This window comes from Pigmentiphaga humi, assembly GCF_900606115.1.
GTDB lineage: Bacteria > Pseudomonadota > Gammaproteobacteria > Burkholderiales > Burkholderiaceae_B > Pigmentiphaga > Pigmentiphaga humi.
Window position 1 is genome coordinate 55,662 of sequence record NZ_UWPJ01000014.1, and the last position, 57,382, is coordinate 113,043.

Genomic DNA, 57,382 nt, shown 5'->3' on the forward strand with positions numbered 1-57,382 from the left:
GGACAACCGCGTCGCGCAGCGCAAGGTGCAGACCGGCCGGCGCGACGGCGGCCGGGTGGAAATCCTCGACGGCCTGACGGCGGATGCGCGCATCGTCGGCCGCGGCGCCGGCTTCCTGACCGATGGCGACACGGTGCGCGTGGCGGATGCGCCTGCCGCCCCCGCCGCCCGCTGACCGCCGGAGCCCCGTCCCGATGAACGTCTCGACCTGGTCCATCCGCAACCCCATTCCCGCGGTCATGCTGTTCGTGCTGCTGAGCTTCGCCGGCCTGCTGTCGTTCAAGGCCATGAAGGTGCAGAACTTCCCCGACATCGACCTGCCCATGGTGACCGTCACCGCCGCGCTGCCCGGGGCCTCCCCCGGCCAGCTCGAGAACGACGTCGCCCGCAAGCTGGAGAACTCCGTCGCCACCGTGCAGGGGCTCAAGCACATCTACACCAAGATCCAGGACGGCAGCGTCATCCTCACCACCGAGTTCCAGCTCGAGAAACCCGTGCAGGAAGCCGTGGACGACGTGCGCTCGGCCGTCTCGCGCGTGCGCGCCGACATGCCCGCCGACCTGCGCGACCCGATCATCACCAAGGTCGACCTGGCCGGCCAGCCGGTGCTGGCCTTCACCGTCAGCTCCACCGGCATGGACGACGAAGCGCTGTCGTGGCTGGTCGACGACACCATCGCCCGCAAGCTGCTCGCCGTTCCCGGCGTGGGCGCGGTCAATCGCGTCGGCGGCGTCACGCGCGAAGTGCGCGTCGCGCTCGATCCGCTGCGGCTGCAGGCGCTGGGCGCCTCGGCCGCCGACATCTCGCGCCAGCTGCGCCAGATCCAGCGCGAAAGCTCGGGCGGCCGCACCGACATCGGCGCCGGCGAACAGCCCGTGCGCACCCTCGCCACCGTGCGCACCGCGCGCGAACTGGGCGAGCTGCGCATGGTGCTGGGCGATGGCCGCTCCATCCGCCTGGACGACGTGGCCACCGTCAGCGACACCATCGCCGAACGCCGCTCGGCCGCGCTGCTGGACGGCAAGCCCGTGGTCGGCTTCGAGGTCGCGCGCAGCCGCGGCGCCAGCGAGCTCGACGTCGCCGCCGGCGTGCACCGCGTGCTCGGCGAGATCGAGCGCCAGCACGCCGACCTGCAGATCGGAGAATCCTTCAACTTCGTCACCCCCGTGCAAGAGGAATACGACGGCTCCATGCGCCTGCTCTACGAAGGCGCGCTGCTGGCGGTGCTGGTGGTCTGGCTGTTCCTGCGCAACTGGCGGGCCACTCTGATCTCCGCCGTGGCGCTGCCGCTGTCGGTCATCCCCGCCTTTGCCGGCATGTACTTCCTGGGCTTCTCGATCAACGTCATCACCTTGCTGGCGCTGTCGCTGGTCATCGGCATCCTGGTGGACGACGCCATCGTCGAGGTCGAGAACATCGTGCGCCACCTGCGCATGGGCAAGACGCCCTACCAGGCCGCCATGGAAGCCGCCGACGAGATCGGCCTGGCCGTGGTCGCCACCACCTTCACCCTCATCGCCGTCTTCCTGCCGACCGCCTTCATGAGCGGCATCGCCGGGCGCTTCTTCAAGCAGTTCGGCTGGACCGCGGCGCTGGCGGTCTTCGCCTCGCTGGTCGTGGCGCGCGTGCTCACCCCCATGATGGCTGCCTACCTGCTCAAGCCCGCGGCCGATGCCGGCGAGGATCCGCGCTGGCTGCGCATCTACATGCGCTGGGTCGCCGCGTGCATGCGCCACCGCTGGCTCACCGTCATCGCCGCCGCGCTGTTCTTCCTGGCCTCGGCCGCCATGATCCCGCTCCTGCCCGCCGGCTTCATGCCCGCCGACGACAACTCGCAGACCCAGGTCGTGCTCGAACTGCAGCCCGGCTCCACGCTGGCCGACACGCTGGAAGCCGCCGAACAGACGCGCCGGCGCCTGCAGCGCATCGCCCACGTGCGCAGCGTCTACACCACCATCGGCGGCGGCACTGCGGGCGGCGACCCGTTCGCCGCTGGCGCGCCCGAAGTCCGCAAGGCCACCCTCACCATCCAGCTCGACCCGCGCGACGAGCGGCCGCGCAAGGAACGGATCGAAGACGAAATGCGCACCGCGCTGCAGGAAATACCCGGCGTGCGCAGCCGCGTCGGGCTGGGCGGCGCCAACAACAAATACGTGCTGGTGCTGACCGGCGAAGACCCCGCCACGCTCGACGCCGCCGCGCTGGCCGTCGCCAAAGACTTGCGCACCATCCCCGGCCTGGGCAACGTCACCTCCACTGCCAGCCTGATCCGCCCCGAGATCGCCGTGCGCCCCGACTTCGCGCGGGCTGCCGACCTCGGCGTCACCAGCACCGCCATCGCCGACACGCTGCGCATCGCCACCGTCGGCGACTACGACATCTCGCTGCCCAAGCTCAACCTGTCGCAGCGCCAGGTCCCCATCATGATCCGCCTGGACGACGCCGCGCGCCAGGACCTCGCCCTGCTCGAACGCCTGGCCGTGCCCGGCGCCCGCGGCCCGGTCATGCTCGGCCAGGTCGCCAGCCTGGACTTCTCCGCCGGCCCCTCCGTCATCGACCGCTACGACCGCACCCGCAACGTCAACTTCGAAATCGAACTGGCCGGCGCCGACCTGGGCGAAGTCGCCAAGCGCGTCGCCGAACTTCCGTCCATCGCCCACCTGCCCTCCGGCGTGCGCCAGGCCACCGTCGGCGACGCGGAAGTCATGGGCGAACTGTTCGAAAGCTTCGGCATGGCCATGCTGACCGGCGTGCTGTGCATCTACATCGTGCTCGTCCTGCTGTTCAAGCACTTCCTGCACCCCGTCACCATCCTCGCGGCGCTGCCCTTGTCGCTGGGAGGAGCCTTCGTCGGCCTGCTCATCGCGCACAAGAGCTTCTCCATGCCCTCCCTGATCGGGCTGGTGATGCTCATGGGCATCGCCACCAAGAACTCCATCCTGCTCGTCGAATACGCCATCCTCGCCCGCCGCGGCCACCCAGCCACCGACGTACGGCCCGCCGTGCCCGGCATGAGCCGCTGGGATGCGCTGGTGGACGCCTGCCACAAGCGCGCCCGCCCCATCATCATGACCACCATGGCCATGGGCGCCGGCATGCTGCCCATCGCCATCGGCATCGGCGCCGCCGACCCCAGCTTCCGTTCGCCGATGGCGATCGCGGTATTGGGCGGGTTGATTACGTCGACTTTCCTGAGCTTGCTGGTGATTCCGGTGGTGTTCTTGTTCGTGGATGATTTTTCGCAGTGGGTGGGGCGGGTGGCAAGGCGTGTGGGGTCGAGATCCTGACGGCGTTTTCATTTAATGAAAATCATTCCCATTGCTAGAATGGCGGGGAGCCGTCTCTCGCGGGGGAGCCGTCGCTCGATACTCATATAAAAGGAAACTCCATGATCCGCCATCTGTATGCCACGGCAGTGGCCGGTTTGCTTGGCATGGCTGCGCTGCCGGCGCTGGCAGCGAACGAAGTCACCCTCTACACCACGCGCGAGCCGGGCCTGATCCAGCCATTGCTATCGGTCTTCACCACGCAGACTCAGATCAAGGTGAATACCGTATTCGTCAAAGATGGGCTGTTGGAACGCGTCAAGGCCGAGGGCGGGCGCTCGCCCGCCGACGTGCTGATGACGGTGGACATCGGCAACCTGCTCGACCTGGTGAAAGGCGGCGTGACCCAGCCGGTGAAGTCGGGCGTGCTGGACTCGGCCATCCCGGCCAACCTGCGAGGCGCGGACGGCCAGTGGTTCGCCTTGTCGATGCGCGCTCGGGTGCTCTACGCCGACAAAGGATCGAAGCTGACCAGCTTCCGCTACGAGGATCTGGCCAACCCCAGATACAAGGGCAAGGTCTGCATCCGCGCCGGCCAGCATCCTTACAACACGGCGCTGATCGCCGCCATGATCGCCCACGACGGAGAGGCCAAGACCAGGCAATGGCTGCAAGGCGTGAAGGCCAATCTCGCCCGTAAAGCGACCGGCGGCGACCGCGACGTGGCGCGCGACATCCTCGGCGGCATCTGCGACATCGGTCTGGCCAACTCCTATTACGTCGGCCACATGAAGTCCGCCAAAGAAGGCACCGACGCGCGCAAGTGGGGCGATGCCATCAAAGTGATCCGCCCCACCTTCGCCAAGACGAACGGCACGCACGTCAATATCAGCGGCGCCGCCGTGGCGCGCAACGCGCCCAATCGGGACAATGCCGTGAAGCTGCTGGAGTTCCTGGTGTCCGAGCCGGCGCAGAACCTGTACGCCCAAGGCAACTACGAGCATCCGGTGCGCAGGGGCGTGATGCTGGATCCGGTCGTAGCGCAGAACATCGGCGAGGTCAAAGTCGACCCGCTGCCGCTCACAGAAATCGCCAAGCACCGCAAACAGGCCAGCGTGCTGGTCGACGAGGTGGGATTTGACCGGTAAGCGCAGGCTGCCGGGCCGCTGCCCGTCTCGATGAAGCCGCGCGGATTGCGAGCGGTCGGACCGCTATGGCAGGCCGCGGCGGTACTGATCGCGCTGGGCGTGCTGGTGCCGGTGCTTTCGCTCGCATGGCTGGCGCTCGGCGAAGACCTCTCGCATTGGTCCCACCTGGTCCGCCACGTGCTTCCCGACGCCGCCCGCAACACGGCCGTGCTGCTGGTCGGCGTGGGAGTACTGGTGCTGGTGGTGGGCACGGGCTGCGCCTGGCTGGTGACCGCCTACGAATTCCCGGGCCGCCGCGTGCTGCACTGGGCCTTGCTGCTGCCGCTGGCCATGCCGGCCTACATCGTGGCCTTCGCCTACCTCGACCTCCTGCACCCCATCGGTCCGGTGCAGGGAGCGCTGCGCGCACTGCTGGGCTACGACAGCCCGCGCCAATGGCGGCTGCCCGACCTGCGCTCCATGGGCGGCGCCATTTTCGTGCTGGGCTTCGTGCTCTACCCCTACGTCTACATCACCGCGCGCGCGATGTTCATGACCCAGCCCGCGTATCTCCTCGAAGCCGCGCGCAGCCTGGGCGAAGGCCGCTGGGGAGCCTTCCGGCGCGTGGCCCTGCCGCTGGCGCGGCCCGCGCTGGCGATAGGCGTGAGCCTCGCCCTGCTCGAGACGCTCAACGACATCGGGGCCTCCGAATTCCTGGGCGTGAACACGCTCACCGTCGCCGTCTACACCACCTGGATCACACGCTCGAACCTGCCCGGCGCGGCCCAGATCGCCTGTGCGATGCTGCTCCTGGTCGTGGCCCTGGTGCTGGTGGAGCGGCACGGCCGGCGCCGCCAGCGCTTCGGCAGCGTGCAGCGCATGCGCCCGATCGGCCCATTGCGGCTGCGTGGACCGCTGGCCTGGGCCACCACGGCGGTCGTAGCCTCGCCTGTGCTCATCGGCTTCATCGCACCCGCCGCCTACCTGGTATGGGAAACCGCCAAGCGGCTGCGGCTGGGCCAGGGCGTCTCGGATGCGCTGCTGGCCAGCCTCGGCAATACGCTGATGCTGGCGCTCGGCGTCACCGCGCTGGCCGTCGCGGCGGGACTCATCGTGGCCTGGTCGGCGCGCCAGGGCGCCGCCGGCGGCGGCATGCGCTGGCCGGCGCGCCTGTCCATGCTGGGCTACGCGGTGCCAGGAACCGTGCTGGCCATAGGCCTGCTCACGCCCGGCCTGGCCGCCGACGCCGGCATCGCGCAGGTATTGGGCTTGCCCGGCCTGCCGCTCATGGACCTGGGCGCCGTGCTGGTCGTCGCCTGCATCATCCGCTTCCTGGCCATGCCGGTAGGCGGGATCGAAGCCGGCCTGGCGCGCATCCCGCCGGCGCTGGAACAGGCATCGCGCCTGCTCGGCGAAAACCCGGGCGGAACGCTGCGCCGCGTCCACCTGCCGCTGCTGCGCCCCGCCATCGCCGCCGGCGCGCTACTCGTCTTCGTCGACACGATGAAAGAACTCCCCGCCACGCTGCTGCTGCGGCCGGCCAACTTCGACACCCTGGCCACCTGGCTCTACGCCGAGGCCGCCAGAGGCACGTATGAAGAAGGCGCCATCGCCGCGCTCGGCATCGTCCTGGCCGGACTGCTGCCCGTCATCCTGCTGGCGCGAACCCAGCTCGCGCAGGAACGGCCCGCGCCGTCCGCTCCCGACGCCACGCATCCCGCATAGATCAACCATGAGCGAAGCCCTGCGCCTTCACGACCTCAGCCTGGCCTACGACACACCCGACGGCTTGTACCCGGTGGTTCAAGACCTGAACCTGGACTTGCCGGCCGGCCATATCGCCTGCCTGCTCGGCCCCTCCGGCTGCGGCAAGACCACCGTCTTGCGGGCCATCGCGGGTTTCGAACCCGTGCGCGAGGGCGAGATCCGGCTGGGCGAACGGCTGCTGTCCTCGACGCGCGTCCACCTGCCGCCCGAGCAACGGCAAGTCGGCATGATGTTCCAGGAATACGCGCTGTTCCCCCACCTGACCGCCGCGCAGAACGTGGCCTTCGGCCTGCGCCGCCAGCCCCGCGCCGCCCAGCGGGCGCGCACGGCCGACTTGCTCGCCCTCGTGGGCCTGGCCGATGCCGGCGGAAGATATCCGCACGAACTGTCGGGCGGCCAGCAGCAACGCATCGCGCTCGCGCGCGCCCTCGCCCCGGCGCCGGGGCTGCTGTTGCTCGACGAGCCGTTTTCCAATCTCGATGCGGCTACGCGGACGCGTTTGACTGCGGAGGTGCGGGGGATTTTGAAGGGAACCGGGCAGACCGCGGTGCTGGTGAGCCACGATGAGGGCGAGGCGCGTCAATTCGCGGATTATGTGGGGGTGATGCGGGAGGGGCGGATGGTGGGGTGGGAAGGATTACCTCAGCATTCGTAGACCAGTCACCTTAGCGTCCCCTTACAACCTAGCATCAGCGTCCTTTCACGGGCAAGCGCTCGAGCCGTTGCCAGAGCCGCTTGATGCAAATGAGCGTGGCCCATGTGGTTATTTCAGCAAGGTCTCGACGCCTGTTGCAAGCCCTGTCTGCTTATTGGCTGAATGCGGGAAGGGGAAACTACCCAGATAAATTTTCTAGGGCTGGGTTTGGATTTTAATATTTCTTCCAATTGATCGTGATCTAAATGGCAAAGTTCGGCACCCTTGCCCACAAAGGTCATGCTCTTCACCTCATGCTGAGGCTCTACCACAGCGAACATCTCTTTAGGCTCCAAGGAGCCTATGAAGTCGGCGGCACCGAAATATGCGACCTTTATTGCAATGGAGTCCGAAAAGCCGTTTTCTACGATTATTGGGTAGTGAATGTCGCAACCTCCAAGAAGCAGCGAGATTGCCACCGAACAAGCAAATATCTTGACCGAATAAAAATACTTCACCATGACCACCAACTCCCTCCTGCAGCATAGTTATTCGCTGCCTGTTCAAACCGGTTGCTAGATGCGGGACCTTAGTCAGCCGGAGCTCAGGCCACTCTCCTGCCTAGGCTATTTTCTTTCGAGCATCCCGAAAAGCGATGACCTTCTCTTCGAGCAGTTGTTCACTGGCACGAATCAGATCGACGTAGACGGTATTGTTGAACCCCCACAGCGTAGACACTTCCTCGTCCTTGTGGCCTACGAGAAAGGGCATCGTGGTGACGATCCGTACGCCGGGCATGCGCTCCACATATCTATCGTAGGTGTTGCGCTCCGCGTCCCGGATTGCAGGATCCCAGGACTCCAGTCTATCGAACATCCGGGCCGAATACACATTCATGACCGTGCTGACCATCTTATCCAAGTGGACATAGGTCGCACCCTCGGATTCGCTCAAATCGCTGACAGCGGTTTGAACGTGCAGATTCGCAATCAATCCGGAGAAAATATCCCAGTCGCCCGACTCTGCCAGATAGCGTTGCGCTGCGCGATATCTGTCCTGCCAGCCGGGCAGGAAATCGACGTCGTCCTCGCATATGGCCACTTCCGCCAAGCCCTGTTCACGCGCCTTGCGAAACAGGAACTTGTAGCTCAGGCCGCACCCCACCCACCCCAACTGGTGCCTCAGCCCGGGAAAGGCCTGAATGCCGTATTGGTTGTCCAGCCTGAAACTCGCCTGACGCGCGATCGACTCCGGCAGACCCAGGCAAACCATTTCACTGTCGATGGAAAAACCCGCGCCGGCCAATTCGTAGAATCTGTCGAAATCGATGACATCGTTCGCCAGCAGGAAGCGGAAAAAGTAATAGTCGAACGACAAACCGGGTTTGAGCAACGCGTTGCGGTTAGCCACGATCCGCTGCCGTCTCGCCTCGTCGTGGTCGAGCCAATATCCAATACGCTCGATCATGGCCTGGACGTCGCCGACAGGGACGAAATCCACGATGGACTTCAAAGCATCATGCTCAGCGATGTCCGAAGACGATTCGGAAACGACCAGCTTGTTCTGGCTGAGGCATTCGTAGACACGCGTCGTCTCGAGCAGCGCTCCCTCGTAGTAATGGATGTTGACCACCACTTTTGCCTTGGCCATTTCTTCGTACAAGGGCGCGCCGAACAGCTCGCGCACCACCTTGACCTTGAAATGCCGGCCCAACTGCTCAAGGTACTGCCTGCGCCGATCATTGTTGACGTCGCCATAGAACAGGACGTCGTACTCGTATGACGGCTGGCCTTCCAGCGGAGCCATGTCCGCGTCGAACCCTATGGGCAGGTAGTAGATCTGTCTGTAGCTCATCCCCTTCGACTGAAGGAATGCAATGTTCGTCAATGAGTAGTCGAAGATCGCATAAGCATGGTCCAGGATGTCGAGATAGTCCTGCTTGAACCATCGGGAGCTGACGGATTGCTCCATCTGAAAAGCGACATAGGTGCCCGGCAGCTTGGGAAATATCTGCGGGCAGATGACGAAGTGCAATACGTCCTCGAAGCCCCCCGACGGCATGGCGTGGATGATCTGAGCCTGAAGCCCGGCGCGCTCCAGGGCGGACTGGATTAGGCGGGCGACGAAATGACAATGAGGGGTGGTGAGGATGACACAGCGGCTGCCCGCCGTGAACGCAAAGCCCGCATCACGAGGCGACATCTGCGTTCTGTGCCCGACGTTCCTGGCATGCCTCAAGGCCTCCCGCAAGCCGCGCTGCCGCACGTAGCCAACGAACTTCCCCAAGAGCTCGGGCCTCTCGGCCACCAGGCTCAAAGCCCTGGCTGCGGGATGGCGGCGCACGGAGCGCAGCGCATCGCCCAGCGCCCGGAGGGGCGCTGTGATGCGCCATGAGGTGCTATTGCGCAGTTCGTCCGAATCGGCGCGCGCCGACATCAGCTGCTGCTGCAGCGAGAAAGCATCCAGCTTGGCTCGCTCCAGTTGCTCCTTGAGCGCCCCCGCCTCTTCCCTTGATTGGGCAAGCTGGGTTCGCAACTGATCCGCAAGCTGGGCGAACCAATGAGACTCGAGCAAGAAGGAATAATCGTCCCGCTCGTGGTACCGGCCCGATTTGATGCCGTAGAAATATAGATCCTTGGTCTCGTGGCCAATCGAGAACTCGAACTCGGAGAACTCGGCCTCTACGTCGAAGACCGCGCGTATGTCTGCCTCCTCCAGGTTCCTGTAGTAGTCCGCCCAATCGCCAAGGCCTTGGATCAAAGGCGCGTCCCCCGGGTTGGTTCGCCGCGTTCCGTGCTCCGGCCGGCCAGTCGTGGCGCAGCTGAAAAAGAACAATCCGCCCGGTTTAAGCATCCGGTAGATGTTGCGCAGGGTCTCAGGATAGTACTGGTCATGCTCGAAGCACTCCGTCGACACGATGACATCGAATGTTCCGTCCGGCAAAAGCAATTGGTGTCCCGCACACACGATATCGACATTGCGTCCCGTGGCGACATCCACTCCCAAGTATGCACAGCCGTCGAACAGGTACTGATTGTTCCCGTTTATATCCAGGGACCCGATATCCAGGACCAGTTTATTTTTGAAAAAACGTGGAAAACGTTTCCGGACCGCCGTACAGAATTGCTGCTGCTGCAAATGCGCCATGTATCGACCTACTTAAAGCTGAATTCTATGTTTCGCATCGGGATGCCCACCAAACCCGTGCTTGCGGAAGTGGCATGCGAACGGAAAAAAAGCGCATCGTTGATCCATTGATGCTGCACGTGGTCTTCCTGGGTGCCGCTGGCCACTGCAACTGCAATAGAGTAGTCGCCCGGCATCAGGATCGGCATCCTGAAGTCGAATACGGCCTCGAGCATCCCGGAGCGAGGGCATTCGAGCATATTTCGATGGCTCAGATAAGTGTTGTCGCCGAATAGCGGCTGGCCCAGCCGGTCCTTTACGGTAAAGCCGACGATGGGCGCCTCGATAGACTCCAGCACCTCGGCCTCGATGCGCAGCCGAACCGGCTCTCCCCCCACGCACCAGCTCAAAGGCTCGCTGTTCTGCCCCAACAGCAGTACACGCCGGACCGCGACTTTCCCCGTGCCGAAACCGGTAGCCTGAACCGGGTCGAATCGAAACACCTCGAGGTCGTTGCGCAGATTCGATGCGTTCAAGTAGCGCAATCGCGCATCCTCGAAGTCCGCCAACTCGGGCAATGCGAACGGCTCCCCCGCACCGCAGTCGCTCGTGGTTCCAGACGACTGGTACAGGTATGCCATGTATTGCTCGGAGACATCTTTAGCCGAACCGAAAGCCGCCACCTGGCCGCCAGACAACCATAGCGCACGTTCGCAGAGACTCTTGACCGCGGTGGTGTCGTGACTAACGAAGAACAGCACTCCCTTCTTCTTGAATTCGCGAAGAAACCGCATGCACTTCTGCGTAAACAGCGCATCGCCCACGGCCAATGCTTCGTCGATAATGAGTATCTCGGCATCCACGTGGGCGATCACGGCGAAGGCCAGCCTTACATACATCCCGCTCGAGTACGTCTTGACGGGCTGTTCCATGAAATCGCCGATGTCTGCGAACTCGGCGATCGCGGAGAACTTCTCCCGGATTTCGCCTTCGGACATGCCATACAGAGTCGCGCAGAGATAGACGTTGTCCCGCCCTGAGAACTCGGGATTGAACCCAGCACCGAGCTCCAGCAAGGCCGCCACGCGGCCGCGTACCGTTACGGAACCGGACGTAGGGGCCAACGTGCCGCATAGGATCTGCAGCAGCGTGGACTTGCCGGCGCCATTGCGACCGATGATCCCGACGGACTCTCCTGCAGCCACGGCAAAATCGATATCACGCAATGCCCAGAACTCGCGGTAGAAGCACCTGCGTCCTCTCCAGGCGAATTGCCACAGTCGATGCGCCGGCTTGTCGTAGATCTCATAGCGCTTCGATAGAGCCGTGACGGAAATCATGGGCTCACAGGACATCGGCAAACCCCTTCTTGATCCGCTGGAACCAGACGAATCCGGCCACATGGACCAGCAGCGCAAACAACACGAACCATGCGAACCCTCTCCAGTCGGGCGCGGTTCCGTCGATCATCACCGAACGCAGCGATTCGACGACGAACGTAATGGGGTTCAAATACATATAGCGCTGGTAGGCGGGTGGAATTGCGGCGATGGGATAGAAAATCGGCGTCATGAACAGCAAAGCCGTTACGGCCACGCTCACGACCTGCCCTAGATCCCGGACGAAAACCCCGATGGATGAAACGAACCACGCGATGCCGATTACGAACAACAGGTAGGGAACAAGCAGTACGGGCAACCAGAGGATCTGCGGATGAGGCATGCCGACCAGCACGAAGTACCCCGCCAGCCAGACACAGAACCCGATCGCAAAATTAAAAACGGCGCTCATTGCCATTACCCACGGCAGGACCTGCACGGGAAACACCACCTTGGTGACGTAGTTCGCGTGGGATACGATCAGGGACGGCGCCCGCGTCACTACTTCGGCAAAGATGTTGAATGCCAGGAGCCCTGCGAACAGGACCAGCGCGAACTGGTACCGATTCTCCACCCCGCCCCACTTTGCGTTGAAAATGACGCTGAAGACGAAGGTGTAAACGACCAGCATCAGCAAGGGCGTAACGACGGCCCAGAGCAGCCCGAGCAGAGATCCCTGGTAGCGGCTGAGCACATCCCGGCGCGACAAAACGGCAATGAGTTTGCGATGGGCCACGATCGAAGCGAGCGGCCCCTCTTCTCCATAGGACACCGTCCTCATTAGGCGAACACCTCGGCCTGAGCCAAGGCGCTCCCCAGCCGGTCTTTCGGCGACAGCGAAATACCGTCCACGGCAGGCCAGGCTATTCCTATTGCCGGATCGTCCCAGGCGATGGTGCGCTCCAGCTCGCGGTGCCAGTAATCGGTAGTTTTATAGAGGAACTCGGCCGATTCGCTCAGGACGAGAAAAGCGTGGGCGTAACCCTCGGGGATCCATAGTTGGCGCTTGTTCTCGCCAGTGAGCATTGCGCCGGTCCATTGGCCGAAAGTGGGCGAGGACGCGCGGATGTCCACCGCGACATCGAAAACTTCGCCAGCCACGCAGCGCACCAGTTTTCCTTGAGGATGCGGACGAAGCTGGTAGTGTAATCCGCGCAGCACGCCCTTCGACGAACGCGAATGGTTGTCTTGCACGAAATGGATGGAACAGCCGATCGCCGCCTCGAAGGCTGCCTGATTGAAACTCTCGTAAAAAAAGCCGCGGGCATCGGTAAAGACCTGAGGCTCGACGATCTTTACGCCGGCAAGATTGGTATCGATGATCTTCATGCAATTCGGTCGATGTCGGGGTTGTTGGAGTCTTGAAGCAGGCGCAGCAGATATGCTCCATAGCCGTTCTTCGCCATGGGCTCGGCCAGGCTTTGCAATTGCGCGCTTCCGATCCAGCCATTGCGCCAGGCGATCTCCTCGGGACAGGAAATCTTCAAGCCTTGGCGGTGCTCCAATGTATGAATGAACTGTCCGGCTTCCAGCAGACTCTCGTGGGTGCCGGTGTCCAGCCAGGCATGGCCGCGTCCCATGACCTGGACCCTCAGATTGCCTTGCTCGAGATACGCCTGGTTCACAGAAGTGATCTCTAACTCGCCACGGGCGCTGGGCTTCACGGACTTGGCGATTTCGACCACGTTGCCGTCATAGAAATACAGCCCGGTCACCGCGTAGTTGCTGCGGGGAGATATAGGTTTTTCCTCGATATTGACGGCCCTGCCTCCGGCATCGAACTGCACGACACCGTATCGCTCCGGATCCTGGACATGGTAGGCGAACACCGTAGCGCCCGTGGCCTGGGCATTCGCGGCGCGCAGCAGCGCAGGCAGGTTGTGTCCATAGAAAATATTGTCGCCCAGCACCAGGGAACAATCGCTGCCAGCCAGGAACGCTTCGCCGATGAGGAATGCCTGCGCCAGGCCATCCGGATTCGGCTGCACGGCAAAGCTCAACCGAAGCCCCCATTGGCTTCCGTCCCCCAGGAGCTGCTGAAATCGGGGTGTGTCCTGCGGTGTACTGATGACGAGAATCTCTCGAATCCCCGCCAGCATGAGCGTGCTTAAAGGGTAGTAGATCATCGGCTTGTCGTAGACCGGCAGCAGCTGCTTGCTGACGGACAACGTCGCCGGATACAGACGTGTGCCCGAACCGCCAGCAAGAATGATTCCTTTCCGCTTGGTCATTGCAGCACCTCCGCCAGCATACGGCCTACCCCGTCTTGCCAATGGGGCAGGCACAAGCCGAACCGGCTCCGCAATTTGTGCGTGTCGAGGCGAGAATTCAATGGCCGCCGTGCGGGCGTGGAAAACTCGCTACTGGGCACGGGAATCAAGACCGGCCTATGTCCGCCTTGATGCCTCTGGCTGGCGGCAGCGGCCAGGACCCAATTTGCATAGTCATGCCAGGTCGTACAGCCGCTCGCGGCCAGATGGTAAATGCCCGCCAGGCTCTCGTCGGATATGGCCTGGCGTATGCAATGCGCAGTCACATCGGCGATAAGCTCCGCGGATGTCGGAGCACCGAACTGGTCGTTGATGACGCGCACTTCATCGCGTTCCGCGGCGAGCCTCAGCATGGTCTTCGGGAAATTCCCGCCTCGGGCGGCATAAACCCAGCTGGTCCGGAACAGCAAGTATCGGCAACCGCTCTCGACAATGGCCGACTCCCCCTCCAGCTTGGTACGGCCATACACGTTCAACGGCGCAGGCACGTCGGTCTCCAGCCATGGCCGCTGACCGCTTCCATCGAATACGTAGTCGGTAGAGTAGTGTACGAACCAGGCGCCTACCTCAGTGCATGACCGGGCAATGGCGGCAACGGCTGCGGCATTGACGGTCCGAGCCAGCTCTTGCTCGGTCTCGGCCCGATCGACCGAGGTATAGGCGGCAGCGTTCACCACGACATCCGGCATGAAGGCCCGGATCGACTCGGCCACCTCGATCGGACGCGTCAGATCCCCCCCGTCCGTCCGATCCAGCATCTTCAACTCGCCCAAAGGCGCCAGGGCCCGCTGTAGTTCCCACCCCACCTGCCCTCGCTTTCCTAGCAGAAGAATCCTCATTTCAGACATCGTCCGCGGAGCCGGCACACGCCGTGTAGTGCTTATCGATCCACTGCCGATAACTGCCACTGGTCACGGCCTCGAGCCAGTCCGGATTCGCCAGGTACCACTCGATGGTCTTGCGAATGCCGCTCTCGAAAGTCTCGGCCGGCTGCCATCCGATATCGCGCTGCAGTTTGCTCGAATCGATCGCATAGCGCCTGTCATGGCCGGGACGATCCTTTACGAAGGCAATCTGGGCTGCGTAGGGCGAAGCGTCCGCCTTCGGGACCAACGTGTCCAATAATCTGCAGATCGTCTGCACGATGTCCAGATTGGTTCTTTCGTTGCCGCCGCCGATGTTGTAGACCTCGCCGACTCTTCCGGATTCAAGTACGGACCGGATGGCGGAGCAATGATCTTTCACGTACAGCCAATCGCGCACCTGCAGGCCGTCGCCGTAGATAGGCAGCGGCTTTCCTGCCAGTGCATTGACGATCATCAGCGGAATCAGCTTCTCCGGAAACTGGAACGGGCCGTAATTGTTGGAACAGTTCGTCGTAAGCGTGGGCAGCCCATAGGTGTGGTGATGCGCACGCACCAAATGATCACTTGCAGCCTTGCTGGCGGCATACGGGCTGTTCGGCTCATAGCGATTGGTCTCGCGGAACGGTTTAGCGTCAGGCTCCAGCGTGCCGTAGACCTCGTCAGTGGAAACATGCAGGAATCGGAAGCACTCACGGGTCTCTGGTGGCGCATCCACCCAATACGCCCGCGCTGCTTCCAATAGTCGAAACGTTCCGATCACATTTGTCTGCATGAATGCTTCCGGATTGCTGATGCTCCGGTCGACATGCGATTCCGCAGCGAAATTCACGATGGCGCGCGGCCGATGCTCGCGCAGCAACCGTGCCATCAACGCTGAGTCGCTTATGTCGCCCTGCACGAAAATATGCCGCGAATCGCCGAATACAACCTCGAGGCTCCGGGTGTTCCCCGCATAGGTCAGTGCATCGACGTTCAGCAGGGGCTCTTCGAACCGTTGCAGCCAATCGAGAACGAAATTGCTGCCTATGAAGCCCGCGCCACCAGTCACTAGTATGGTCATACGATCAAACCTTGTTGCAAATGGCGGCCATCATAAGACCAAGGTTGCCGCCCATGGTCTGAAAATGGATGCCTGCACGCTTCAATCCTAGAAGCCGAGGAAGAAAAGACTTTTTTCTCGACGCCGCGTAAAGACGCAGCGTATGCCGAACCTCTTCAGCCAGGAAATCGTCCAACCGCTCGAGGGCCCGAATATTGAGATCGTTCCAATCGCGGAAGCGGCCTTCCCAAAGCATGCGTACGCGTTCGGCCCTGCCTCGCCAGGAGCGGTTGCTTCCCATCGCATTGCCACCATGCTGCCGGTAGCGAACCGTGGGATGCGGATCATAGACGACGACGCCCCCGCAGCCGCTCACTACCATATATGTCCACCAGTCGTGAAACGGCACGCAAACGTCCGCGCCGGCTTTTTCCAGCAGGCGTTTGGCCGCATGATTGAACACGCTGGTGTTCCCGCTCGCCACGTTCTGGACCAAGGCATTGGAAAAAGAAGCAGGGCCGCCGAACAGCCGCGACAAGCCGAGTTCTTCGCCCCCGTTTCCTATCAAGCGCAGGCGGGAACAATACAGCGCAGGCACATCCGGCGGAATCTGTTGGAGCGCATGGACAGCTTGCTGCAACTTGTCGGGCTCCCAGATATCGTCTTGGTCGGAATAAGCGTAGTAGTCGGCCCGGATGTCTGGCGCACTCGCCAAGCTGAGAAAATTCGCTGCGAATCCCTGCCGGGGGCCATCGACGACCATAAGGCGGCTGCCCCATCGCTCGGCACAGGCGTCCAGAATATGGCGCGTAGCGTCCATCGATCCGTCATCGGAAGCAAAAACAGACCAGCGCGTATGGGTCTGGGCGCAATACGATGCGAGTTGCTCGGGCAGGTGATTCTGCCCGTTGTAGGTACAAAGAAGAATCGCTACGCACGAGGGCTCCGGCGTCGTTACGCGCTCGCGATCAAACGTGGCCGGAAACCTGGGCAACCGGGCTCCGGCGGGCGCGACGGGCTCGGCCACAGCCGGCGCGCTTGGGAGAGGCATGAAAGCCATAACGAGAAAGATGTCTTCGGAGGCATAATGTTATCCTTTTTGTTACACGAAGAAACGGCCTACGCATGAGCGCTGGCGCGTTGTCCATTCCCACCTATGAGCAACTCCCATCCCAGGCCGGCCATCCCCCTACTCGTGACCGGAGGCGCCGGCTACATCGGATCCCACACCTTGGTCGAATTGCTCGGCGCGGGGTACGACCCCGTCATCCTGGACAATTTTTCCAACAGTTCGCGCGCCTCCCTGCAAAGGGTGGAAGCATTGACAGGAGCGCCGCTGACGGTCATCGAAGGGGACATCCGAGACAGCGGGCTGCTTCGCGATGTCTTTGCCGAGCAGCGCGGAAAGCAACGCCCGATTGCCGGCGTCATTCACTTCGCTGGTTTGAAAGCCGTTGGAGAATCGGTCGAGCAGCCGCTGCGCTACTATGAAAACAACGTAACCGGAACAATCGAGCTCCTGGCTGCGATGGACGCAGCCGGCATACATCACATCGTTTTCAGTTCGTCGGCCACCGTCTACCGGACGTCCCCGGTTCTTCCCTATGCGGAGGACCATGCTTTGGGTCCCGCCAACCCATATGGCCACACCAAGGCAATGGTGGAACAGATCCTTCATGACTGGAGCAAGTGCGGGCCGAATCGCCGCGTGGCTTGCCTGCGTTACTTCAACCCCATCGGCGCCCACCCCAGCGGCAATCTGGGCGAATCCCCGTCTGGCAGGCCCAACAACCTGTTCCCCTTCATCACCCAGGTAGCGCTGGGCGTCAGGCCCGGACTGCAGGTGTTCGGCAATGACTATCCCACTCCAGATGGCACGGGCATACGCGACTATGTGCATGTCGTCGACCTGGCCGCCGCTCATGTCCGGGCGGTCGACTATCTGGCGCGAACCACCGACCGTTTCACACCCATCAATCTCGGGACAGGACGCGGAACGAGCGTACTCGAGCTGGTGCGCATTTTTGAGCAGGCCACCGGTATACGCGTTCCGTACACGGTTGAGGCGCGCCGCCCTGGCGACAGCGCCCAAGCCTACGCCGATCCCGCTCGCGCCGCGGAACTGTTGGGCTGGAAGGCTCAGCGCACGATTCAGGACATGTGCGCCGACGGCTGGCGCTGGCAATCGCAGAACCCTGACGGCTACGGGCCCTGAATCCCTTAATGCAGGCCCTCATCGGCAGCCGCTGCAAGCAGCTCCCGATAGCACCCGGCATAGGCCGCAACCATTGCGTCCTGGGTGAGCTGCTCGCGGTATCTCCGATAAGCCCGCCTCCCCCATTCTCTGGCTTGCTCGGGCTCGTTCCACATCCGGTCCATCGCTGCCCGCAACGCCGCGGAATCGCACGGAGGCACTGCCAGTCCGGTTTGCTCGTGCAGGTTTACGAAAGTCGTACCCGTGCCGATCTCGCACGAGATCATCGGCAAACCCTGCTGCGCCGCTTCGGCCAGCGCAAGGCCGAAGGCTTCTGTCCGCACATGCGATGGAAACACGAACGCCGTCGCGGCGGCCAGCACATCGGCCTTGGCCTCGTCATCGAGCGCGCCCAGAAAGTGCACATTCCGCAAGCCCAACTCCTTGGCCCGCGCCTCCAGCGCATCGCGCTCCTCCCCATCGCCCACCAAGGCTAGTGGGTAATCCCGCCCCGCCAGCGCATCCAGCAGGAAGTCGAGTCCCTTGTAGTAGCGCGGTACGCCGACGAAGGCGAAGAAGCGCTCTCCGAGATGCTGCCTGACGCGCGCAATTGCAGCAGGATCGCGTGCAGGTACCTCCGGGATGCCGCAAGGAATGACCACGGTCTTGCCACGCCACCGCTGCAAGGCTTCGCTGCTTGCCAGATAGTTGGGCGAGGTGGCGACGATGCGACGCATCCGGGCCAGGTGGCGATCGCGCAGCGGCCTGTACAAGGCCAGCAGCCTCTCCTGCTTGATGATGTCGGAATGGTAGGTCATCAGCGCGGGCACGCGCGATCCCGAAAGCAGGTATGCCAAGTCGCCGAATGGCCAGGGAAAATGGAAGTGCAGCAGGTCGGCCCACTCGGACTCGCGCCGGAAATGCCGCAGGAAAGATAGGGACATGCCGGTGGACGCGATGTTCAGATCGCGGCGATAGCGGTGGACTTCATAGCCGGATGCATCGGTTTCCATACGTTCACCCTGGCTCGACAACGTGACGATGCGGCTTTCTATGCCATGCTTGCCGCCACCCTGCGCAATCTGGTGAGCGATGTACTCGATGCCGCCATGGGTATCAGGGGGAAATGTCTTGAAGACGTGGAGAATGCGCATGGGCGGGCTCTGAAGGTGCGAAGGAGTGACAGCCCGTCAAACAGGGCGGGCCGTCACCTCCCGGTAGATGGGTAACAGCGCGGCAGCCGTCCGGCGCCAGCTGAACTGCGCCACGCGCTGCCGCCCTTGCACGCGCAATTGTTCCGCCAGGGCAGGATCGTCCACGATCCTGAGCATGGCGCCGGCGATCTCGTCGACGGAGAAGGGATCGACCAGCAAGGCGGCCTCGCCGGCCACTTCTGGCAGCGAGCTTGCATTGGACGTAATTACCGGCGTCTCGGATGCAAAAGCCTCCAGCACCGGCAGGCCGAAGCCTTCGTACAGCGAAGGAAACGTCAGTGCCGCTGCGCCCCGATAAAGGTGCCGCAGCGTGGCGAAGTCCTCGACGTCGTCCAGCCAGATGAGCGGCTCACCGGTGGCCTGCGCCCGCGACAACGTCGCGGCGGTGTCTTCGCAGCGCCAGCCCATGCGTCCCACCACCACCAGCGGAAACTCGCGCCTCAGGTGCTCCGGCAGGCTGCGGTGCGCCTGCACCAGGCGATCGACGTTCTTTCGCGGCTGCAGGCCGCCGACAAAAAGAAAATAGCCCCGCGGGCGCAAGCCGCGGCTGCTCAGGACATTCTCTCCGCCAAGCAGCGGCTGCAGCCACTCGTCTGCGATGCCGCAGTGCACGGTCCGAACCCGGTCCGGCGGCAGGCCGAAGAATTCCTCGAGCTCCGCACGCGCAAAATGCGACACCGACACGAACAGGTCGGCGCGCCGGATCATCCGTTTCATCACGACGTTCTTGAGAAGGCGCAAACGCGCGGATGCCCAGTGCGGAAACTGGAGGGGAATCGCGTCGTGCACCGTGGCCACGCTCGGGCAACGGGTACGGACCACGCGGTGATCGGTGAAATGGAACACGTCGGCATCGACGGCGGCGGCCGGTTGGCATCCCAAGTACTCGCTCGCGGCATGAACCAGGTAGCTGTGTGGCAGGTAAGCGCTGCGCGCAAGCCCGGGCCGCCGCCGCGTCGGCGGCAGGGCATACGGCCGAACCGCGACGCCCTCCCGGGGCAAGTGTGCGGCAAGCGCTGCCGTATACGTCGCGATCCCGGTGGGATTGCCGGCCAGCGCCGGCTCGATTGGCGTCGTGGACAAACCGATCCGCATGGTTGTCATGGCCGGCAAACGAAACGATCGCTCAAGGCAGCCTCCCTGTCGCCAGTTGGTCAGAGCTCGGCCAACAGCCGATCGACGTCATCGGCGAATACGGTCTTGTCGAAGCGGCGCGCGTTCTCATGGCCCGCGGCCGACAACTGGCGACACTGCTCGCCGTCCTCCAGCACCTTGCGAATGGCCTGCGCCACTTCTTCGATGTTGTAGGGATCCTTGACCAGCATTGCCGAATCGCCGACCACTTCGGGCAAGGATGCCGTTTCGGTAGTGATGACCGGGCATCCCAGGGTCTGCGCCTCGAGTACCGGGATGCCGAAACCCTCGCTCAAGGTGGGAAAGACGAAGGCGCGCGCATTGCGCAGCAGGCACAGCTTCTCCACTTCGGATATGTACCCCAGATACATTGCGCCGCCGTACCTGCCATCGGCGGACTTCGCGCCATCCCCCTTCTTCGAGAATAGCGATGCCATGCCGGCGTCCTGGACGTATTGGCGGTCCACGCCCCCTGCCAGCACGAATGGTATGTCCAGGCCACGGTTGGCCAGGCCATAGGCCGCGACCGCGCGGTGTACGTTCTTTCGCGCTTCGATCTGCCCGACGTAAAAGCAATACTGCCCAGGCTTGAGGTTGAACTTGGCCAGCACCGCCGACTGGACCTGAGGATAGCTACTCAAGGCCAGCATATGCTCGTCGGCAGGAATAGGCTGGTACACCACCCGGATACGGGATTCGCAATGCGGGAAAAACTGCAGGAACTCCTGCTTGGTATGGTGCGATACGGCCAGGATGAGATCGGACTCGGCCACCGCTTTCAGCCGGCCATAGAAAACCTCCGGCCGTTCCTGATGCAGCGTGACGTTGATCGGGATCAGATCGTGCAGCGTCTGCACGAGCTTGAGCCCGCCCCCCTTTCGTTCGTGCCGGACATTGAAAGGCGAAGTCGTGAACACCGTGTCGTATCCCGCCCTCCCGGCCTCGGTCAGCGCCAGCGTCCCGCCCCGCAGGCGGGCGGTGAGATTGGCCATCTCGTAGAAGCGCGGGATATTGAGAAAGCTGTCGACATCGCGCAGGAACCACAGATTCTCTTCCGTGATCATGTTCGCGCGGTTCTCGACTCGCGTGCCGCGCCGTGCGCCCAGCGCATATTTCAGGCCGTTCAGGGCCAACCCTTTGCGGCCGGGTCGAAACCGCGTGGGATTATTGATGTACTGGTAGATGCCTGAGAGAAGCGGTGCCGGATCAGCGAAGCCGGGCGCTTCCGACAGGATGCCCGTGCCGTGGCCCTTGGCCTTGACCGCGTTGATCAGGGATTTTGTGTATAGATAGATGCCGCGCTGCAGCTTCTGCTGGAACTCGAATCCGGTGAACAGAACGTCTCTTTTGTTCATTTATTCAGGTCGGGATCTAATCGGGGCTCCGCAGCTAGCAGAGCTCCACCAGTCGGCCGTGCTCCAGGCGAACCCGGCGGTTGCATAAATCGTTGATGACGCTCTCCTGGTGGGATGCGATCACCAGAATGGACGATTTCTCCACCATTGCCGACAAACGCTGCGACGCCTTGGCGTTGAACTGCGCATCGCCGACCGACAGCCATTCGTCCATCAGCACGATGTCGGCATCGATGCTGGTCGAAACGGCAAAAGCCAGGCGTAGCTGCATCCCGCTGGAGTATGTCCTGACGGGCATGTTCAGGTAATCGCCGAGCTCACTAAACTCGGCGATGTCGTCGAGCTTGGCGCTGATCTCGCGCGGGGTCATGCCCATCACGATGCCGCGCAGGTAAATGTTTTCGAAGCCCGTCGCCTCACCGTCGATGCCCACGGCAATGTCGGTCAGGCAAGCAAGCCGCCCTTTCACCGTCAATGTTCCAGCCGAGGGAGGATAGACGCCGGCCAGCGCGCGCAACAGGGTGGTCTTCCCCGCACCGTTGTGCCCAACTAAGCCCAGCCGGTCTCCCGGCTTGAGCTCGAAGTTGACGCCGTCCAGGGCCCGCACATTCAAGCGCCGCTTGACGTCGGCGGCAATACGCCCGCCCGTGGTCGCACTGATGAGCTGTTTCTTCAGAGACCGATGGGATGCGTTGTAGACCGGAAACTCCACGACCAGGTCCCGCGCGGAAATGAACGCCGACATTGCTATATCCAGTAAGCGACGCGCTGGTGCGTCCTGGCGAACAAGCCCCAGGAAATTGCCGCCGAAATCGCGAGCGCAGCCAGGCTCACCAGCCAATTGAGCACAGAAGGAAGATGTCCCAGCAATGGCGCACGCACCACGTCGATCACGTGGGAGAGCGGGTTCCAAGCCGCTACCCAACGATGCTGTTCAGGCAGGCGCTGGGCATCCCACATAATGGGTGTCAGGAAATAGCCCACCGTAACCAGGTTCTGCACCACCGGTACCATGTCGCGGTAGCGCGTACAGACGAGTGCGCAAGCCAGCGACACAAAAAATACGATTGCCGAAAGCAGCAGCATTCCAGGGATCGCCACCAGCGAGACCAGGCTCCAGCCGTCGCCCACGAAACTCACGACGATGATCACAATGAGAAAGTTGTGCAGGAAGATGATGAGATTCCTGCACAGCAGCCTCAGGATGTACGAGGGATACGGCAGCCGGCTCTGCTTGATCAGGTGTTCGAACTGCGTGAAGCCTGTCGTGGCCTCGTTCAGTTGCATGGACACGAAGCTCCAGACCACGTTGCCTGCCGCGAAGTACGGCAAGTACTCATGCAAATCGGTCTTGAACAAGGTCGACCACAGCAGCCCCAGGGTGGCAATCAGCACTCCTGTGCTGATGGTCAGCCAGAATGGTCCTAGCACCGAACGCCGATAGCGCTGCTTGATGTCGTACCAAGCCAACAGCCCCCAAAGATGAGGGCGCGCGAACGCGACAAAGAACTCCTTGGCCGCGCTTTCAAAAAACATGCTGGCATCCTGGAGTCGAATGGGAAAACAAGAAAAAGACAAGCGGCCGCAAGCCAGCCCAACCGGCCAGTGCGGCCGCGGAAATTGAAGACATGGGCTTGACTATAGTCGGTAGCTGGGCCGTATCACGTAATGGGTGTGACAGCACGCAACCGTCCATGCTCTCGACGGCTAACGGCACCATACAGGGACCCGCATCGCCCTACCTGCCTAGTTTCGATGCACGCTCGCAACGCTGCGCTCGGAACTGCCCTTCACTTAAAACAGGCTTTCTTTTGATTGGACACTCTCGTTGCAGGCGGCCAAAGGCGCAGCCCCACGATCGAAACTCACACTTTGAGCGAACTGGTTGCGGCAGGTTACCTGGCGGTAGCGTGTTCTACCGGACAGGCGCCTCAGGGGGTGCGCCTCAGCGCGCGGGACTGGAGCCGAGCAACGCCCCCACTCCCGGCACCACCGCCTCCACCCCCAGCCGCTCCAGCATCCCCCTCACCGTGCACACCGCCGTCGACACCACCGGCACGCCCAGCATGTCCTGCGCGGGCTGGATCGCGGGCAGCGACGGCATTTGCACGCAGGCGGACAGCACGACGGCATCGACGCCGCGCGTGTCCAGGGTCTTCACGTCTTCGAGCAGGCGCATGGGGTCGCGCCGGCCGACTTCGAGGTTGTCGGGGATCTCGAAGCATTTGGCGTCTTTGACTTCGATGCCTTCGCTCTCGATGTAGCCGACCACCATGTCGGTCAGCGGCCGCATGTAGGGCGCCATGAGCGAGATGCGCTTGGCGCCCAGGCGGTGCAGGCCTTCGATGAGCGCGCCGGCCGAGGTCATGATGGGCGCGTCGCAGTGGTTGGCGCGCGCCACCTCGGTCAGTTCGCGTTCGGTCTGGCGGTGGTAGCCCGGGCCCATGGCCATGATGGCCACCAGGCAGGCGGTGCTCATGACGTCCACGCGCGCGTCGGCCAGTTCGGCGGCGCAGCGCAGGCCTTCGCGGTTCATGGCCTCGAGCTCTTCCTTGACCACTTTGTGCATGCGCATGCGGCTGGAGTGGAAGGTGAAGCGCTCGGGGCGCACGGCCTCGCGGGCCCGCAGCATGGCGGGGATTTCCGTCTCCATGGTGGTGTTGGAGCTGGGGACGATCTGGCCGATACGGTAGATGCGGGATGTCATGGCGGTTCCTGCCTGGTGGGCGTGGTCAGTCTAGGGAGATGTTGGCTTGGCGGACGACGCCTTCGAAGCGCTGGGTGTCGGCTTTCATGGCCTGGGCCAGGTCGGCGGGAGCGGCCGGCCAGGCTTCGAAGCCGAAGGTGTTGAACTGCTTCTGGATGTCCGGCTCGACGACGGCCTTGGCCACGCCGGCGTTGAGGCGGTCGATGACGGTCTTGGGCGTGCCTTTGGGCGCGAACAGGGCCACCCAGGTCTTGAGTTCGAAATTGGCCGGTCCGCCGGCTTCGGCCACGGTGGGTACGTCGGCGTACATGGACAGGCGCTTGGGGGCGGCCAGGGCCAGCAGCTTGACCTTCTTGGCCTGGTAGAGCTGGGCCGTGGTGGCGGCGGTGCCGAAGGCCCAGTCCACTTCGCCGGTGGCCACGGCGGTGTAGAGCTGCGGCAATTCCTTGAAGGGCACGTGGGTCATGTTGGTGCCGGTCTGGGTCTGGAACATCGAGGCGCCGATGTGCGCGACGCTGCCCATGCCCCAGGTGCCGTAGGTCATGTTGCCGCCCTTGGCCTTGGCGGCCTTGATCAGGTCAGTGACGTTGTTCCAGGGCGAGTTGGCCGGCACGACGATGAAGAAGTTGGTGGTGTAGACCGGCGCGACGGGCTCGAAGTCGGCCACGGGGTCGAACGGCAGTTTCTTGTACAAGTGGGGCTGCAGGGTCATGTGGGTGTTGTCCACCACGACCAGCGAGTAGCCGTCGGCCGCCGAGCGCTTGACGTCGCCGATGGCCAGCCAGCCGTTGGCGCCGGGCTTGTTCTCGACGATCAGGGGCTGGCCCAGGTTCTTGGCGAGCTTCTCGCCGACCAGGCGGGTGACGGCGTCGGGGCCGCTGCCGACGGAGTAAGGCACGACCGCGCGCAAGGGCTTGGCGGGCCAGGCGGGCGCTTGGGCCCAGGCATGGCCGGCCACGAGCAGGGAGGCGGCGATGGCGCCGCGCAGGATGTTCTTCATCGATGTCTCCTGGGATTTTCCGTGTAGTGCGACGCAAGTCGATTGGCCCGCGGGCAGGCGTCTTCCACCCGCGGGATGGTCATATCTTCCTGAAACGGCTCAAGCCACCGCCTCTTGGCGCCGTTCGTGCAAAGACAGCGCCTCGCACGCCGCGGCGAAGTTCGCGTCGCGGCGCTTGAGGTCGTCATGGCTGACCTGTCCGGTGCGCCGCATGTAGTCGTAGGCGAAGCTGACCGGGTCCAGGTGCATTTTGTCCGCGACGTTCTCGTACCAGTCCAGGCTGCGGTCCGCCGCGGCCTGGAAGGTGGACGAGGCGGGCCGCCGCTGCGCCTCGAAGGCGGCGAAGGCGGCCGGCACGTCACCGGGGTGACGCACCAGTCCCTGGTGCAGCGCGATGGCGTCCTGCATGGCCATGCGCGTGCCGGAACCCAGCGAGAAATGCACGGTGCGCAGCGCGTCGCCCAGCAGCACGATGTTGCGGTGGGTCCATTGCTCGTTGCGCACGATATTGGCCTCAAACCACAGCGAACGGTTGGTCAGCAATTCGTTGCTGCCCAGCTCCTGCCGGAAGACGTCGGCGCAATAGCGCCGGCTTTCGTCTTCGCTGGCCCGGTCCAGGCCGGCGCGCTGCCAGGTGTCGGGATCGACTTCGACCAGGAAGGTGCTCAGCTCGGGGCTGTACTGGTAGCTGTGCGCGATGAAGACGCCGTGCGGCGTCTCGCGGAAGATCAGCGAAACGGGATGGAAGCGCTGGCGCGTGCCGTACCAGGCGAACTTGTTGCGGCGCTTTTCGAAGCTGGGGCGGAAGTGCTGCGCGTACTGGGTGCGCACGGTGCTGTTGCCGCCGTCGGCCGCGATCAGCAGGTCGACCTCGCCCGCCAGCGCTTCGACGTCTTCGATGCGCCGGTCGTACTCGATCCGTATGCCCTCGCGGCGGCAGGCGTCTTCCAGCACGCGCAGCATGTCGATGCGCGCGGTGCGCGAGAAGTGGTTGCCGTGCACCTGCACGTGCGTGCCGCGATGGACGATCTCCATGTAGTCGCAGCGCTCGTGGTGGGCGACGAAGGCCTTGAAGAACTCGGGGTCGGCTTCGCGCAGAAAGCCCAGGCCGACGTCCGAGAACACCACGCCCCAGCCGTAGGTGGCGCCTTCGGGATTCTGTTCGTAGACGCGGATCTCGTGGGAGGGATCGTGCTTCTTGGCCAGCAGCGAGAAATACAGGCCGGCCGGACCGGCTCCGATGACGGCGATTTTCATGATGCGGAACTCCTTGCGGCGGCATACTGCGCGCATGCGTCGCGATACGAGGACAACGCGTCGCGCAGCGTGTCCGGGATGGGGATGGCGCGCCGTTCGCCGCGCGCGATGCAGATGGGAGTCAGCTTGGCGATGAAGGCGAGCTCGCCCGAAGCGGTAACGGCTTCGATGCCCAGGGTGTAGGTGCGCTGACGGATCTCGTCGACCGTGACGCGCATGTCGAACTCATCGTCGGGCCACAGCGAGCTGCGAAAGTCGAAGGAGAGCGCGCGGCTGGGCGTGCCGAAACCGTGGCGGTCCTTGACCTTCTGGGGCGTGCCGTCGAACAGCATGCCGTAGAACAGCTCGGCGGCCGAGATGACGTATTCGCCGAACACCACGGTGTAGACCACGCCCGCCGGATCGCAGTCGCCCCACTTGACGCGGCGGCGCACGACGAAAGGCGTGGTGGAGAGGACGTGCTCGGTGCTGGTCATCATGCGGCCCCCCGCTGCGCGCCCTGCCCGGCTTCCTGCGCTTCGCGCGCGAGCTTGTCCGCGATCATTTTCTTGAGCGCGGGCTTGTCGAGCTTGCCCACTTTGGTGACCGGGAAGGCGTCGATGACTTCCACGCGTTCCGGGCACTTGTACTTGGCCAGGCCCTGGGCCACCAGGAAGTCGGCCAGCTCGCGCACCTGCGGCGCGGCGCAGCCGGGCTTGGGAATGATGTAGATGCAGCCCTTCTCGCCATAGACCGGATCGGGCATGGCCACCAGCCGCGCTTCGACCACCGCGGGGTGCGCGGTGACCAGGCCCTCGACCTCTTCGCAGCCTATCTTCTCGCCGCCGCGGTTGACGTTGTCGCGCAGCCGGCCTTCGAAGGTGTAGTGCACGGCGCCATCGACGACGTGCGCGGTCATCATGTCGCCGGTCCGATAGAAGCCGTCGGAAGTGTAGGCCTTGGCATTGGCTTCGGGCGCATCGAAGAAGCCCGGCAGCGTGGACGGGCCGCGAAAGCACAGCTCGCCCATGGCCCCTTCGGGCACGGGGGTTTCGCTCTCCGGGTCCAGCAACCGGATCTCGTCGTCGGCGCACCCCGACTTGCCCTGGGTATGGTGGCGCACGTGGGCCGGCGCGCTGGGCGGCGCGCCGAGCAACAGGCCTTCGGTGATGCCGAACAGGTTGGAGCACGGCACGCCCAGCGTCTCCTCCAGGCGGTCGGCGCGGCTCATGGTGGTGAACAGGCGCAGCGAGGACAGGTCGTGCTTGTCCAGGTCGGGATAGGCCATGAGCTGCGGCGCGATCGGGCCGATGGACACGGCGCGCGTGACGCGATGCTGCTCGATCAGCTCCAGCATGCGGCGCACCTCGACCCGCGACATCAGCACCGCCGAGACGCCCATCGCCAGCACCGGCATCAGCACGTAGAGCTGGGCGGCGTTGTGCAGCAGCGGCAGCGCCCAGATGAAGCGCTCGTCCGGCCCGAGCTCGTAGAGGCGCGCGCAAGCCAGCGCATGGCCCAGGTACTCGGCGTGAAAACGGGGAATGATCTTGGGCACGCCGGTCGTGCCGCCCGAGAGCTGGAAGCTGAGCACGTCGCGCGCGCCCGGCGCCACGTCGGCCAGCCGGGCGCGGGCCTGGTCGAGCGGCATGGCGTCGATCAGCGCGCGCATCGCCAGATGGCTGCCCGCCGAGCCGCGCGCCACCACCAGGTGCGCCAGCGTATCGCTGCCGGCCGCCATCTTCTCGGCGAACGCCACCAGGTCGAATTTGTGGAAATCGGCCTGCACGAAATAGCCCCGCGCGCCGGACTGGCGGACCAATTGGCCGATTTCCAGTTCGCGATGCTGCGGCAGCGAGCACACGGGCACGATGCCCGCCTTGTAGCAGGCGACCAGGGCCAGCACGGTTTCCAGGGTGGTGCCCATCTGGAAGATGGCGCGGTCCGCCGGGGCCAGCCCGGCGTCCAGCAGCGCGGCGGCCAGCCGGTCGGTCTGCTCGTCGAGTTCGCGGAAGCTCAGGCTGCCTTCGTCGGTGATGAAGGCCGGCGCCTCGGGCTGGCGGCGCGCCGTCGCGCGCAGGGCATCGCCCACGCTGGTGCGCGCCCAGGCGCCGCTGTCCTGGTAGCGGCGGGCCTGCGCCTCGTCGTGGTAGATGACACCTTCTATCGGGTATCGCAGTTCGTTCATGGCGGTCTCCTCCTGCGGGGCTCAGCGCGGCGCCGGCACGATGCGGACGCGGTCGCGGTCCAGCACGTCGATGCGGCCCTGCACTCCGCCGGTGAACAGGCCATACCAGATCGCCGGCTTCAGGCCGAGCGCCTTGCGGCCGAATTCGATCGGACCGTCGGACTCGATGCAGTCGTATTCGCCCTGGTCGAGCACGCGGCAGTCGGGCCGCGCCCGCGCGTCATTGACGATGGAGGAGAATTCGCGCACCTTGGGTATGAAGATGCGCACCTTGCCGTCCGCATCGTTCTGTCCGCTGCGCGCCGCGACCAGCTCGGCCTTGCGCCGCCAGATCTCGCCGATGTCGCCCACGCGCCGGCCTTCGCGTTCGGCCGCCTGTTCGGCCTCCACGGCCGCCTGCAGCGTCAGCTTCGCATCCAGCGCATCGACGTCGTCCAGCGGACGCAGCTTGCGCGTGAACTCGATGAAATAGCCGTTGGGATCGCGCACGTAGATCGATTCGATCACTTCGTGCGTCGTCTCTACCGAGACGGTCAAACCAGCGGCTTCGAGCTTTTTCTTCCAGGCCTTCAGTTCGTCCTGGCTGTCCACCAGCCACGCGGTGTGCGTGGCGTCGAACACGTGATCGTCCGGCAACGGCGGCATCTCGGGCCGGTCGCGCATGCCTTCGGGAGGCCGAGAGCCGAGGTAATAGAAGAAGGCGATGGTGCTGCCGTTCCCGCTGTCGAAGAAGAAGTGCAGGAAATCCGGATGCGTGGCCGGCCCCCAACCGCGCGCGGAGATCACGTGCACCAGGGGCAGGCCAAGGATGTCGCGGTAGAAGGCGATGGTCTCGCGCAGTTTCCAGGTGGGGCGGGCGGTGTGGTCGACGCCGTGCAGCGCGAGCGGCGGAGCGGTAACGGATGCGGTCATGGAAGTGTCCTTCGACGGGTTCGAACAGGCCGGAGCGCGGCGGCGGCTCCGGCGCGGCGGTCATGCGGGAAAGCGTTCGCGCAGCCAGGACGCCAAGTGCCGGCCGGCGGCGGTGCGGCCGAGCTCTTCGCCTTCGGCCAGCGCACGGCCGTGGTGGTCGCCGCGAATGCGCAAATGCTGTTTGTCGGCGGCCGCCAGACTGTCGTAGATGGCGCGCACGTCCGCCGGGAAGCACGCCTGGTCGCCGGTGTACTCGATCACCAGCGTGGGCTGGACCAGGGCGCCCGCGGCCTTGGCCAGGCTGGCGTTGGCCGACAGCCCCGACCAGGTGGACAGCCAGCTCTCGGGGGTGCAGAAGCGCGCGAATCCCACCGCGCCATAGTTCGACGCGTAGGGATCGCGGCCCCACAGCGAACCGGGATGGCGGTCGGACGGATCCAGGCTCAGGTCCATGCAGCGCAAGTCCGCATCGGTGCGCCAGACGGTCATGACCGGCGTATGAGCGGCCAGCCGGCGCTCGGCCTGCGTCGCGTCCTCGCGGCCTTTGATGGCCTTGCGGGCGGCGAGGCGCTGCGAGATCAGCTCCCGGGCGATGTCGTCCAGCCTTGCTACGCGCGTGCACTGGGCCTGCTTGTAGCGCTCGACGAACTCCGGCGCGTAGCGCGCCGTGCCGCGCGGCCGGTAGCCGTTGGCGGGATTGAGCGGATCGAGGTCGGGATCGACCGATAGCGCATCGCCCTCGACCGTGACCGACGGATCGATGCAATTCATCAGCAAGGCGCCCTGGCCGGGATGCGGCCCGACGAACACCAGTCCGTCTGCCTGAGGCATGGCCAGTTCGGCCAGCCCGCTGGGCTTGCCGCCCGGCGTGCGCGTCACGCGGTCGGCCGGCGCCAGCGCGGCCTGCTGGGCGTAGAAGGCGTACAGGCCCGCACCGCCGGAGTTGCCCAGCAGCACGACGCGCTCGAAGCCCTCGTTGCGCAGAAAGGCCAGGCCGGCGGCCACGTCGTGCAGCGCGGTTTCATGTTCCAGGCGCAGGTCGTTGCCGACCGAACGAGCGCCTTGCGACCAGGCTGCGCAACCCGCTTCGACGATGTCCGGGATCAGGTAATGGCAGGCCATGAACTCACGCGGATGCATGATGCACACCACGGTGCGCGGGCGCGGACCCGCCGGCAGATACAGCGACCCGGTCGTGGCCGCGCTGTCGTCGGTGCGCAGGACCACGTTGCGGGTAGAGGCGCCGGCAGGCAGGTCGCGGGGGTTCCAGTCGGTGTTCAAGAACCCCGCGGTGACTTGCCGCGCGGCGGATGCGTCGATGTTCACGTGTCGTCTCCAGATCGAGGCCGCAGCCCCGGAGGACTGCCGTTTCGTCACATTCGACTATTTTTTGACTTTATTGTCAATACACGTGAAAACCCTGACAATACTGTCAAAAAAGAGCGCGGCGGCCGGCATGAATCCAAGATAAATAGCGGAAACGCGTGACATAATCCAGGCTCGGCCCGCCATCCAGGCGGGCACTTCGATCAGGGAAACTCCCAGCAGTGAACGAGGCTTCCACCAAGGCGACGCTCAAGGGCGAGGTACTGCGCAGCGCCATTCTCGACGCCGCCGCCAAGCTGTTCATCGAGCGCGGGACCGGCGGCACCAGCATGCAGGATATCGCCGAGTCGCTGGGCCTGAGCCGCACCGCGGTCTATTACTACTTCAAGAACAAGGACGCGATCCTGCGCGCGCTGACCGAGGAAGTGGTCACCGCCGCCGACAATCTGGCGCGCGGCACCGTGGCGCGAGCCGATCTCGACCCCACCGAGGCGTTGCGGGCGCTGGTGGCGCAGCATGCGGACCTGGTGCTGTCGCGTTCCGCCGAGTTCCGCGTGGCCGACCGCAACGAATCAGACCTCGCCCCCAAGTACCGCGCCTCCATTCAGGCCGTGCGGCGCGACGTGCTGAACAATTTCCGCGCCACCATCGAACGCGGCATCCAGCTGGGCCACTTCCGCATGGTTGATTCCCACGTGGCGGCGTTCAGCCTGATCGGCATGTGCAACTGGTCGGCGTGGTGGTACAAGCCGGGCGGCCGGCTCAGCCGTGAGAAGGTGGCCGAAACCATCGCCGATATGGCCATCCACGCCTTGCGCCGCGACGAATCGCGGCGCGCGCGCGAGCCCGACGTGGCCGAATCGCTGCGGCTGCTGCGCGAAGACCTGGCCTATCTGGAAAAACTGGTGCTGCCGGAAGCGCCGGCGGGCCAGCGCGAATAAGAGCGGGCCAGTTCGCGGAAGGCGTCGATCCGCGGATCGGCGCCGGTCTCCCGCGCCAGTATTCCTCCCACCGCTTCCGCCAGGCCATGCGCCAGCGCCGCGTCCAGGAACAACAGGCGCGAGCGGCGCGCCAGCACATCCTCTACCGTGCGCGCGTATTCGTGGCGCGCGGCGAAGCGCACCATGGCTTCGGTCAATCCCCCGCCCAGCGGCCTGTCCGCGCCCGGCAGCTCCTGCACGAAGGCCTGCTCGCTGCCGTAGCAGCGCAGGCCGGGCGCGTCGCCCAGGCTGTGCCGTCCCGCGATCGCGCCCACCAGCGCATGCTCGGCCGTCACGCATCGGCCGGCCCCGCGCAGCAGGCCGGCGTCCAGGCAGGCGTCCAGCACGTCTTCGGCCATGGCGCGGTACGTCGTCCATTTGCCGCCTGCCACGGTGACCAGCCCGTCGCCGGCTATGCGCACCACATGTTCGCGGCTGACGTCCTTGGTGCTGGCCTGCCCCGGCGGGCGCACCAGCGGACGCAGGCCCGCCCATGCGCTGCTGACGTCCTCGGCGCGCGGGGCGCGGGCCAGGTAGCGCGCGGCCTCGCCCAGCAGGAACGCCGCTTCCTCGGCCAATGGACGAGGCTCCAGTTCGACGCGTGGCCGCGGCGTATCTGTGGTGCCGATCAGGGTGCGCCCCATCCACGGCAGCGCGAACAACACCCGGCCGTCGCGGGTGCGCGGCACCAGCAGCGCCCGATCGCCCGGCAGGAATTCGCGCGGCACGACCAGGTGCGCGCCCTGGCTGAACAGCATGGCATCGTCGGCGGGTTCGTCCCGGCCCGGCAGGCGCCGCACGGCATCGACCCAGATGCCGGCCGCGTTCACCACGCACCGCGCTTTGATGGCATAGGAGCGCCCGGTTTCGCGGTCTTCGCAGCGCAGGCCGGCCACCTTGCCGCCTTCGCGGACCAGGCCGACGGCCGCGCAGTAGTTGACCAGCAGCGCGCCCGCACGGGCGGCGGTGCGCGCCAGCGCGATCGCCATGCGGGCGTCGTCGAACTGGCCGTCCCAGTATTCGATGCCGCCCCGCAACCCCTGCGTGCGCAGCCCAGGCTGCCGCGCGGCAAGCGCGCGGGTATCGAGCCAGCGCGTGCGCCCCAGGGCGGACTTGCCCGCCAGCAGGTCGTACAGGACCAGCCCGGTGCCGTAGTAAGGCTTCTCCCAGAAGCGATAGGCCGGCACGACGAAAGGCAGCGGCTGCGCCAGATGGGGCGCGTTGCGCAGCAGGATGCGCCGCTCGCGCAGGGCCTCGCGCACCAGCGGGAAATTGCGCTGCTCCAGGTAGCGCACGCCGCCGTGCACGAGCTTGGTCGCGCGCGACGACGTGCCCTTGGCGAAGTCGTGCGCCTCCACCAGCACCACGCGCAGCCCGCGCGTGGCCGCGTCCAGCGCCACGCCCAGGCCGGTGGCGCCGCCGCCGATCACGGCCAGGTCGTACTCGCGGGGTTCGGCCAGCCGTGCCAGCAGCGCGGCCCGGTCGGTACGCTGCGGCGCAGCCGCGGGCACGTTCAAGGGCGCGCCCAGGCGCGTGAGCGCGCGACGGCCTCGCGCCAGCGCGCCACCTTGGCGCGGCGCGCGGACTCGGTCATCGAAGGCTCGAAGCGCCGCTCCAATTGCCAATGCCCGGCGATCTCCTCCCCGTCCGCCCAGAAGCCCGTGGCCAGCCCCGCCAGGTAGGCCGCGCCCAGCGCCGTGGTCTCGGTGATCTGGGGCCGCGCCACCGGCACCCCCAGGAAATCCGCCTGCATCTGCATCAGCAGATCGTTGCCGCAGGCGCCGCCGTCCACCCGCAGTTCGCGTATCGCCAGGCTGGAATCGTCCATCATCGCCGCCAGCGAATCGGTCACCTGCAGCGCGATCGACTCCAGCGCGGCGCGGGCAATATGGGCGCGCGTGGTGCCGCGCGTCAGGCCGATCAGCACGCCGCGCGCGTAAGGATCCCAGTCGGGCGCGCCGAGCCCGGCGAAGGCCGGCACCAGATAGACGTCGCCCGGATCGGCCACGCTGGCCGCCAGCGCCTCCACCTCGGGCGCGCTGGAGATGATCTTCAGTCCGTCGCGCAGCCACTGGATCGTCGCCCCCGCCATGAACACCGAAGCCTCCAGGCAATAGGCGGCGCGCCGCGCCGGATCGCCGCCCGGCGGTCCCTGCCAGCCCACCGTCGCCACCAGCTGATTGGCGCTCTCCACCGGCGCCGTGCCGGTATTCATCAGCATGAAGCAGCCGGTGCCATAGGTGTTCTTGACCATGCCCGGCGCAAAGCAGGCCTGGCCGAAGGTCGCCGCCTGCTGGTCGCCGGCGATGCCGGCGATCGGGATGGCGCTGCCGAACAGGCCGGGATCGGTCTCGCCCAGCACGCCGCACGACGGCACCACCGCGGGCAGCACGCTGCGCGGAATGTCGAACAAAGCCAGCAGCTCGTCGTCCCAATCCAGCTTGCGGATGTCGAACAGCAGCGTGCGCGAGGCGTTGCTGGCATCGGTGGCGTGCACGCGGCCGCCGGTCAGGTTCCAGATCAGCCAGGCGTCGACGGTGCCGAACGCCAGTTCGCCGTTGCGCGCCCGCAGGCGCGCGCCCGGCACGTTGTCGAGCAGCCATTGCAGCTTGGTCGCGGAGAAATACGCATCGATCAGCAAGCCGGTCCGGGCCCGGACCAGGTCTTCCTTGCCGGCGGCGCGCAGGCGGTCGCACTGTGCGGCGGTACGGCGATCCTGCCAGACGATGGCGCTGCCGACCGGTTCGCCGGTCAGGCGGTCCCACAGCACGGTGGTTTCGCGCTGGTTGGTAATGCCGATGGCAACCGACGCCGCGCGCCCGGGCCCCTGCCCCGCGAGCGCCGCCGGCACCCGCTCCAGGCAGGCGCGCGCAACGGCGAGCTGCGACTGCCAGATCTCCATGGGATCGTGCTCGACCCAGCCCGGGCGCGGGAATCGCTGCGTGAACTCCTTTTGCGCCACGGCGACGATCTGGCCGGCATGATCGACCAGCAAGGCCCGCGAACTGGTGGTGCCCTGGTCGAGGGCAAGGATGTAGCGCATGCGTGTGCTCCTCCGTTCGTGCGGAATCAGGCAGCGGCAGGCGGAATGGGCGCGCCGGCCCCCGCACCTTAGCGCAAAACCGGCTCAGGCTGAACGGTCTCGCGTTGTGCGATGCGCAGGAGCTGCCGGAACCGTGGGCATTGCATATGGCTGGGAGCGGGGCATTCCGCCACGTGGCGCAGCGTATCCCGGAGCGCAGCCAGGCGGCGGATCTGGCGCTCGAGCGCATCGGCCCGCTCGTGCAATGCGGGGCGCGGCAGCTCCGGCAAACCGTCCTGGCCGAACATTCCCTTGATCTGCGCCAGCGAAAAGCCTGCCGCCTTTCCCAGGGCGATGAGCGCGAGCTGGGTCTGCGTATCCTCGCCGTACTGGCGCCGCAGGCCGTGCCTGGCGCGCGGCCTGATCAGCCCGAGTTCTTCGTAGTAGCGCAGCGTCGAAGCCGGCACGCCGCTGCGCCGGGAAAGCACGCCGATATCGAGAAGACCCATGCTTGACCTCAAGTTGGCTTGAAGTTGCATAGTAGTTTCCATTCGATACGCTGGAAAGAAACCTCATGCCCCTCAAGAAAAACGCAGCCGCCACGATGACCGCGCTCGCGGGCGCCACGCTGCTGGCGTCGCTCGGCATCAGCATCGTCACGGTAACGCTGCCGGCATTGGCGCGGGCGTTCTCCGCGCCGGTCCCGGCCGTGCAATGGGTCGTGCTCGCCTACCTCCTGTCCGTCACGGTCACGATCACGCTGGCGGGAAAGCTCGGCGATCTCGTCGGCCACCGCCGCGTGCTGATGGCAGGCCTGATACTGTTCGCGGCCGCCTCGCTGCTGTGTGCCGCCGCGCCGACCCTCGGCGTGCTGATCGCTGGCCGCGCGGTCCAGGGCATGGGCGGTGCGATCCTGCTGTCCTTGCCTCTCTCCATCGCGCGGGAGATGGTCGCCAGGCAGCGGATCGGATCGGCGATGGGGCTGTTCGGAACCATGTCGGCCATCGGAACCGCGCTGGGCCCCTCCTTGGGCGGCGTGCTGATCGGCGGCTTTGGCTGGCGCGCGGCGTTCGTCCTGCTCGCGGGCATGGGCGCCTGCACGGGTATGCTCGCCGCGCGGGCCATCCCGGCCGACGTCCCGCGGCCCGATGCCTCGGCCGGATCGCCGGACCGGGCCGGCGCGGCCTTGCTGGCCGCGACGCTGGCTCTCTACGCGCTCGCCACCGTGGGCGGCAAAACCGGCACGGCGATCGACTCGGGCCTGCTGCTGGCAGCGGCGCTCGCGGCGCTCGGGCTTTTCATCCTCGTCGAATCGCATGCCCCGTCGCCGCTGGTGCCGATGACGCAGCTGCGCAACCGGATCACGGGCCTGTCGCTGGCCATGAATCTGCTGGTCTCCACGGTCATGATGTCCACGCTGGTGGTCGGGCCGTTCTTCCTGGTCTTCGGCCTGGGCTTGAGCGAAACCTCGACCGGCCTGGTCATGGCGGTCGGACCGCTCGCCGCCGCCCTCTCGGGCGTCCCGGCAGGACGCATGACGGACCGCTTCGGCACGCGCGCCACCCTGATGTTCGGCCTGGCGCAGACCACCGTCGGCCTGGTCTGCCTGGCCTATGCTCCCAGGCTGCTTGGCGTTGCGGGCTATGTGCTGGCCCTGCTGCTGCTTACGCCGGGTTTCCAGCTTTTCCTGGCGGCGAACAACACCGCCGTCATGCTCGGCGCGGCGGAGGCGCAGCGCGGCATGCTGTCGGGCTTGCTCGGGCTGTCCCGCAACCTGGGCTTCATGACGGGGACCTCGGTCATGTCCGGTCTGTTCGCCGCAGCCATCGGCCCGCAAGGCATTGCCGGCGCGGCGGTGGACAGCATCGCCCAAGCGTTCACCGCCACATTCCTGATCGCAGCCGCGCTCGGCATGATCGCCCTGCTCCTGTCCATCTACGGACACTTCAACCACCCACGGCGCGGCACACCACCCTCACCTCATCCATGAAAGTGCGTGCCCAGACCCAGGGCACAGCGGATCCGGCTCCGCCGGTCCGCCAGTGCTGCCCCTTGAGGGGCGCGGCGGTAGCCGCGTGGGGTGGTCTTCCCTTCCGGTCCGCCAGTGCTGCCCCTTGGGGGGCGCGCGTAAGCGCGTAGGGGGTCTACCTGATCACCATGTTGTCCCGGTGCATCAGCTCGGCCTCTTCCATGCTGCCGAGCAGGGCTTCGATCTGGCTGGTCGGCTGGCGCATGATGCGCCGCGTCGCGCCGGAGGAATAATTGATCAGGCCGCGCGCCAGCTCCTTGCCGGAGGCATCGACGCACGCGACCACGTCGCCGCGCTCGAATTCGCCTTCGACCGCCGTCACGCCTATGGGCAGCAGGCTCTTGTTGTCGCGCGTCAGCGCCCGCGCCGCGCCGTCGTCCACCGTTACGCGGCCGCGCAGCTGCAGATGGTCGGCGATCCACTGTTTGCGCGCCGACAGCAGCGGCAGCGACGCTTGCAGTTCGGTGCCTATGCACTCGCCGCCGGCCAGGCGCACCAGCACCTCGGCCTCGCGCCCGGAGGCAATGACGGTGTGCGCCCCGCTGCCCGCGGCGCGCTTGGCGGCCAGGATCTTGGTCAGCATGCCGCCCTTGCCCAGGCTGCTGCCGGCGCCGCCGGCCATGGTTTCGAGCGCGGCCTCGCCGGCGCGCGCATGCGAGATGAAGCGGGCGTCCGGATCCTTGCGCGGGTCGGCGGAATACAGGCCGCGCTGGTCGGTCAGGATGACCAGCGCGTCGGCCTCGATCAGGTTGGTGACCAGGGCGCCCAGGGTATCGTTGTCGCCGACCTTGATCTCGTCGGTGACCACCGTATCGTTCTCGTTGATGATGGGCACCACGCCCAGGCGCAGCAGCGTGAACAGCGTCGAGCGGGCGTTCAGGTAGCGCCGGCGGTCGGAAAGGTCGTCGTGCGTGAGCAGGATCTGCGCGGTATGCAGCGCATGCTGCGCGAACACGCTCTCATAGGCTTGCGCCAGGCCCATCTGGCCGACCGCGGCCGCGGCCTGCAGCTCGGGAACCAGGACGGGCCGCTTTTCCCAGCCCAGGCGCAGCATGCCCTCGGCGATCGCGCCGCTGGACACCAGCACGACTTCCTTGCCGAGCGCCCGCAGCCGGGCGATCTGAGCCGCCCACAGCGACAGGGCCTGGCGGTCCAGGCCACGGCCCTCGTCCGTCACCAGGGAAGAGCCGACTTTGATCACGAGCCGCCGGGCGGAGGCGATCACGGAGGTGGTATTCATCGAACGCCGTACTGCGAAAAAAGAGGATGGTAGCCGGTAATCAGTCGTCGCCGCCCGAATCACCGCCTGCGCCGGAAGCATCGCTGCCGTCGTCCTGGGAACCGTCGCCGTGCTGACCGTCCTCGGCCTGCACCGCCGGGCCGCCATCGCCCGCGGCCGCGCGGCGCGGCGAACGGGGGCGGGCAGGGACGGGAGCCGCGGCTTTCACGGCGGCGCCCTCTTCCACGAAGCGGAGATCGTCGGCGAAGGCCTGCTCGGCCTCGCGCTGCTCGTCCAGCCAGTTCTGGATCGCCCAGGCCAGCTCCTGCGTGCCCTCGCCGGCCAGCGCGGAAATGCAGAATACCGGGCCTTCCCAGCCCAGCTCCAGGCAGAACGCTTCCTTGAGCCCTTGCGGATCGTCCACCATGTCGATCTTGTTCAGCACCAGCCAGCGCGGCTTCTCGTACAGCGTCTGGTCGTAGCGGCGCAGTTCCTCGACGATGGCGCGGGCCTCGCGGATGGGATCGACGCCCGGGTCCATGGGCGCCACGTCGACCAGGTGCAGCAGCAGGCGCGTGCGCGACAGGTGGCGCAGGAACTGGTGCCCCAGCCCGGCGCCCTCCGAGGCCCCCTCGATCAGGCCGGGGATGTCGGCGATCACGAAGCTGCGCTCGTTGTCGATGCGCACCACGCCCAGGTTGGGATGCAGCGTGGTGAACGGATAATCCGCCACTTTGGGGCGGGCATTGGAAAGCTTGCGGATCAGCGTGGACTTGCCGGCATTGGGCATGCCCAGCAGGCCGACGTCGGCCAGCACTTTCAGTTCCAGCCGCAGCTTGCGCTGCTCGCCGGGACGGCCCTGCGTGAACTGGCGCGGCGCGCGGTTGGTGCTGGACTTGAAGTGCAGGTTGCCCAGTCCGCCGTTGCCGCCGGCGGCCAGCACGACCTTCTGGCCATGCGTGGCCAGGTCGAACAGCAGTTCGTTGGTCTCGGCGTCGTACACCATGGTGCCGACCGGCATGCGCAGCGTGATGTCGCTGCCGCCCGCGCCGTAGCGATCCGAGCCGCTGCCCTGCTCGCCATTCTGCGCGCGGTGCAGGCGGGCATAGCGGTAGTCGATCAGCGTATTGATGTTGCGGTCGGCCACGGCATAGATGCTGCCGCCCCGCCCGCCATCCCCGCCATCGGGACCGCCCATGGGAATGAACTTCTCGCGGCGAAAGCTCGCCACGCCATTGCCGCCCTTGCCGGCGACGACCTCGATGGTGGCTTCGTCAACAAATTTCATAATCCCCCCTACGCGCTGCGCGCGCCCCCGTGGGGGCGGTGCTGGCGGGCCGGCAAAGCCGGATTCCGCGGCACCCTGGATTGGCCCATGGTACAGGCCGCGAAATCGCTGGATGCCAATATTGAAGAATGAGCGGCGAACGCTTCGCCACGCCGCTCCGGCCCCGCATAAGCGAAAGCCCAGAACACAATGCGGTGGATGAGCCTAGCCCACCCACCGCATCGGAAAACACAAACCCGTCGAACTGCCCCTACGGCGCCAACCCGCAAGCCAGGATACCACCGGGCTCCAGGGCACAGCGGATCCGGCTCCGCCGGTCCGCCGCCAGTGCCGCCCCCCTGGGGGGCGCACGTCAGCGCGTACGGGGATCTATATCAGACCGGTTCAATAGAGACGACCTGCTTGCGCAGCGCGCCCTTGACACCGAACTGCACGCGGCCGTCGACCAGCGCGAACAGGGTGTGGTCCTTGCCCAGGCCGACGTTGACGCCAGCGTGGAAACGGGTGCCGCGCTGGCGCACGATGATCGAGCCAGCCGGGATCAATTCACCGCCGAAGGCCTTGACGCCCAGGCGTTTCGCTTCGGAATCGCGGCCGTTCCGTGTGGAACCGCCGCCCTTTTTCTGTGCCATTTTTGCACTCCTGCTTGTTCGTTGCCGATTCTTGCCTACCTTCCGACTGCTTGCCCGGGCTCAGCCGGGCGAGCCCGAGATCAGGCGGAAATCGTGCCGATCTGGATTTCGGTGTAGTTCTGACGGTGGCCCTGGCGCTTCTGGTAGTGCTTGCGCCGGCGCATCTTGAAGATGCGGACCTTGTCGTGGCGACCGTGTGCAAGAACCTTGGCCGTGACCACGGCACCCGAGACGAGGGGCGCGCCGATCTTGATCTGATCGCCTTCGCCCACCGCCAGGACCTGGTCCAGCGTGATTTCTTGCCCGATGTCGGCCGGTATCTGTTCTATCTTGAGTTTTTCGCCAGCGTAAACACGATACTGTTTACCGCCGGTTTTTATGACCGCGTACATGGGATAACCTCTTGGATATTGCTGCTTGGGTAGTACCTGATTGGTGGCGCCGGATCGATGGCGCCGCCACTGCGCGGTTGCCGCCGCATGCAGATGGCTCGGCCAGAAGCTGCACACACAAAGAGCCGGCAACGACTATAAGCCCAAAAAGGGCTAAGCCATAAAATTTAACAAGAGATGGGGGCTTGCGTCAACCCCGGCCAGCTTTCGCACGCAGGCCCGTATAATCCATACGACTCGTGCCGCGCCGGACCGGCGTGCCGCACGCCAGGACATCCGGATCCGTCCGGATGCCGCCGGTCGTTTCCCTTTCGGAGATTGCCTCCTCCCGCCGGCAGTCGCCAGTTTACCCACGGATTCCCCCTTGAGCCTGCCGACCCTGTTCGCCCCCATCGCCGACGACATGAAGTGCGTCGATGCCGTCATCCGGGCACGCCTCGACTCCGACGTTCCGCTGATCCGCACCATCGCCGACTACATCATCGGCGCCGGCGGCAAGCGCATGCGTCCCGCCCTGCTGCTGATGATCGCGCGCGCGCTGGGCTACGAGGGCAGCCAGCACCACCTCCTGGCCGCGGTGGTCGAGTTCATCCACACCGCGACGCTGCTGCACGACGACGTGGTGGACGAATCCTCGCTGCGGCGCGGCCGCGCCACGGCCAACGCCGTGTTCGGCAACGCCGCCAGCGTGCTGGTGGGAGACTTCCTGCATTCGCGCTCGTTCCAGATGATGGTGGAAACGGGCTCGGTGCGGGTGATGCAGATCCTGGCCGACGCCACCAACGTCATCGCCGAGGGCGAGGTCTTGCAGCTGCTCAACGTGCACGACCCGCTTGTCACCGAAGAACGCTACCTGCAGGTGGTGCGCTACAAGACCGCCAAGCTGTTCGAAGCCTCGGCGCAGCTCGGCGCGGTGCTGTCGGGCGCCTCGCCCGAGCAGGAAACCGCCGCGGCCGAGTACGGCCGGCGCGCCGGCACGGCCTTCCAACTGATCGACGACGTGCTCGACTACAGCGGCGACGCCGAAGCCCTGGGCAAGAGCCTGGGCGACGATCTGCGCGAAGGCAAGCCCACGCTGCCGCTGATCCGCCTGCTCGACGTCGGCACGCCGGCCCAGCAGGAACTGATACGCACCGCCATCGAGAACGGCGAGGGCGACTTCGCCGCCGTAGCCGCGGCGATCCGCGCGTCGGACGCGCTCGACTACACCCGCGCCCGCGCCGAAAAAGAAGCCGAAGCCGCCGCCGCCACCCTCGCGGCCTTCCCGATTTCCGCTTTCCAAAAATCTCTGCTAGAATTCTGCGCTTTCGCGGTCAACCGAGACCGATGAAAGAAAAGCGGTAGAAAGCAATGCGGCACACCCCTTCTTTAAGCCGGCAACACAGGCGCTTCAGATCGGGTATAGTGCCGGACCAACAAGTCGGGGCGTAGCTCAGCCTGGTAGAGTACTGCGTTCGGGACGCAGGAGTCGGAGGTTCGAATCCTCTCGCCCCGACCATTGATCTGGTCACCAAGCCTGTCAGCCAGGCACACCGAAAACGCACAGCGCAACCGCCTGTGCGTTTTTTGTTTTGCGCGCAGCGCGCGCAAAGGTGCGTTACTTCAATCCCGTGACGCCGTCTCCAGCCAAGCCGTCCGTATAGCGCTCCCAGTTGCGCAGCCGATAGATCAGGTCTTCCTTCTTCGGACTGGCGGGCGCGCCGCCCGAGCAGAACACGCCGTTGCGCAGCGTCTGCTGGATCGACCCGCCCAGCACCACACGCCACTCGTCGTTGAGCGCGCGCTGCCAGCCCGCGCCCGGACGGTCGATGGCCACGGTGCGCCATTCGCGCGTGCCGCAGCGGACCGATTCATAGGAAATATTCTCGGCGCCGGCGTCGCTGACCGCGCGCAGCGTATAGCGCACGATCAGCCCGGGAGATATTTCGATGGAGCGTGGATCCACGCCGAAGCTGAAGCCGCGGACGCGCGTCAGCGGTTCGACGGGCAGCACGTCCTTGGCGGTGGGCACCGGCGGCAACTGGGACTTCAGCGCATCCCAGCCCGCATCGGGCAGCGTGCGCTGGGCGTCGATGTCGTCCAGCAGGTAGTTGCCGTCGGTACGCGGCGTGCCGCAGCCCGCCAGCCCCAGCGCCAGGCAAGCCATGGCGAGCCACGCAGCGGCGCGCTGCCCCGCAAAATCACTGTGCATATAAATCTTCCAAGGCGCCGCGCGCCCTCCTCATCCATAAAACACCCGTATCGCCCTCGAGGAGCGCGGCGCTAGCCGCGCAGGGGCGGGCACTCCTTCAGCCGCCCTTCGCCGCCCTCGCGCCGATGCGAGCCGACGTGCTGGCGCAGGTAGCGCGTCTCGTGGCTGCGGCGAAACAGCACCACCGACAGCTCGTTGAGCGCCGACGTGTAGACGTCGCGCTTGAATTCGATGACCGATTCGAGCGGCACCCAATAGGAACTCCAGCGCCATGCGTCGAACTCCGGATGCGACGAGGCGCGCAGGCAGACGTCGCTATCGCGCCCGACCATCCGAAGCAGGAACCAGATCTGCTTCTGTCCTTTGTAGTGCCCCCGCCATTCCCGCCTGACGAAGTGATCGGGCACGTTGTAACGCAACCAGTCGCGTGTTCTGCCCAGGATACGGACGTGCTCGGGCCGAAGACCTACTTCTTCATGGAGCTCGCGAAACATGGCCTGCACCGGGCTTTCCCCGTGCTTGATGCCTCCTTGCGGAAACTGCCAAGAATGTTCGTTGACGCGCTTGCCCCAGAAGACCTCGTTCTTCTGGTTGACGAGGACGATGCCGACGTTGGGACGGTAACCTTCACGATCCAGCATGAGCCACCCCAGCGATTCTCATACAATTGAGTCGATTATAGGCCCAGGGGGGCCGACCTCGTACCAACCACGTGAGCCACGCAATGCGCGCATCGCAGTTCCATATCGGCACGCTCAAGGAAGCGCCTTCCGACGCCGAAATCGTCAGCCACCAACTCATGACCCGCGCGGGCATGATCCGCAAGCTGGCCGGCGGCATCTACAACTACATGCCCATCGGCCTGCGCGTCATCCGCAAGGTCGAGGCCATCATCCGCGAAGAGATGAACCGCGCGGGCGCGCTCGAACTGCTGATGCCGGTGGTGCAGCCGGCCGAGCTCTGGATGGAGTCGGGCCGCTGGGAGCAGTACGGCCCCGAGCTGCTGCGCATGAAAGACCGCCACGGCCGTGATTTCGTGCTCCAGCCCACCTCGGAAGAAGTCATCACCGACATCGCCCGCAACGAGATCCACAGCTGGCGCCAGCTTCCCAAGAACTTCTATCACATCCAGACCAAGTTCCGCGACGAGCGCCGGCCGCGCTTCGGCGTGATGCGCGGCCGCGAGTTCACGATGAAGGACGCCTACTCCTTCGACCGCGACGAGGCCGGCGCGCAGAAGAGCTACGACGTCATGTACGACGCCTACATGCGCATCTTCACGCGCATGGGGCTGACCTTCCGCGCCGTGGCGGCCGACACCGGGTCGATCGGCGGCTCGCGCAGCCATGAGTTCCAGGTCATCGCCGATACCGGCGAAGACCTGATCGTCTACAACCCCGCCACCCAGTACGCCGCCAACATCGAGCTGGCCGAAGCGCCCTGCCTGATCGCCGAGCGCGCCGCCGCCGGCCAGGACATGCGCCAGGTCCATACCCCCGGCGCCACCAAGTGCGAAGCGGTGGCCGAGATGCTGGAACTGCCGCTGACCAGCCACGTCAAGTCCATCGCGCTGGCGGTCGAACCCGAGGAAGCCGGCCAGCCGGTGCAGATCTGGCTGCTGCTGGTGCGCGCCGACCACGAGCTGAACGAAGTCAAGGCCGGCAAGCTGGCCGGGCTGGAGCACGGCTACCGTTTCGCCACCGAGGCCGAGATCGTCGAGCACTTCGGCTGCGTGCCGGGCTTCATCGGCCCGCTGGGCACCGCCAAGCCCGTCACCGTCGTGGCCGACCGCACCGTGGCCGCGCTGCACGACTTCGTCATCGGCGCCAACCAGGCCGACCACCACTACGCCGGCGTGAACTGGGGCCGCGACCTGCCCGAGCCCGACCTCGTGGCCGACATCCGCAACGTGGTCGAAGGCGATCCGGCTCCGGACGGCAGCGGCGCGCTGGCCATCCAGCGCGGCATCGAGGTCGGCCACGTCTTTTTCCTGGGCACCAAGTACTCCAATGCGCTCAAGGCCACCTACCTGGACGAGACCGGCAAGCCGGCCATGCTGCAGATGGGCTGCTACGGCATAGGCGTGACGCGCCTGCTGGGCGCGGCCATCGAGCAGCACCACGATGCCCGCGGCATCGTCTGGCCGCGCGCGCTGGCGCCGTTCGAAGTGGTGGTCTGCCCGGTGGGCTGGGGCAAGAGCGAGGCCGTGCGCGACGCCGCGACCCGGCTCTACGAGGGCCTGAAGGAAGCGGGCGTGGATGCCATCCTGGACGACCGCGACGAGCGCCCCGGCGTGATGTTCGCCGACTGGGAACTGATCGGCGTGCCGGTGCGCGTGACCGTCGGCGACCGCGGCCTGAAGGAAGGCCAGATCGAGCTGCAGGGCCGCGGCGACGCGGCCGCCGCCAAGATCGCCGTGGCCGAAGGGCTGCCGGCCACGCTGGCCAGGCTGGCGCAAACGAACTGAGTCCGGCCGCCGGGCGCCCGGCATGCCTGGCAGCACGCCGGCCATGCCGCGGTCTGCCCCCAGTCCACACTCGCCGGCCTACTATCTACCTTGAAGGACGGACAAGCAACGCGAGGAGGACGGATGATGAACGAGGCAGACCTGGCCGCATTCGACTGTGCCGTGGCGGGGGCCGACATCCTGGGCGAAGCGCCCATGTGGTGCGGCCGCAGCCGGCTGCTCTGGTGGGTCGACGTGCGCCGCGCGGCCTTGCAATCCTACGATCCGGCCACCGGCAGGCACCGGGCGCGCCGCCTGGGAAACGACATGCTCATCGGCAGCATGGCCTTGCGCGAGCAAGGCGGTTTTCTATTGGCCACCGACACCGGTTTTTATACGTACGATCCCGGGCAGCCGGAAGCGCCGCGCGCCCTGTTCGATCCGGAACCGGGGCAAACCGGCAGTCGTCTGAACGACGGCCGGTGCGATCGGCGCGGCCGGTTCTGGGTGGGCAGCATGGTGGACGCGGACCGCATTCCCGGCGGCACCCTGTACCGGCTGGATGCGGACTTCGCCTGCCACGCCATGCTGGACGGAATCGTGGTGCCGAACTCGATTGCCTGGAGCCCGGACAACAAGACGATGTATTTCGCCGATACCCATCGCCAGCTCATCTGGGCGTTCGATTTCGACCTGGACGATGGCGCGATCACCCGCCGGCGTGTCTTCCACGACTGGAGCCACCAGAAAGGGAAGCCGGACGGCGCGGCCATCGATACCGACGGCTGTCTCTGGAACGCCATGGTGGCCACGGGCCAGTTGGTCCGCCACCGCCCCGACGGCCGCGTGGACCGCATCATCCAGTTGCCGGTCACCAATCCCACCTGCCCGGCGTTCGGCGGAACCGGCCTGGACGTCATGTACGTGACCAGCCACTCCCAACGCCTCGACCCCGCGCAAATAGCGCGGGAACCGTTGGCGGGGGGACTGTTCGCCGTGCGGACGGGCTGCCAGGGGCTGCCCGAGGCCCGCTTCGCCGGATGATTCAGCGGCGCGCGTAGGCCCGCGCCGGATGCAGGTCCATCACCCACTGCACGACCTGGGCCGCCAGTTCGTCGCTGGCGGCGCCGAAGGCGCTCACCACTTGCTGCACCTGTACGCCCTCGGCCGGACGCGCCACCTCGAAGCTGCGGGAGGCCACGACCCGGCGCGTGGACGCCGCCACCAGCCGGGCGTCGAGTACCAGCACCGCATGGGGCGCGCCGTTGCGGTATTCGCTCTGGAACGCGCGCAGGTCGCTGTCCAGCTCCAGGTCTGTGCGGATGTTGCTTTCGTCGGTGCTGACGCTCGCCGCCCGGCCGTCTGCGCGGAAGGCCTGCGCCAGGCGGGCGCGCACCAGGGCCGGCGGCGGCGCGGCCCAGCGCGCGCCGGCATAGCTGCTGACCTGGTCGCCCGAAGCCAGCACGGCGATGCGGGTCGCTTCCAGGACGGGGCTGGCATGCGGCGTATCGATGCGCAGCGACCACTCCTGCGCATCGGCCGACGAAGCGGCCGGCGCCTTCAAGGCCGACGGCAGGCGGTAGATCTCCACGGTCTGCTGTTCGGGCAGCAGCGAGCAGCCGGCCAGCAGGCCGGCCGCCGCGCAAAGGGCGGCAAGCCGCGCGCGCGGGGTCTTCATGGCGTGAACTCCTTGGGTTGTTCGCGGCCCAGCAGGTAATTGGCGGGGTTGTCCTCGAGGCGCCGCATGACGGCGCGCAGCGACGCCAGGGTGGTGCGCAGTTCGCGCAGCGCGCCGCCCAGTTCATTCAAGCCTTGGGCGCCGCTGCCGAGCGCGCCGCGGTTTTCCTGCACGAGCCGGTCGATGCTGTCGCCGGCGCGAGCCAGCGAAGTCATCGCCGCCTGCGCGCCCTGCAGGGTCTGCCGGCCCTGGTCGGCGACCAGGGCGTCGGTACGGCCGAGCAGCGAACTGGTGCGCGACAGCACCTCGGCGGCCTGCTGCCCGAGCACCGCCACTTGCGCGGACAGGCGGGCGACGTCGTCGCGTCCGTCCGCCATGGCCTGGGTAGTCTTCTCCAGGTTGTCCAGGATGCGCCCCAATTGCTCGGCATTGTGCGGCGACATCATCCGCCGGGAGCTGGCGACCAGTTCGCTGACGTTCAGCATCAGGTCTTCGCCGCCGGCCAGCAACTGGCTGATCGGCGACGGGGTCGCGACGATCACCGGCGCCTGGTCGCCGGTGCCCACGAGCAAGGGGCTGTCGGGCCTGCCGCTGCTGAGCTGGATTACCGAAGTGCCGGTCACGCCCGTCAGCCGCAGGCGCGCCACGGTGTCCTGCCGGATCGGCACGCTGCTGGCGATGCGTATGCGCGCCACCACCTTGCGCGGATCGGCCGGATCCAGCCGCAGCCGGGCGACGTCGCCCACCTTGATGCCGCTATACATCACGGCGCTGCCTTCGGACAGGCCGTTGACCGCCTCGTTGAACTCGACGTCGAACTGCGCCACGCCCGCGTCCGTATGGTTCTTGGCCAGCCACAGCCCGAACAGCAGCGCGCCGGCCACGAACACGACCAGGAACAGCCCGATCACCACATGATGCGCCCGCGTTTCCATCTCAAACCTCCCTGTCCGTGCGCTGCGCCGCGCCCGCGGCCGCGCGCCCGCGCGGCCCCTGGAAATATTCCTGCACCCATGGGTCGTCGACCCGCTCCACCACTTCCAGCCGGTCCACCGCCAGCACCTTGCGCCCGGCCAGCACCGCCACCCGATCGCAGATCGCGTAAAGCGTGTCCAGGTCGTGCGTGACCAGGAACACGGTCAGTCCCAATGCATCGCGCAGGGTGCGAATCAGGCGGTCGAAAGCCGCCGCGCCGATCGGATCGAGCCCGGCCGTGGGTTCGTCCAGGAACAGCAGGTCCGGATCGAGCGCCAGGGAGCGGGCCAGCGCGGCGCGCTTGACCATGCCGCCCGACAGCGAGGCCGGCAGCTTGTCGCCCGCTTCGGCGGGCAGGCCCGCCAGCGCGATCTTGAGCCGCGCCAGCCGTTCGGCCTCGACGCGCGGCAGGCCGGCGTGCTCGACCAGCGGCAGCGCGACATTCTCGGCCACGGTCAGGGACGAGAACAGCGCCCCGCGCTGGAACAGCACGCCCATGCGCCGCTCCAGCGCCGAGCGGCGCGCCGGCGGCAGCTCGGCCAGGGGCTCGCCGAACACCTTCACCGAGCCGGCGGTGGGCTGGCGCAGGCCGACGATGGAGCGCAGCAGCACCGACTTGCCCGAGCCCGAGCCGCCGACCACGCCCAGGATCTCGCCGCGGCGGATGTCCAGGTCCAGGCCGTCGTGCACGGTCTGCGCGCCGAAACGGTTGACCAGCCCGCGCACCTGGACGATGTTCTCGGGCGCCGCGCTCACCATCCCATCTCCATGCAGAACAGCGCCGCCAGCGCATCGATCAGGATCACCATGAAAATGGACTGCACCACGCTGGACGTGGTGTGCTCGCCCACCGACTGCGCGCTGCCGCTGACCTTGAAGCCTTCCAGGCAGCCAATGACGGCGATGACGAAGGCCAGGATCGGCGCCTTGGCCATGCCGACGTAGAAGTGGCGCACGCCCAGGCTCTCGTGCAGCGTGGACAGGAACAGCGAAGGCGGGATCTCCAGGCTCCAGGCGCAGACCAGCATGCCCCCGGCGATGCCGGTCAGCATGGACATGAACGTCAGGATGGGCAGCGAGACCATCATCGCCAGCACGCGCGGCAGCACCAGCATGTCGATGGGATTCAGGCCGAGCGCGCGCAATGCGTCGATTTCCTCGTTGGCCTTCATGGAGCCGATCTGCGCCGTGAAGGCGCTGGCGGTGCGGCCCGCCATCAGGATGGCGGTGAGCAGCACCGCGAACTCGCGCAGGAAGGCGAAGCCGACCAGGTTGACGGTGTAGATCGCGGCGCCGAACTCCTGCAATACCGTCGCGCCCAGGAAAGCCACCACCGCGCCGACCAGGAAGGTCAGCAGCGCGATGATGGGCACGGCGTCGAGCCCGACCTGCTCGATCTGCGCCACCGTGGCGGTGATGCGCCAGCTGCGGGGCCGCACCAGCCCCCGGACGAAACGCTCCAGGGTGAGCCCGATGAAGCCGCACTGGTCGACCGCATGCCGCCACATCTGCTCGGCGGCCCAGCCGATGCGGCCCAGCATCTCGGCCCCCGGCCGCCGCGCGGCGGCGGGCGCGGCGCGCTGGACCTGGTTTTCCGCCTGGATCACGGTATCGAGCAGCGCCCGGCGCGCCGGCGCGAGCGGCGGCCCCGCCTCGATCAGGGCCGGCAGGCGCTCCGCGCCGACCAGATCGACCAGCAGCGCCGCGCCGGCCGTATCCAGCGCGCCGATGCGGCTCACATCCAGCGTCGCGACTTCTGCCGCAGCCACCCCCGCGGCCTCGCGCCGCAGCGCCTCGAAACCGGCCAGCGTCCAATCGCCCTCGGCGGCCAGACGGCCGTCCTGCGGCGACGTCTCCCAGACCAGCCGGCCCGGCTGCGGACGGTCACTCACTCGCAAGCTCTCCTATAAAGGCACGCCACGACTCGCTCCTGCAAAGTACGTTGGGTTGGACCCAGGGCGCCGCGGATCCGGCTTCGCCGGTCCGCCAGCGCCGCCCCCTTGAGGGGGCCCGCGAAGCGGGTAGGGGGTGGGCCTATTTCATCCCCGGCAAGCCCTTCATGCCGCGCAGCGCCTTCATGCCGCCCATCGCGCGCATCATCTTGGCCATGCCGCCCTTCTTCATCTGCTTCATCATGGCCTGCATCTGCTCGAACTGGGCCAGCATGCGGTTGACCTCCTGCACCTGCACGCCGGCGCCGGTGGCGATGCGGCGCTTGCGCGAGGCCTTGATCAATTCGGGCTTGGACCGCTCCAGCTCGGTCATGGCGTTCAGGATGCCCTCCATGCGCCGGACCTGCTTGTTGGCCTGCTTGCCGTCGATCTGCGAGGCCGCCTGGGAGAACTGCGCCGGCAGCTTCTCCAGCAGCGAGCCCATGTCGCCCAGATTCTTCATCTGCGCGATCTGGGAGCGGAAATCGTTGAGGTCGAAGCGGTCGCCGGACTTGAGCTTGGCCGCCAGCTTTTGCGCCTCGTCCACGTCGATGGCGCGCTGCGCCTCTTCCACCAGCGACAGGATGTCGCCCATGCCCAGCACCCGCTGCGCCATGCGCTCGGGGTGGAAAGGCTCCAGGCCGGCCAGTTTTTCCGACACGCCGACGAACTTGAGCGGCTTGCCGGTGATCTGGCGCACCGACAGCGCCGCGCCGCCGCGCGCATCGCCGTCCAGCTTGGTCAGCACCACGCCGGTAAGCGGCAGCGCGTCGTTGAAGGCCTTGGCGACGTTGACCGCGTCCTGGCCCAGCATCGCATCGACCACGAACAGCGTCTCGATGGGATTGAGCAGGGCGTGCAGCGCGCGGATCTCGTTCATCAGCACTTCGTCTATGCCCAGGCGGCCGGCGGTATCGACGATCAGCACGTCGTAGTGGTGGCGGCGGGCATGGTCGAGCGCGTTGCGGGCGATGTCCTCGGGCTTCTGGTCGGCGGTCGAGGGCATGAAGTCCACGCCCGCCTGCGCGGCCACCGTCTTCAGCTGTTCGATGGCCGCGGGGCGGTAGACGTCGGCGCTGACCACCAGCACCTTCTTCTTGCCGGTCTTGCGGCCGTTCTGGACGTGGCCGCCCTCTGCCAGCCAGCGCGCCAGCTTGCCGGTGGTGGTGGTCTTGCCCGAGCCCTGCAGGCCGGCCATCAGAATCACGGCGGGCGGCTGCTGGGCCAGCGACAGCTCGGTCGCGTTCGGGCCGAGGTCGCCGCCCATCAGCGTGGTCAGCTCCTTGTGCACGACCCCCACCAGCGCCTGGCCCGGGGTCAGGCTGCCGGCGACGTCCTCGCCCAGCGCCTTTTCCTTCACGCGCGCGACGAACTCGCGCACCACCGGCAGCGCCACGTCCGCCTCGAGCAGCGCCAGGCGCACTTCGCGCAGCATTTCCTGCGTATTCGCCTCGGTCAGGCGGGCTTCGCCCTTCAGGGTCTTGACGACACGGGACAGGCGGGCAGTGAGGTTATCGAGCATGAATGGGATCGCTTACACTTCCATATGGACATGGGAATTGTATTGCACGCACTGGCCGCGGCCGGTTACGCCTTGTTGACGGCGCTGGCCTGGCGCGGCGTCTCGTCGCACCCCGAAACCCGGATGAGCGCCGTCGAACGCACCGGACTGACGCTGGTGCTGGTTCTGCACGGCCTGGCGGTCCACCAGGCCATGCTGGGCGACGGCGACCTCAGGCTCGGCTTCGCGCTGGGCATCTCGGCCGCGCTATGGCTGGGCCTGATCGTATTCTGGGCCGAAAGCCTGTGGGTGGCCATAGACGGGCTGCGGCTGTGGCTGATGCCGCTGGGCGCCGTCGCCACCGCGCTGCAGGCGGTGTTTCCCGAAGGACGCGTCATCGCCCATGCCGACAGCGGCTGGCTGCGCGTCCACCTGGCCATCGCGCTGGCCGCCTACAGCATGATCACCATCGCCGCGCTGCACGCGCTGCTGATGGCCTCGGCCGACCGGCGGCTGCACGACCTCTCCTCCAGCGCCCAGCCGTCCGCCCGCCCCCCGGCGCGCGTCTATGCGCGGCTGCTCGACGCCGTGCCGCCGGTCCTGGTGCTCGAACGGCTGTTGTTCCGCCTGATATGGATAGGCTTCGTGCTGCTGACGCTGGCCGTGCTGACCGGCATCGTCATCTCGGAAGCCCTGTCCGGCACGCCGCTGCCCTTCGACCACAAGACCGTCTTCACGCTGCTGTCGTGGCTGACCTTCGGCCTGCTGCTGCTCGGCCGCCAGGTCCGCGGCTGGCGCGGCCGCACCGCGCTGCGCTGGACGCTGGCCGGCTTCGCCTTCCTGCTGCTGGCCTACACCGGCACCCGCTTCGTCCTCGAATTCATCCTGCACCGCTGACCCGCGACCATGGGCAAGATCCTGTTCTGGCTAGTCGTCATCCTCGTCGCGCTGCTGGTGGCGCGCATCGCCGCGCGCAGCGCCGTCAAGGGCCAGCGCCAGGCCAGCCGACGCGCAGACGCCACCCGCTTTCCCGAAGGCGGCATGGTCCGCTGCGCGCATTGCGGCATCCACCTGGCCTCCTCCGAAGCCGTCCGGCGCAAAGGCTACAACTATTGCAGCCTGGCCCATTCGCTCAAAGGACCGGGCAAATGAGCAGCCCGGCCGCGCCTCCAGACCCGCAGGCACCCGCCAGGATCGATGCGGCAGGCTGGATCGTCCACCCTGCCGTGCGCATCGCGCCTTCGCCCAATCACGACGAGCGCCCGGCCGGCACCGACGCCTCGCTGCTGGTCGTCCACAACATCAGCCTGCCGCCCGGCGAATTCGGCGGCCCCTGCATCGAGGCCCTGTTCACCAACACCCTGGACTGCGACGCCCATCCCTGGTTCGACTGCCTGCGCGGCCTGCGCGTCTCGGCCCACTTTCTGATCGACCGCCACGGCCGCGTCACCCAGTTCGTCAGCACCGACCGCCGCGCCTGGCACGCCGGCGTCTCCAGCTTCGAAGGCCGCGAGCGCTGCAACGACTTTTCGCTGGGCATCGAACTCGAAGGTACCGACACCCTGCCCTACACCGACGCCCAGTACGCCTCCCTGGCCTGGCTCACCGCCCTGCTGTGCGAGCGCCATCCCCTGCGCCACGTCCGCGGCCATGAACACATCGCCCCCGGCCGGAAAACGGACCCCGGTCCTTCTTTTGACTGGGGGCGGGCGATGGAAGGCCCCCCCCCTATGCGCTTGCGCGCGCCACCCCCGGGGGGCGGCACTGGCGGACCGGCGAAGCCGGATCCGCTGTGTCCGTAGTTCGCGGTGCCGGCCTGGGTTCGCGGCGCCGAGGCTCTTGTGCCTTGGCGCGCTGTTCCACGCGAGGCAAACCCCGCTTTTCACGAGCGCTACGCGATCATTCCGGCGTGAAACACGCATGCTTTCTAGCTGTCCAATCTTTAGAGCGCGACACGCCTGCCTGAGCGACCGACTCTCGCGTCCAGCAACATTTTGACACTTGCCGTACAATGGCTCCCCCCCCTAGAATTAGTGCCGCGCCAGCCAAACACCACTATATGTAGTGGCTGCGCCGCAAGAAAAGGGGAAAACATGGCTTATTCCATCACGCCAGCCCAGACGTGCCGCGGTTCCAGCCGCCTCGCCTGTCGTCGTTAAGCCCCAACCGCGCCCGGCGCGGCTGTCGCTCTTGCAGTCCCGAATTTTTTACCCTGCTTCAACTCCCAGAACACCCCGAGTATCGGCGCGGCCCCCATCCCGCGCCTTCATGCATCCAGGAGGCCTTATGCAACTCTCGACATCGCCGGCCCAAACGCAAGCTGCGCCGCTCGCTTCCAAGCCCGCAGCCGCCGAAGCCGAAACATCCTCGTACTCCGACTACAAGGTCATCCGGCGCAATGGCGCCGTGGTCGGATTCGAACCCGGCAAGATCTCGGTCGCGCTGACCAAGGCCTTCCTCGCCGTCAACGGCGGCCAGGGCGCAGCCTCCGCGCGCGTGCGCGAGCTCGTCGAAGGCCTGACCAAACAGGTCGTCCACGCCCTGGTGCGCCGCCAGCCCACCGGCGGCACCGTGCACATCGAAGACATCCAGGACCAGGTCGAGCTGGCGCTGATGCGCTCCGGCGAGCACGACGTCGCGCGCGCCTACGTGCTCTACCGCGAGAAACGCGCCCAGCAGCGCGCCCTGATGCATACCGAGCCCAACCAGCCCGTCCTGCACGCCACCGAAAACGGCCTGCGCATCCCGCTCGACCCGCAGCACCTGCAGGCCATCATCGTCGCCGCGTGCTCGGGCCTGGAAGAATTCGCCTCGGCCGAGACCATTTTCAAGGAAACCGTCAAGAACCTGTACGACGGCGTCTCCACCGACGAAATTTTCAAGTCCGCCATCCTCGCCGCCCGCTCGCAGCTCGAGAAGGATCCGGCCTACAGCACGGTCACGGCACGACTCTTGCTGCACACCATCCGCAAGGAAGTGTTGGGCGAAGAGGTAGAACAAGCGGCCATGGCCACTCACTACGCAACGTATTTCCCGCAGTTCATCGCGCGCGGCATCGAAGGCGGCCTGCTCGACCCCGAGTTGGCGAGCTTCGACCTGGCGCGCCTGGCCGCCGCGCTCGACCACAGCCGCGACCTGCAATTCAGCTACCTCGGCCTGCAGACCCTGTACGACCGCTACTTCCTGCACATCAAGGGCACCCGCATCGAACTGCCGCAGGCCTTCTTCATGCGCGTGGCCATGGGCCTGGCCATCGAAGAAGCCGAGCGCGAGACGCGCGCCATCGAGTTCTACAACATCCTGTCGTCGTTCGACTTCATGAGCTCGACGCCGACGCTGTTCAACGCGGGCACCCTGCACTCGCAGCTGTCGTCGTGCTACCTGACCACGGTGGACGACAGCCTGGAAGGCATCTACGACGCCATCAAGGAAAACGCGCTGCTGGCCAAGTACGCCGGCGGACTGGGCAACGACTGGACCCCGGTGCGCGCGCTGCGCAGCCACATCAAGGGCACCAACGGCGAAAGCCAGGGCGTGGTGCCGTTCCTCAAGGTGGTCAACGACACCGCCGTCGCGGTCAACCAGGGCGGCAAGCGCAAAGGCGCGGTCTGCACCTACCTGGAGACCTGGCACCTGGACATCGAGGAATTCCTCGAACTGCGCAAGAACACCGGCGACGAGCGCCGCCGCACCCACGACATGAACACGGCGAACTGGATTCCCGACCTGTTCATGAAGCGCGTGATGGAGAACGGCGAATGGACGCTGTTCTCGCCGTCCGACTGCCCGGACCTCCACGACAAGGTCGGCAAGGCCTTCGAGCAGGCCTACCTCGGCTATGAAGCGCAGGTCGCCAGCGGCGAACTGAAGCTCTTCAAGAAGATCCCGGCCATCAACCTGTGGCGCAAGATGCTGTCCATGCTGTTCGAAACCGGCCATCCGTGGATCACGTTCAAGGACCCGTGCAACATCCGCTCGCCGCAGCAGCATGTCGGCGTCGTGCACAGCTCCAACCTGTGCACCGAGATCACGCTGAACACCAACGCCACCGAAATCGCGGTCTGCAACCTGGGCTCGGTCAACCTCGTCGCCCACCTCAAGACCAACGACGACGGCTCGGTCTCGCTCGATCACGACAAGCTGCGCCGGACCATCGGCGTTGCCATGCGCATGCTCGACAACGTGATCGACATCAACTACTACGCCGTCGACAAGGCCAAGAACTCCAACTCGCGCCATCGCCCCGTCGGCATGGGCATCATGGGCTTCCAGGACGCGCTGCACATCATGCGCACGCCCTACGCTTCCGACGCCGCGGTCGTGTTCGCCGACCAATCGATGGAAGCGGTGTGCTACTACGCCTACCTGGCCTCGACCGAACTGGCCGAAGAACGCGGCCGCTATTCGTCGTTCGAAAATTCGCTGTGGGACCGCGGCATCCTGCCGCAGGACTCCATCGAGCTGCTGCGCCAGGAGCGCGGCGGCTACGTCGAAGTCGACCAGAGCGCGGCCATGGACTGGAGCTCGTTGCGCGAGCGCATCAAACAGCACGGCATGCGTAATTCCAATTGCATCGCCATTGCCCCGACGGCAACGATTTCCAATATCATTGGCGTGTCCGCGTGCATTGAACCGACCTATCAGAACTTGTACGTCAAATCGAACCTCTCCGGCGAATTCACGATCGTCAACGACTACCTGGTCCGCGATCTCAAGAAGCTCGGACTGTGGGACGAAGTGATGGTCGCGGATCTGAAGTACTTCGACGGCAGCCTCGCCAAGATCGACCGGGTCCCGGCCGAGCTGCGCAAGCTGTATGCGACGGCCTTCGAGGTCGAGCCCCGCTGGCTCGTCGAATGCGCCGCGCGCCGGCAGAAGTGGATCGACCAGTCGCAATCGCTCAACATCTACATGGCGGGCGCGTCGGGCAAGAAGCTGGATGAAACGTACAAACTGGCTTGGCAGCGTGGCCTGAAGACCACCTACTACCTTCGCACCCTGGGTGCGACCAGCGCCGAGAAGTCCACCGGACGCGGCGGCGAATTGAACGCCGTGTCGATGGGCTCGTCCAATGCGGGAAGCTCCGCGGCAGGCAGCCACCTGCCGGAACCGGAAATCGTCGGGGCGGTATGCACCATGAAGCCGGGCGACCCCGGCTTCGAAGAGTGCGAAGCCTGCCAATAATCCCCGCTGAAATACCGGAGTCGATCTTATGTTGTCCTGGGACGAAGAAGTTTCTACCAACCCCGCCATGCCGGCCCTGCAGCCGGCGGGCACCGCGCGCCCGCAAGGCGGCGCGTTCGACGAGGTCGCGCTGGCCTCGGGCGCCGCGGCGTCCGCCAGCGACGCCTCGCAGCGCGTCAACGTCGCCGACAAGCGCATCATCAACGGCCAGACCGACGTCAACCAGTTGGTCCCGTTCAAGTACAAATGGGCCTGGGAAAAATACCTGGCCACCTGCGCCAACCACTGGATGCCGCAGGAAATCAACATGTCGCGCGACATCGCGCTGTGGAAGAACCCCGAGGGCCTGACCGAAGACGAGCGCCGCATCATCAAGCGCAATCTGGGGTTCTTCGTCACGGCCGACTCGCTGGCGGCCAACAACATCGTGCTGGGCACGTATCGCCACATCACCGCGCCCGAGTGCCGGCAGTTCCTGCTGCGCCAGGCCTTCGAGGAAGCGATCCACACCCACGCCTACCAGTACATCGTCGAAAGCCTGGACCTGGACGAGGGCGAGATCTTCAACGCCTATAACGAAGTCCCGTCCATCCGCGCCAAGGACGAATTCCTGATTCCGTTCATCGACGCCATCGCCGATCCGGACTTCAAGACCGGCACGCCCGAAGCCGACCAGACGCTGCTGAAGTCGCTGATCGTATTCGCGTGCCTGATGGAAGGCCTGTTCTTCTATGTAGGCTTCACGCAGATCCTGGCGCTGGGCCGCCAGAACAAGATGACCGGCGCCGCCGAGCAGTACATGTACATCCTGCGGGACGAGTCCATGCACTGCAACTTCGGCATCGACCTCATCAACACGATCAAGCTCGAGAATCCGCACCTGTGGACGCCGGAATTCCGCGAGGAAATCCGCGCCCTCTTCCGCAAAGCGGTCGATCTCGAATACGCTTACGCCGAAGACACCATGCCGCGCGGCGTGCTGGGGCTGAATGCGCCGATGTTCAAGTCGTACCTGCGCTTCATCGCCAACCGCCGTTGCCAGCAGATCGGCATCGAGCCGCTGTTCCCCCAGGAAGAAAACCCCTTCCCGTGGATGGCGGAGATGATAGACCTGAAGAAAGAACGCAATTTCTTCGAAACGCGTGTGATCGAATACCAGACCGGCGGTGCGCTG

General features: G+C 65.8%; 50 protein-coding genes, 1 tRNA gene and 1 pseudogene (2 of these 52 only partly in view). 17 read left to right on the forward strand and 35 right to left on the reverse strand.

Annotated features, from left to right (window positions below):
• The 5 genes from PIGHUM_RS07605 to PIGHUM_RS07625 form a co-directional block, all read left to right on the forward strand.
• Positions 1-175 carry the end of an efflux RND transporter periplasmic adaptor subunit gene (locus PIGHUM_RS07605; RefSeq protein ID WP_124078831.1) on the forward strand. Its footprint begins 947 nt before the window's first position, so 175 of the gene's 1,122 nt are visible here — the last part of the coding sequence; its start codon lies beyond the left edge, outside the window; the stop codon is at positions 173-175.
• A gap of 19 nt (positions 176-194) precedes the next feature.
• The gene (locus PIGHUM_RS07610) at positions 195-3,287 is read left to right on the forward strand and encodes an efflux RND transporter permease subunit (RefSeq protein WP_124078832.1); all 3,093 of its coding nucleotides are present in this window, start codon (positions 195-197) and stop codon (positions 3,285-3,287) included.
• A gap of 101 nt (positions 3,288-3,388) precedes the next feature.
• Positions 3,389-4,414 (forward strand): Fe(3+) ABC transporter substrate-binding protein, encoded by a 1,026-nt coding sequence (locus PIGHUM_RS07615; protein WP_124078834.1) that lies wholly within the window; start codon positions 3,389-3,391, stop codon positions 4,412-4,414.
• Between the two features lie 30 nt (positions 4,415-4,444).
• Positions 4,445-6,118, forward strand: coding sequence for an ABC transporter permease (locus tag PIGHUM_RS07620; protein WP_124078836.1), 1,674 nt, complete (start codon positions 4,445-4,447; stop codon positions 6,116-6,118).
• Between the two features lie 7 nt (positions 6,119-6,125).
• A complete protein-coding gene (locus PIGHUM_RS07625; protein ID WP_124078838.1) occupies positions 6,126-6,815 on the forward strand; it encodes an ABC transporter ATP-binding protein in 690 nt (229 codons plus the stop codon).
• Positions 6,816-6,928: 113 nt separating this feature from the next.
• Here PIGHUM_RS07625 and PIGHUM_RS07630 read toward each other — a convergent pair whose 3' ends face one another.
• The 9 genes from PIGHUM_RS07630 to PIGHUM_RS07670 form a co-directional block, all read right to left on the reverse strand.
• Positions 6,929-7,315 (reverse strand): hypothetical protein, encoded by a 387-nt coding sequence (locus PIGHUM_RS07630; RefSeq protein WP_124078840.1) that lies wholly within the window; start codon positions 7,313-7,315, stop codon positions 6,929-6,931.
• 100 nt (positions 7,316-7,415) lie between these two features.
• Positions 7,416-9,941, reverse strand: coding sequence for a methyltransferase domain-containing protein (locus PIGHUM_RS07635; protein WP_124078842.1), 2,526 nt, complete (start codon positions 9,939-9,941; stop codon positions 7,416-7,418).
• Positions 9,942-9,949: 8 nt separating this feature from the next.
• Positions 9,950-11,275 carry an ABC transporter ATP-binding protein gene (locus PIGHUM_RS07640; RefSeq protein WP_124078844.1) on the reverse strand — a complete coding sequence of 442 codons (1,326 nt, stop codon included), beginning with the start codon at positions 11,273-11,275 and terminating at the stop codon, positions 9,950-9,952.
• Positions 11,265-12,080 carry an ABC transporter permease gene (locus tag PIGHUM_RS07645; RefSeq protein WP_124078847.1) on the reverse strand — a complete coding sequence of 272 codons (816 nt, stop codon included), beginning with the start codon at positions 12,078-12,080 and terminating at the stop codon, positions 11,265-11,267. The genes PIGHUM_RS07640 and PIGHUM_RS07645 overlap by 11 nt, the downstream gene beginning before the upstream one ends.
• Complete coding sequence (rfbC, locus tag PIGHUM_RS07650; protein ID WP_124078848.1) at positions 12,080-12,628, reverse strand: dTDP-4-dehydrorhamnose 3,5-epimerase; 549 nt, start codon at positions 12,626-12,628, stop codon at positions 12,080-12,082. The genes PIGHUM_RS07645 and rfbC overlap by 1 nt, the downstream gene beginning before the upstream one ends.
• Positions 12,625-13,530 (reverse strand): glucose-1-phosphate thymidylyltransferase RfbA, encoded by a 906-nt coding sequence (gene rfbA, locus PIGHUM_RS07655; protein ID WP_124078849.1) that lies wholly within the window; start codon positions 13,528-13,530, stop codon positions 12,625-12,627. Before rfbA ends, rfbC begins: the two co-directional genes overlap by 4 nt.
• Positions 13,527-14,408, reverse strand: a complete 882-nt coding sequence (gene rfbD, locus PIGHUM_RS07660) for a dTDP-4-dehydrorhamnose reductase (RefSeq protein WP_124078851.1) — start codon at positions 14,406-14,408, stop codon at positions 13,527-13,529. Before rfbD ends, rfbA begins: the two co-directional genes overlap by 4 nt.
• Position 14,409: 1 nt before the next feature.
• Complete coding sequence (gene rfbB / locus PIGHUM_RS07665; protein WP_124078853.1) at positions 14,410-15,495, reverse strand: dTDP-glucose 4,6-dehydratase; 1,086 nt, start codon at positions 15,493-15,495, stop codon at positions 14,410-14,412.
• 4 nt (positions 15,496-15,499) lie between these two features.
• Complete coding sequence (locus tag PIGHUM_RS07670; protein WP_246013014.1) at positions 15,500-16,501, reverse strand: glycosyltransferase; 1,002 nt, start codon at positions 16,499-16,501, stop codon at positions 15,500-15,502.
• A 129-nt stretch (positions 16,502-16,630) separates the two neighbouring features.
• Here PIGHUM_RS07670 and galE point away from each other — a divergent pair, with 129 nt between their 5' ends.
• Positions 16,631-17,689, forward strand: coding sequence for a UDP-glucose 4-epimerase GalE (gene galE / locus PIGHUM_RS07675; RefSeq protein ID WP_124078855.1), 1,059 nt, complete (start codon positions 16,631-16,633; stop codon positions 17,687-17,689).
• Between the two features lie 5 nt (positions 17,690-17,694).
• On the opposite strand, the gene PIGHUM_RS07680 is transcribed toward galE, so the two are convergent.
• From PIGHUM_RS07680 to PIGHUM_RS07735, 12 genes are all read right to left on the reverse strand, one after another.
• Positions 17,695-18,822: a glycosyltransferase gene (locus PIGHUM_RS07680; protein WP_124078856.1), complete on the reverse strand. Its 1,128-nt coding sequence runs from the start codon at positions 18,820-18,822 to the stop codon at positions 17,695-17,697.
• A 36-nt stretch (positions 18,823-18,858) separates the two neighbouring features.
• The gene (locus PIGHUM_RS07685; protein WP_124078858.1) at positions 18,859-19,986 is read right to left on the reverse strand and encodes a glycosyltransferase family 4 protein; all 1,128 of its coding nucleotides are present in this window, start codon (positions 19,984-19,986) and stop codon (positions 18,859-18,861) included.
• 50 nt (positions 19,987-20,036) lie between these two features.
• Positions 20,037-21,371 carry a glycosyltransferase family 4 protein gene (locus PIGHUM_RS07690; protein ID WP_124078859.1) on the reverse strand — a complete coding sequence of 445 codons (1,335 nt, stop codon included), beginning with the start codon at positions 21,369-21,371 and terminating at the stop codon, positions 20,037-20,039.
• 34 nt (positions 21,372-21,405) lie between these two features.
• On the reverse strand, positions 21,406-22,116 hold the full coding sequence (locus PIGHUM_RS07695; protein WP_124078861.1) for an ABC transporter ATP-binding protein: 711 nt from the start codon (positions 22,114-22,116) through the stop codon (positions 21,406-21,408).
• 2 nt (positions 22,117-22,118) lie between these two features.
• A complete protein-coding gene (locus PIGHUM_RS07700; protein ID WP_124078863.1) occupies positions 22,119-22,907 on the reverse strand; it encodes an ABC transporter permease in 789 nt (262 codons plus the stop codon).
• 409 nt (positions 22,908-23,316) lie between these two features.
• Positions 23,317-24,078 carry a maleate cis-trans isomerase family protein gene (locus tag PIGHUM_RS07705; RefSeq protein ID WP_124078865.1) on the reverse strand — a complete coding sequence of 254 codons (762 nt, stop codon included), beginning with the start codon at positions 24,076-24,078 and terminating at the stop codon, positions 23,317-23,319.
• A 25-nt stretch (positions 24,079-24,103) separates the two neighbouring features.
• Positions 24,104-25,078, reverse strand: a complete 975-nt coding sequence (locus tag PIGHUM_RS07710) for a Bug family tripartite tricarboxylate transporter substrate binding protein (protein ID WP_124078867.1) — start codon at positions 25,076-25,078, stop codon at positions 24,104-24,106.
• A gap of 99 nt (positions 25,079-25,177) precedes the next feature.
• Positions 25,178-26,335, reverse strand: coding sequence for an FAD-dependent monooxygenase (locus PIGHUM_RS07715; RefSeq protein ID WP_124078869.1), 1,158 nt, complete (start codon positions 26,333-26,335; stop codon positions 25,178-25,180).
• On the reverse strand, positions 26,332-26,811 hold the full coding sequence (locus tag PIGHUM_RS07720; protein ID WP_124079056.1) for an acyl-CoA thioesterase: 480 nt from the start codon (positions 26,809-26,811) through the stop codon (positions 26,332-26,334). The genes PIGHUM_RS07715 and PIGHUM_RS07720 overlap by 4 nt, the downstream gene beginning before the upstream one ends.
• Positions 26,811-28,502, reverse strand: a complete 1,692-nt coding sequence (locus PIGHUM_RS07725) for an AMP-binding protein (RefSeq protein ID WP_124078871.1) — start codon at positions 28,500-28,502, stop codon at positions 26,811-26,813. Before PIGHUM_RS07725 ends, PIGHUM_RS07720 begins: the two co-directional genes overlap by 1 nt.
• 21 nt (positions 28,503-28,523) lie before the next feature.
• Complete coding sequence (locus PIGHUM_RS07730; RefSeq protein ID WP_124078874.1) at positions 28,524-29,414, reverse strand: VOC family protein; 891 nt, start codon at positions 29,412-29,414, stop codon at positions 28,524-28,526.
• Between the two features lie 60 nt (positions 29,415-29,474).
• A complete protein-coding gene (locus tag PIGHUM_RS07735; RefSeq protein ID WP_124078876.1) occupies positions 29,475-30,740 on the reverse strand; it encodes an alpha/beta fold hydrolase in 1,266 nt (421 codons plus the stop codon).
• A 221-nt stretch (positions 30,741-30,961) separates the two neighbouring features.
• Here PIGHUM_RS07735 and PIGHUM_RS07740 point away from each other — a divergent pair, with 221 nt between their 5' ends.
• A complete protein-coding gene (locus tag PIGHUM_RS07740; protein ID WP_124078878.1) occupies positions 30,962-31,681 on the forward strand; it encodes a TetR/AcrR family transcriptional regulator in 720 nt (239 codons plus the stop codon).
• Here the strand turns inward: PIGHUM_RS07740 and PIGHUM_RS07745 are convergent.
• From PIGHUM_RS07745 to PIGHUM_RS07755, 3 genes are all read right to left on the reverse strand, one after another.
• On the reverse strand, positions 31,630-33,237 hold the full coding sequence (locus PIGHUM_RS07745; RefSeq protein WP_425466692.1) for a glycerol-3-phosphate dehydrogenase/oxidase: 1,608 nt from the start codon (positions 33,235-33,237) through the stop codon (positions 31,630-31,632). The genes PIGHUM_RS07740 and PIGHUM_RS07745 overlap by 52 nt on opposite strands.
• Positions 33,234-34,763, reverse strand: a complete 1,530-nt coding sequence (gene glpK, locus PIGHUM_RS07750; RefSeq protein WP_124078879.1) for a glycerol kinase GlpK — start codon at positions 34,761-34,763, stop codon at positions 33,234-33,236. Before glpK ends, PIGHUM_RS07745 begins: the two co-directional genes overlap by 4 nt.
• A 68-nt stretch (positions 34,764-34,831) precedes the next feature.
• Positions 34,832-35,251, reverse strand: coding sequence for a helix-turn-helix domain-containing protein (locus PIGHUM_RS07755; protein ID WP_124078880.1), 420 nt, complete (start codon positions 35,249-35,251; stop codon positions 34,832-34,834).
• Positions 35,252-35,316: 65 nt separating this feature from the next.
• Here PIGHUM_RS07755 and PIGHUM_RS07760 point away from each other — a divergent pair, with 65 nt between their 5' ends.
• Complete coding sequence (locus tag PIGHUM_RS07760; RefSeq protein WP_246013016.1) at positions 35,317-36,732, forward strand: MFS transporter; 1,416 nt, start codon at positions 35,317-35,319, stop codon at positions 36,730-36,732.
• Between the two features lie 154 nt (positions 36,733-36,886).
• Here the strand turns inward: PIGHUM_RS07760 and proB are convergent, their stop codons facing one another.
• The 4 genes and pseudogenes from proB to rplU form a co-directional block, all read right to left on the reverse strand.
• Entirely contained in the window at positions 36,887-38,011 is a 1,125-nt protein-coding gene (gene proB / locus PIGHUM_RS07765) for a glutamate 5-kinase (protein WP_124078882.1), read from the reverse strand.
• 190 nt (positions 38,012-38,201) lie between these two features.
• Positions 38,202-39,278, reverse strand: a pseudogene (gene obgE, locus PIGHUM_RS07770) (GTPase ObgE); the annotation flags it as partial.
• A 374-nt stretch (positions 39,279-39,652) separates the two neighbouring features.
• Positions 39,653-39,910 carry a 50S ribosomal protein L27 gene (gene rpmA, locus PIGHUM_RS07775; RefSeq protein WP_124078885.1) on the reverse strand — a complete coding sequence of 86 codons (258 nt, stop codon included), beginning with the start codon at positions 39,908-39,910 and terminating at the stop codon, positions 39,653-39,655.
• An 80-nt stretch (positions 39,911-39,990) separates the two neighbouring features.
• Positions 39,991-40,302, reverse strand: a complete 312-nt coding sequence (rplU, locus tag PIGHUM_RS07780; RefSeq protein ID WP_124078886.1) for a 50S ribosomal protein L21 — start codon at positions 40,300-40,302, stop codon at positions 39,991-39,993.
• Between the two features lie 364 nt (positions 40,303-40,666).
• Between rplU and PIGHUM_RS07785 the strand changes: the two genes are divergently transcribed.
• Together PIGHUM_RS07785 and PIGHUM_RS07790 are read left to right on the forward strand one after the other, a co-directional pair.
• Positions 40,667-41,632: a polyprenyl synthetase family protein gene (locus tag PIGHUM_RS07785; RefSeq protein ID WP_124078887.1), complete on the forward strand. Its 966-nt coding sequence runs from the start codon at positions 40,667-40,669 to the stop codon at positions 41,630-41,632.
• A gap of 91 nt (positions 41,633-41,723) precedes the next feature.
• Positions 41,724-41,800 (forward strand) — tRNA-Pro (locus PIGHUM_RS07790).
• A gap of 99 nt (positions 41,801-41,899) precedes the next feature.
• On the opposite strand, the gene PIGHUM_RS07795 is transcribed toward PIGHUM_RS07790, so the two are convergent.
• Together PIGHUM_RS07795 and PIGHUM_RS07800 are read right to left on the reverse strand one after the other, a co-directional pair.
• Positions 41,900-42,493, reverse strand: a complete 594-nt coding sequence (locus tag PIGHUM_RS07795; RefSeq protein WP_124078889.1) for a CNP1-like family protein — start codon at positions 42,491-42,493, stop codon at positions 41,900-41,902.
• 71 nt (positions 42,494-42,564) lie between these two features.
• On the reverse strand, positions 42,565-43,134 hold the full coding sequence (locus PIGHUM_RS07800) for an RNA pyrophosphohydrolase (RefSeq protein WP_124078891.1): 570 nt from the start codon (positions 43,132-43,134) through the stop codon (positions 42,565-42,567).
• Between the two features lie 83 nt (positions 43,135-43,217).
• On the opposite strand from PIGHUM_RS07800, the gene PIGHUM_RS07805 reads away from it, so the two are divergent.
• The gene (locus PIGHUM_RS07805; RefSeq protein WP_124078893.1) at positions 43,218-44,960 is read left to right on the forward strand and encodes a proline--tRNA ligase; all 1,743 of its coding nucleotides are present in this window, start codon (positions 43,218-43,220) and stop codon (positions 44,958-44,960) included.
• Positions 44,961-45,083: 123 nt separating this feature from the next.
• Complete coding sequence (locus PIGHUM_RS07810; protein WP_246013018.1) at positions 45,084-45,983, forward strand: SMP-30/gluconolactonase/LRE family protein; 900 nt, start codon at positions 45,084-45,086, stop codon at positions 45,981-45,983.
• A 1-nt stretch (position 45,984) separates the two neighbouring features.
• Here PIGHUM_RS07810 and PIGHUM_RS07815 read toward each other — a convergent pair whose 3' ends face one another.
• From PIGHUM_RS07815 to ffh, 5 genes are all read right to left on the reverse strand, one after another.
• Positions 45,985-46,617: an ABC-type transport auxiliary lipoprotein family protein gene (locus tag PIGHUM_RS07815; protein WP_124078895.1), complete on the reverse strand. Its 633-nt coding sequence runs from the start codon at positions 46,615-46,617 to the stop codon at positions 45,985-45,987.
• Positions 46,614-47,552 (reverse strand): MlaD family protein, encoded by a 939-nt coding sequence (locus PIGHUM_RS07820; protein ID WP_124078897.1) that lies wholly within the window; start codon positions 47,550-47,552, stop codon positions 46,614-46,616. Before PIGHUM_RS07820 ends, PIGHUM_RS07815 begins: the two co-directional genes overlap by 4 nt.
• 1 nt (position 47,553) lies before the next feature.
• Positions 47,554-48,351: an ABC transporter ATP-binding protein gene (locus PIGHUM_RS07825; protein ID WP_124078899.1), complete on the reverse strand. Its 798-nt coding sequence runs from the start codon at positions 48,349-48,351 to the stop codon at positions 47,554-47,556.
• Entirely contained in the window at positions 48,345-49,484 is a 1,140-nt protein-coding gene (locus PIGHUM_RS07830) for an MlaE family ABC transporter permease (RefSeq protein WP_124078901.1), read from the reverse strand. The genes PIGHUM_RS07825 and PIGHUM_RS07830 overlap by 7 nt, the downstream gene beginning before the upstream one ends.
• Positions 49,485-49,626: 142 nt before the next feature.
• A complete protein-coding gene (gene ffh, locus PIGHUM_RS07835) occupies positions 49,627-51,045 on the reverse strand; it encodes a signal recognition particle protein (protein ID WP_124078903.1) in 1,419 nt (472 codons plus the stop codon).
• A 24-nt stretch (positions 51,046-51,069) separates the two neighbouring features.
• On the opposite strand from ffh, the gene PIGHUM_RS07840 reads away from it, so the two are divergent.
• The 5 genes from PIGHUM_RS07840 to PIGHUM_RS07860 form a co-directional block, all read left to right on the forward strand.
• Positions 51,070-51,921 carry a cytochrome C assembly family protein gene (locus PIGHUM_RS07840; RefSeq protein WP_124078905.1) on the forward strand — a complete coding sequence of 284 codons (852 nt, stop codon included), beginning with the start codon at positions 51,070-51,072 and terminating at the stop codon, positions 51,919-51,921.
• Between the two features lie 9 nt (positions 51,922-51,930).
• Positions 51,931-52,176: a PP0621 family protein gene (locus PIGHUM_RS07845; protein WP_124078907.1), complete on the forward strand. Its 246-nt coding sequence runs from the start codon at positions 51,931-51,933 to the stop codon at positions 52,174-52,176.
• Positions 52,173-52,826: a 1,6-anhydro-N-acetylmuramyl-L-alanine amidase AmpD gene (gene ampD / locus PIGHUM_RS07850; RefSeq protein WP_124078908.1), complete on the forward strand. Its 654-nt coding sequence runs from the start codon at positions 52,173-52,175 to the stop codon at positions 52,824-52,826. Before PIGHUM_RS07845 ends, ampD begins: the two co-directional genes overlap by 4 nt.
• Before the next feature lie 484 nt (positions 52,827-53,310).
• A complete protein-coding gene (locus tag PIGHUM_RS07855) occupies positions 53,311-56,208 on the forward strand; it encodes a ribonucleoside-diphosphate reductase subunit alpha (RefSeq protein WP_124078910.1) in 2,898 nt (965 codons plus the stop codon).
• A gap of 28 nt (positions 56,209-56,236) precedes the next feature.
• Positions 56,237-57,382, forward strand: partial view of a ribonucleotide-diphosphate reductase subunit beta gene (locus PIGHUM_RS07860; RefSeq protein WP_124078912.1) — the 5' portion only. Its footprint extends 12 nt past the window's final position; the window shows 1,146 of its 1,158 coding nt (coding positions 1-1,146); the start codon lies at positions 56,237-56,239; its stop codon lies beyond the right edge, outside the window.

Coding starts and splice junctions, on each gene's coding strand:
- PIGHUM_RS07630 (WP_124078840.1), bottom strand. CDS start 7,315: ATGGTGAAGTATTTTTATTCGGTCAAGATATTTGCTTGTTCGGTGGCA.
- PIGHUM_RS07700 (WP_124078863.1), bottom strand. CDS start 22,907: ATGTTTTTTGAAAGCGCGGCCAAGGAGTTCTTTGTCGCGTTCGCGCGC.
- PIGHUM_RS07615 (WP_124078834.1), top strand. CDS start 3,389: ATGATCCGCCATCTGTATGCCACGGCAGTGGCCGGTTTGCTTGGCATG.
- PIGHUM_RS07810 (WP_246013018.1), top strand. CDS start 45,084: ATGATGAACGAGGCAGACCTGGCCGCATTCGACTGTGCCGTGGCGGGG.
- PIGHUM_RS07635 (WP_124078842.1), bottom strand. CDS start 9,941: ATGGCGCATTTGCAGCAGCAGCAATTCTGTACGGCGGTCCGGAAACGT.
- rfbB (WP_124078853.1), bottom strand. CDS start 15,495: ATGACCATACTAGTGACTGGTGGCGCGGGCTTCATAGGCAGCAATTTC.
- ampD (WP_124078908.1), top strand. CDS start 52,173: ATGAGCAGCCCGGCCGCGCCTCCAGACCCGCAGGCACCCGCCAGGATC.
- PIGHUM_RS07695 (WP_124078861.1), bottom strand. CDS start 22,116: ATGTCGGCGTTCATTTCCGCGCGGGACCTGGTCGTGGAGTTTCCGGTC.
- rplU (WP_124078886.1), bottom strand. CDS start 40,302: ATGTACGCGGTCATAAAAACCGGCGGTAAACAGTATCGTGTTTACGCT.
- PIGHUM_RS07620 (WP_124078836.1), top strand. CDS start 4,445: ATGAAGCCGCGCGGATTGCGAGCGGTCGGACCGCTATGGCAGGCCGCG.
- PIGHUM_RS07825 (WP_124078899.1), bottom strand. CDS start 48,351: ATGGTGAGCGCGGCGCCCGAGAACATCGTCCAGGTGCGCGGGCTGGTC.
- PIGHUM_RS07725 (WP_124078871.1), bottom strand. CDS start 28,502: ATGAACGAACTGCGATACCCGATAGAAGGTGTCATCTACCACGACGAG.
- PIGHUM_RS07815 (WP_124078895.1), bottom strand. CDS start 46,617: ATGAAGACCCCGCGCGCGCGGCTTGCCGCCCTTTGCGCGGCGGCCGGC.
- PIGHUM_RS07730 (WP_124078874.1), bottom strand. CDS start 29,414: ATGACCGCATCCGTTACCGCTCCGCCGCTCGCGCTGCACGGCGTCGAC.
- PIGHUM_RS07705 (WP_124078865.1), bottom strand. CDS start 24,078: ATGACATCCCGCATCTACCGTATCGGCCAGATCGTCCCCAGCTCCAAC.
- PIGHUM_RS07625 (WP_124078838.1), top strand. CDS start 6,126: ATGAGCGAAGCCCTGCGCCTTCACGACCTCAGCCTGGCCTACGACACA.
- PIGHUM_RS07820 (WP_124078897.1), bottom strand. CDS start 47,552: ATGGAAACGCGGGCGCATCATGTGGTGATCGGGCTGTTCCTGGTCGTG.
- PIGHUM_RS07640 (WP_124078844.1), bottom strand. CDS start 11,275: ATGTCCTGTGAGCCCATGATTTCCGTCACGGCTCTATCGAAGCGCTAT.
- galE (WP_124078855.1), top strand. CDS start 16,631: ATGAGCAACTCCCATCCCAGGCCGGCCATCCCCCTACTCGTGACCGGA.
- PIGHUM_RS07680 (WP_124078856.1), bottom strand. CDS start 18,822: ATGCGCATTCTCCACGTCTTCAAGACATTTCCCCCTGATACCCATGGC.
- PIGHUM_RS07690 (WP_124078859.1), bottom strand. CDS start 21,371: ATGAACAAAAGAGACGTTCTGTTCACCGGATTCGAGTTCCAGCAGAAG.
- PIGHUM_RS07760 (WP_246013016.1), top strand. CDS start 35,317: ATGCCCCTCAAGAAAAACGCAGCCGCCACGATGACCGCGCTCGCGGGC.
- PIGHUM_RS07720 (WP_124079056.1), bottom strand. CDS start 26,811: ATGACCAGCACCGAGCACGTCCTCTCCACCACGCCTTTCGTCGTGCGC.
- PIGHUM_RS07715 (WP_124078869.1), bottom strand. CDS start 26,335: ATGAAAATCGCCGTCATCGGAGCCGGTCCGGCCGGCCTGTATTTCTCG.
- PIGHUM_RS07710 (WP_124078867.1), bottom strand. CDS start 25,078: ATGAAGAACATCCTGCGCGGCGCCATCGCCGCCTCCCTGCTCGTGGCC.
- rfbD (WP_124078851.1), bottom strand. CDS start 14,408: ATGAGGATTCTTCTGCTAGGAAAGCGAGGGCAGGTGGGGTGGGAACTA.
- PIGHUM_RS07800 (WP_124078891.1), bottom strand. CDS start 43,134: ATGCTGGATCGTGAAGGTTACCGTCCCAACGTCGGCATCGTCCTCGTC.
- rpmA (WP_124078885.1), bottom strand. CDS start 39,910: ATGGCACAGAAAAAGGGCGGCGGTTCCACACGGAACGGCCGCGATTCC.
- PIGHUM_RS07795 (WP_124078889.1), bottom strand. CDS start 42,493: ATGCACAGTGATTTTGCGGGGCAGCGCGCCGCTGCGTGGCTCGCCATG.
- proB (WP_124078882.1), bottom strand. CDS start 38,011: ATGAATACCACCTCCGTGATCGCCTCCGCCCGGCGGCTCGTGATCAAA.
- PIGHUM_RS07855 (WP_124078910.1), top strand. CDS start 53,311: ATGCAACTCTCGACATCGCCGGCCCAAACGCAAGCTGCGCCGCTCGCT.
- PIGHUM_RS07645 (WP_124078847.1), bottom strand. CDS start 12,080: ATGAGGACGGTGTCCTATGGAGAAGAGGGGCCGCTCGCTTCGATCGTG.
- PIGHUM_RS07840 (WP_124078905.1), top strand. CDS start 51,070: ATGGACATGGGAATTGTATTGCACGCACTGGCCGCGGCCGGTTACGCC.
- PIGHUM_RS07610 (WP_124078832.1), top strand. CDS start 195: ATGAACGTCTCGACCTGGTCCATCCGCAACCCCATTCCCGCGGTCATG.
- PIGHUM_RS07755 (WP_124078880.1), bottom strand. CDS start 35,251: ATGGGTCTTCTCGATATCGGCGTGCTTTCCCGGCGCAGCGGCGTGCCG.
- rfbA (WP_124078849.1), bottom strand. CDS start 13,530: ATGACCAAGCGGAAAGGAATCATTCTTGCTGGCGGTTCGGGCACACGT.
- ffh (WP_124078903.1), bottom strand. CDS start 51,045: ATGCTCGATAACCTCACTGCCCGCCTGTCCCGTGTCGTCAAGACCCTG.
- rfbC (WP_124078848.1), bottom strand. CDS start 12,628: ATGAAGATCATCGATACCAATCTTGCCGGCGTAAAGATCGTCGAGCCT.
- PIGHUM_RS07845 (WP_124078907.1), top strand. CDS start 51,931: ATGGGCAAGATCCTGTTCTGGCTAGTCGTCATCCTCGTCGCGCTGCTG.
- glpK (WP_124078879.1), bottom strand. CDS start 34,763: ATGCGCTACATCCTTGCCCTCGACCAGGGCACCACCAGTTCGCGGGCC.
- PIGHUM_RS07805 (WP_124078893.1), top strand. CDS start 43,218: ATGCGCGCATCGCAGTTCCATATCGGCACGCTCAAGGAAGCGCCTTCC.
- PIGHUM_RS07685 (WP_124078858.1), bottom strand. CDS start 19,986: ATGACAACCATGCGGATCGGTTTGTCCACGACGCCAATCGAGCCGGCG.